Source organism: Azospirillum sp. TSH64, from assembly GCF_003116035.1.
Classification (GTDB): domain Bacteria; phylum Pseudomonadota; class Alphaproteobacteria; order Azospirillales; family Azospirillaceae; genus Azospirillum.
On record NZ_LGQW01000015.1, the window covers coordinates 800,096 to 855,463 of the forward strand.

General features: G+C 68.1%; 52 protein-coding genes, 1 tRNA gene and 1 pseudogene (1 of these 54 running past the window's edge). 23 read left to right on the top strand and 31 right to left on the bottom strand.

Annotated elements, in window-relative coordinates:
* The 4 genes and pseudogenes from TSH64_RS05030 to TSH64_RS05045 all read right to left on the bottom strand — a co-directional run.
* Positions 1-198 (bottom strand): annotated as a pseudogene (locus tag TSH64_RS05030) (electron transfer flavoprotein subunit beta/FixA family protein); the annotation flags it as partial.
* Between the two features lie 142 nt (positions 199-340).
* On the bottom strand, positions 341-2,005 hold the full coding sequence (locus TSH64_RS05035) for an acyl-CoA synthetase (RefSeq protein WP_109095821.1): 1,665 nt from the start codon (positions 2,003-2,005) through the stop codon (positions 341-343).
* Between the two features lie 157 nt (positions 2,006-2,162).
* A complete protein-coding gene (locus TSH64_RS05040; RefSeq protein ID WP_109095822.1) occupies positions 2,163-2,885 on the bottom strand; it encodes a response regulator transcription factor in 723 nt (240 codons plus the stop codon).
* 79 nt (positions 2,886-2,964) lie between these two features.
* Complete coding sequence (locus tag TSH64_RS05045; protein ID WP_109452306.1) at positions 2,965-5,766, bottom strand: cache domain-containing protein; 2,802 nt, start codon at positions 5,764-5,766, stop codon at positions 2,965-2,967.
* A 217-nt stretch (positions 5,767-5,983) separates the two neighbouring features.
* Here TSH64_RS05045 and TSH64_RS05050 point away from each other — a divergent pair, with 217 nt between their 5' ends.
* Positions 5,984-6,307: a DUF485 domain-containing protein gene (locus TSH64_RS05050; RefSeq protein ID WP_109095823.1), complete on the top strand. Its 324-nt coding sequence runs from the start codon at positions 5,984-5,986 to the stop codon at positions 6,305-6,307.
* Positions 6,304-7,986: a cation acetate symporter gene (locus TSH64_RS05055; RefSeq protein ID WP_109095824.1), complete on the top strand. Its 1,683-nt coding sequence runs from the start codon at positions 6,304-6,306 to the stop codon at positions 7,984-7,986. Before TSH64_RS05050 ends, TSH64_RS05055 begins: the two co-directional genes overlap by 4 nt.
* Positions 7,987-8,067: 81 nt before the next feature.
* Here TSH64_RS05055 and TSH64_RS05060 read toward each other — a convergent pair whose 3' ends face one another.
* Both TSH64_RS05060 and TSH64_RS05065 read right to left on the bottom strand, forming a co-directional pair.
* A complete protein-coding gene (locus tag TSH64_RS05060) occupies positions 8,068-8,289 on the bottom strand; it encodes a hypothetical protein (protein ID WP_109095825.1) in 222 nt (73 codons plus the stop codon).
* Positions 8,290-8,326: 37 nt separating this feature from the next.
* Positions 8,327-10,369 carry an ATP-binding protein gene (locus TSH64_RS05065; RefSeq protein ID WP_109095826.1) on the bottom strand — a complete coding sequence of 681 codons (2,043 nt, stop codon included), beginning with the start codon at positions 10,367-10,369 and terminating at the stop codon, positions 8,327-8,329.
* A gap of 332 nt (positions 10,370-10,701) precedes the next feature.
* Between TSH64_RS05065 and TSH64_RS05070 the strand changes: the two genes are divergently transcribed.
* Both TSH64_RS05070 and TSH64_RS05075 read left to right on the top strand, forming a co-directional pair.
* Entirely contained in the window at positions 10,702-10,944 is a 243-nt protein-coding gene (locus TSH64_RS05070) for a hypothetical protein (RefSeq protein WP_109095827.1), read from the top strand.
* Entirely contained in the window at positions 10,941-11,174 is a 234-nt protein-coding gene (locus TSH64_RS05075) for a hypothetical protein (protein WP_109095828.1), read from the top strand. Before TSH64_RS05070 ends, TSH64_RS05075 begins: the two co-directional genes overlap by 4 nt.
* Positions 11,175-11,219: 45 nt before the next feature.
* Here TSH64_RS05075 and irrA read toward each other — a convergent pair whose 3' ends face one another.
* From irrA to TSH64_RS05090, 3 genes are all read right to left on the bottom strand, one after another.
* Positions 11,220-11,645, bottom strand: a complete 426-nt coding sequence (irrA, locus tag TSH64_RS05080) for an iron response transcriptional regulator IrrA (protein WP_109095829.1) — start codon at positions 11,643-11,645, stop codon at positions 11,220-11,222.
* Between the two features lie 261 nt (positions 11,646-11,906).
* Complete coding sequence (locus tag TSH64_RS05085; RefSeq protein ID WP_199237472.1) at positions 11,907-13,304, bottom strand: nitronate monooxygenase; 1,398 nt, start codon at positions 13,302-13,304, stop codon at positions 11,907-11,909.
* 254 nt (positions 13,305-13,558) lie between these two features.
* On the bottom strand, positions 13,559-14,302 hold the full coding sequence (locus tag TSH64_RS05090) for a glycerophosphoryl diester phosphodiesterase (protein ID WP_109095831.1): 744 nt from the start codon (positions 14,300-14,302) through the stop codon (positions 13,559-13,561).
* Between the two features lie 66 nt (positions 14,303-14,368).
* Between TSH64_RS05090 and TSH64_RS05095 the strand changes: the two genes are divergently transcribed.
* Entirely contained in the window at positions 14,369-15,406 is a 1,038-nt protein-coding gene (locus tag TSH64_RS05095; RefSeq protein ID WP_109095832.1) for a lysine-2,3-aminomutase-like protein, read from the top strand.
* Positions 15,407-15,416: 10 nt separating this feature from the next.
* Here the strand turns inward: TSH64_RS05095 and TSH64_RS05100 are convergent, their stop codons facing one another.
* From TSH64_RS05100 to TSH64_RS05125, 6 genes are all read right to left on the bottom strand, one after another.
* Complete coding sequence (locus TSH64_RS05100; RefSeq protein WP_109095833.1) at positions 15,417-15,764, bottom strand: GIY-YIG nuclease family protein; 348 nt, start codon at positions 15,762-15,764, stop codon at positions 15,417-15,419.
* A gap of 79 nt (positions 15,765-15,843) precedes the next feature.
* Positions 15,844-16,374 (bottom strand): TspO/MBR family protein, encoded by a 531-nt coding sequence (locus TSH64_RS05105; protein ID WP_109095834.1) that lies wholly within the window; start codon positions 16,372-16,374, stop codon positions 15,844-15,846.
* Positions 16,375-16,423: 49 nt separating this feature from the next.
* Positions 16,424-17,449 (bottom strand): DNA polymerase III subunit delta, encoded by a 1,026-nt coding sequence (holA, locus tag TSH64_RS05110; RefSeq protein WP_109095835.1) that lies wholly within the window; start codon positions 17,447-17,449, stop codon positions 16,424-16,426.
* 18 nt (positions 17,450-17,467) lie between these two features.
* Complete coding sequence (lptE, locus tag TSH64_RS05115) at positions 17,468-17,932, bottom strand: LPS assembly lipoprotein LptE (protein ID WP_247872763.1); 465 nt, start codon at positions 17,930-17,932, stop codon at positions 17,468-17,470.
* A 109-nt stretch (positions 17,933-18,041) separates the two neighbouring features.
* Positions 18,042-20,606: a leucine--tRNA ligase gene (leuS, locus tag TSH64_RS05120; protein ID WP_109095837.1), complete on the bottom strand. Its 2,565-nt coding sequence runs from the start codon at positions 20,604-20,606 to the stop codon at positions 18,042-18,044.
* A 71-nt stretch (positions 20,607-20,677) separates the two neighbouring features.
* Positions 20,678-21,217 carry a DUF3576 domain-containing protein gene (locus TSH64_RS05125; RefSeq protein WP_098740706.1) on the bottom strand — a complete coding sequence of 180 codons (540 nt, stop codon included), beginning with the start codon at positions 21,215-21,217 and terminating at the stop codon, positions 20,678-20,680.
* A gap of 335 nt (positions 21,218-21,552) precedes the next feature.
* On the opposite strand from TSH64_RS05125, the gene TSH64_RS05130 reads away from it, so the two are divergent.
* From TSH64_RS05130 to TSH64_RS05140, 3 genes are all read left to right on the top strand, one after another.
* Positions 21,553-22,716 (top strand): porin, encoded by a 1,164-nt coding sequence (locus TSH64_RS05130; RefSeq protein WP_109452307.1) that lies wholly within the window; start codon positions 21,553-21,555, stop codon positions 22,714-22,716.
* Positions 22,717-23,046: 330 nt separating this feature from the next.
* Positions 23,047-24,147, top strand: a complete 1,101-nt coding sequence (locus TSH64_RS05135; RefSeq protein ID WP_109095838.1) for a porin — start codon at positions 23,047-23,049, stop codon at positions 24,145-24,147.
* Between the two features lie 362 nt (positions 24,148-24,509).
* Positions 24,510-25,598: a porin gene (locus tag TSH64_RS05140; protein ID WP_109095839.1), complete on the top strand. Its 1,089-nt coding sequence runs from the start codon at positions 24,510-24,512 to the stop codon at positions 25,596-25,598.
* 76 nt (positions 25,599-25,674) lie between these two features.
* Here the strand turns inward: TSH64_RS05140 and TSH64_RS05145 are convergent, their stop codons facing one another.
* On the bottom strand, positions 25,675-26,259 hold the full coding sequence (locus TSH64_RS05145) for a hypothetical protein (protein ID WP_109095840.1): 585 nt from the start codon (positions 26,257-26,259) through the stop codon (positions 25,675-25,677).
* A gap of 232 nt (positions 26,260-26,491) precedes the next feature.
* Between TSH64_RS05145 and TSH64_RS05150 the strand changes: the two genes are divergently transcribed.
* Positions 26,492-27,148 carry a YggS family pyridoxal phosphate-dependent enzyme gene (locus TSH64_RS05150; protein WP_109095841.1) on the top strand — a complete coding sequence of 219 codons (657 nt, stop codon included), beginning with the start codon at positions 26,492-26,494 and terminating at the stop codon, positions 27,146-27,148.
* Positions 27,149-27,166: 18 nt separating this feature from the next.
* Here the strand turns inward: TSH64_RS05150 and TSH64_RS05155 are convergent, their stop codons facing one another.
* The 3 genes from TSH64_RS05155 to ribA all read right to left on the bottom strand — a co-directional run bounded on the left by TSH64_RS05155 (position 27,167) and on the right by ribA (position 30,195).
* Positions 27,167-27,751, bottom strand: coding sequence for a L,D-transpeptidase family protein (locus TSH64_RS05155; RefSeq protein WP_109095842.1), 585 nt, complete (start codon positions 27,749-27,751; stop codon positions 27,167-27,169).
* Positions 27,748-28,716, bottom strand: coding sequence for a hypothetical protein (locus tag TSH64_RS05160; protein ID WP_109095843.1), 969 nt, complete (start codon positions 28,714-28,716; stop codon positions 27,748-27,750). The genes TSH64_RS05155 and TSH64_RS05160 overlap by 4 nt, the downstream gene beginning before the upstream one ends.
* A 216-nt stretch (positions 28,717-28,932) precedes the next feature.
* A complete protein-coding gene (gene ribA, locus TSH64_RS05165) occupies positions 28,933-30,195 on the bottom strand; it encodes a GTP cyclohydrolase II (protein WP_199237755.1) in 1,263 nt (420 codons plus the stop codon).
* A 292-nt stretch (positions 30,196-30,487) separates the two neighbouring features.
* Here ribA and TSH64_RS05170 point away from each other — a divergent pair, with 292 nt between their 5' ends.
* Together TSH64_RS05170 and TSH64_RS05175 are read left to right on the top strand one after the other, a co-directional pair.
* Positions 30,488-31,006: a glycosyl transferase gene (locus TSH64_RS05170; RefSeq protein ID WP_109095844.1), complete on the top strand. Its 519-nt coding sequence runs from the start codon at positions 30,488-30,490 to the stop codon at positions 31,004-31,006.
* A gap of 137 nt (positions 31,007-31,143) precedes the next feature.
* Positions 31,144-31,848, top strand: a complete 705-nt coding sequence (locus TSH64_RS05175) for a response regulator transcription factor (RefSeq protein WP_109095845.1) — start codon at positions 31,144-31,146, stop codon at positions 31,846-31,848.
* 57 nt (positions 31,849-31,905) lie between these two features.
* Here the strand turns inward: TSH64_RS05175 and TSH64_RS05180 are convergent, their stop codons facing one another.
* Positions 31,906-32,685, bottom strand: a complete 780-nt coding sequence (locus TSH64_RS05180; RefSeq protein ID WP_109095846.1) for a hypothetical protein — start codon at positions 32,683-32,685, stop codon at positions 31,906-31,908.
* Positions 32,686-32,937: 252 nt separating this feature from the next.
* Here TSH64_RS05180 and TSH64_RS05185 point away from each other — a divergent pair, with 252 nt between their 5' ends.
* From TSH64_RS05185 to TSH64_RS05195, 3 genes are all read left to right on the top strand, one after another.
* Positions 32,938-33,825 carry an MBL fold metallo-hydrolase gene (locus TSH64_RS05185; RefSeq protein WP_109452309.1) on the top strand — a complete coding sequence of 296 codons (888 nt, stop codon included), beginning with the start codon at positions 32,938-32,940 and terminating at the stop codon, positions 33,823-33,825.
* 203 nt (positions 33,826-34,028) lie between these two features.
* Entirely contained in the window at positions 34,029-34,847 is an 819-nt protein-coding gene (locus TSH64_RS05190; RefSeq protein WP_247872764.1) for a DUF882 domain-containing protein, read from the top strand.
* Between the two features lie 40 nt (positions 34,848-34,887).
* Entirely contained in the window at positions 34,888-35,469 is a 582-nt protein-coding gene (locus tag TSH64_RS05195; RefSeq protein WP_109095848.1) for a histidine phosphatase family protein, read from the top strand.
* Between the two features lie 57 nt (positions 35,470-35,526).
* Here TSH64_RS05195 and xth read toward each other — a convergent pair whose 3' ends face one another.
* Both xth and TSH64_RS05205 read right to left on the bottom strand, forming a co-directional pair.
* A complete protein-coding gene (gene xth, locus TSH64_RS05200) occupies positions 35,527-36,321 on the bottom strand; it encodes an exodeoxyribonuclease III (RefSeq protein ID WP_109095849.1) in 795 nt (264 codons plus the stop codon).
* 10 nt (positions 36,322-36,331) lie between these two features.
* Positions 36,332-37,015, bottom strand: a complete 684-nt coding sequence (locus TSH64_RS05205) for a fumarylacetoacetate hydrolase family protein (protein ID WP_109095850.1) — start codon at positions 37,013-37,015, stop codon at positions 36,332-36,334.
* Between the two features lie 410 nt (positions 37,016-37,425).
* On the opposite strand from TSH64_RS05205, the gene TSH64_RS05210 reads away from it, so the two are divergent.
* Positions 37,426-37,920: a MarR family transcriptional regulator gene (locus TSH64_RS05210; protein ID WP_244560711.1), complete on the top strand. Its 495-nt coding sequence runs from the start codon at positions 37,426-37,428 to the stop codon at positions 37,918-37,920.
* Between the two features lie 201 nt (positions 37,921-38,121).
* Here the strand turns inward: TSH64_RS05210 and TSH64_RS05215 are convergent.
* Together TSH64_RS05215 and TSH64_RS05220 are read right to left on the bottom strand one after the other, a co-directional pair.
* Positions 38,122-38,212 (bottom strand) — tRNA-Ser (locus tag TSH64_RS05215).
* Between the two features lie 96 nt (positions 38,213-38,308).
* On the bottom strand, positions 38,309-39,103 hold the full coding sequence (locus TSH64_RS05220) for an alpha/beta hydrolase (RefSeq protein WP_109095851.1): 795 nt from the start codon (positions 39,101-39,103) through the stop codon (positions 38,309-38,311).
* Positions 39,104-39,218: 115 nt separating this feature from the next.
* On the opposite strand from TSH64_RS05220, the gene TSH64_RS05225 reads away from it, so the two are divergent.
* Positions 39,219-40,469 (top strand): glycosyltransferase family 4 protein, encoded by a 1,251-nt coding sequence (locus TSH64_RS05225; RefSeq protein ID WP_109095852.1) that lies wholly within the window; start codon positions 39,219-39,221, stop codon positions 40,467-40,469.
* A gap of 56 nt (positions 40,470-40,525) precedes the next feature.
* Positions 40,526-41,404 carry a TIGR01459 family HAD-type hydrolase gene (locus TSH64_RS05230; RefSeq protein WP_109095853.1) on the top strand — a complete coding sequence of 293 codons (879 nt, stop codon included), beginning with the start codon at positions 40,526-40,528 and terminating at the stop codon, positions 41,402-41,404.
* Positions 41,405-41,468: 64 nt separating this feature from the next.
* Here the strand turns inward: TSH64_RS05230 and TSH64_RS05235 are convergent, their stop codons facing one another.
* Entirely contained in the window at positions 41,469-41,786 is a 318-nt protein-coding gene (locus TSH64_RS05235) for a ribbon-helix-helix domain-containing protein (protein ID WP_109095854.1), read from the bottom strand.
* A gap of 353 nt (positions 41,787-42,139) precedes the next feature.
* Here TSH64_RS05235 and TSH64_RS05240 point away from each other — a divergent pair, with 353 nt between their 5' ends.
* The 4 genes from TSH64_RS05240 to TSH64_RS05255 all read left to right on the top strand — a co-directional run bounded on the left by TSH64_RS05240 (position 42,140) and on the right by TSH64_RS05255 (position 46,181).
* A complete protein-coding gene (locus tag TSH64_RS05240; RefSeq protein WP_247872765.1) occupies positions 42,140-43,282 on the top strand; it encodes a hypothetical protein in 1,143 nt (380 codons plus the stop codon).
* Positions 43,283-43,292: 10 nt separating this feature from the next.
* A complete protein-coding gene (locus TSH64_RS05245) occupies positions 43,293-44,288 on the top strand; it encodes an SH3 domain-containing protein (protein WP_109095856.1) in 996 nt (331 codons plus the stop codon).
* Between the two features lie 252 nt (positions 44,289-44,540).
* Positions 44,541-44,807 (top strand): hypothetical protein, encoded by a 267-nt coding sequence (locus TSH64_RS05250; RefSeq protein WP_063633438.1) that lies wholly within the window; start codon positions 44,541-44,543, stop codon positions 44,805-44,807.
* Positions 44,808-44,960: 153 nt separating this feature from the next.
* Positions 44,961-46,181 carry a TIGR03862 family flavoprotein gene (locus TSH64_RS05255; RefSeq protein ID WP_199237756.1) on the top strand — a complete coding sequence of 407 codons (1,221 nt, stop codon included), beginning with the start codon at positions 44,961-44,963 and terminating at the stop codon, positions 46,179-46,181.
* Positions 46,182-46,218: 37 nt separating this feature from the next.
* On the opposite strand, the gene TSH64_RS35595 is transcribed toward TSH64_RS05255, so the two are convergent.
* Both TSH64_RS35595 and ahcY read right to left on the bottom strand, forming a co-directional pair.
* The gene (locus tag TSH64_RS35595) at positions 46,219-46,443 is read right to left on the bottom strand and encodes a type II toxin-antitoxin system CcdA family antitoxin (protein WP_158285344.1); all 225 of its coding nucleotides are present in this window, start codon (positions 46,441-46,443) and stop codon (positions 46,219-46,221) included.
* A gap of 317 nt (positions 46,444-46,760) precedes the next feature.
* Positions 46,761-48,059 (bottom strand): adenosylhomocysteinase, encoded by a 1,299-nt coding sequence (gene ahcY, locus TSH64_RS05265; protein WP_109452311.1) that lies wholly within the window; start codon positions 48,057-48,059, stop codon positions 46,761-46,763.
* A 232-nt stretch (positions 48,060-48,291) separates the two neighbouring features.
* Here ahcY and TSH64_RS05270 point away from each other — a divergent pair, with 232 nt between their 5' ends.
* Positions 48,292-49,383: a PA0069 family radical SAM protein gene (locus tag TSH64_RS05270; protein WP_109095858.1), complete on the top strand. Its 1,092-nt coding sequence runs from the start codon at positions 48,292-48,294 to the stop codon at positions 49,381-49,383.
* Between the two features lie 50 nt (positions 49,384-49,433).
* On the opposite strand, the gene TSH64_RS05275 is transcribed toward TSH64_RS05270, so the two are convergent.
* The 4 genes from TSH64_RS05275 to TSH64_RS05290 all read right to left on the bottom strand — a co-directional run bounded on the left by TSH64_RS05275 (position 49,434) and on the right by TSH64_RS05290 (position 53,744).
* Entirely contained in the window at positions 49,434-50,114 is a 681-nt protein-coding gene (locus TSH64_RS05275) for a hypothetical protein (RefSeq protein ID WP_109095859.1), read from the bottom strand.
* A gap of 276 nt (positions 50,115-50,390) precedes the next feature.
* A complete protein-coding gene (locus TSH64_RS05280; protein WP_109095860.1) occupies positions 50,391-50,660 on the bottom strand; it encodes a hypothetical protein in 270 nt (89 codons plus the stop codon).
* A 105-nt stretch (positions 50,661-50,765) separates the two neighbouring features.
* Positions 50,766-52,079, bottom strand: a complete 1,314-nt coding sequence (locus TSH64_RS05285) for an MFS transporter (RefSeq protein WP_247872766.1) — start codon at positions 52,077-52,079, stop codon at positions 50,766-50,768.
* A gap of 6 nt (positions 52,080-52,085) precedes the next feature.
* Positions 52,086-53,744 carry a tetratricopeptide repeat protein gene (locus TSH64_RS05290; protein ID WP_109095861.1) on the bottom strand — a complete coding sequence of 553 codons (1,659 nt, stop codon included), beginning with the start codon at positions 53,742-53,744 and terminating at the stop codon, positions 52,086-52,088.
* A gap of 170 nt (positions 53,745-53,914) precedes the next feature.
* Here TSH64_RS05290 and TSH64_RS05295 point away from each other — a divergent pair, with 170 nt between their 5' ends.
* A protein-coding gene (locus tag TSH64_RS05295; protein ID WP_109095862.1) for an adenosine deaminase crosses the window boundary here: on the top strand, positions 53,915-55,368 show its 5' portion. Its footprint extends 115 nt past the window's final position; the window shows 1,454 of its 1,569 coding nt (coding positions 1-1,454); its start codon is at positions 53,915-53,917; its stop codon lies off the right edge, out of view.

Below are 55,368 nucleotides of genomic sequence, written 5' to 3' on the forward strand. Positions count from 1 at the left end.
TGCCGGGCCGATGGAGACCACCACGATCTCGGTCGCCTTTCCGGCTTCCTTGAGACGGACCGCCTCTTCGACGGCAATCTCGTCGAAGGGGTTCATCGAGAACTTCACGTTCGACGTCTCGACCCCGGACTGGTCGGTCTTCACCCGGATCTTGACGTTGTAGTCGACGACGCGCTTCACGGCGCAGAGGATCTTCATGGCGCGGGTCCCTTTGGAAATGGGCGGCGTGCAGGCATGGGACGGTCTTGCCCCGCTCTCTCCCCCGTCAGATGGGGGCGAGAGCGGGCGCTTTGGCCGACATGCAGGTAAGGGTCAGGGAAAGGGCAATGCGCCCCGCCCCTTACAGACCCTCGGTCTGCTTGCGCAGGACGTATTTCTGGATCTTGCCCGTCGAGGTCTTCGGCAGCGGGCCGAACACCACCGTGCGCGGGCATTTGAAGTGGGCCATGTGCGACCGGCAGAAGGCGATGATGTCGGCCTCGGTTGCGGTGGCGCCGTCCTTCAGCGTGACGAAGGCGCAGGGCGTCTCGCCCCACTTCTCGTCATGACGGGCGACGACCGCGGCCTCCAGCACCTCGGGGTGCTTGTAGAGGACATCCTCCACCTCGATGGACGAGATGTTCTCGCCGCCGGAGATGATGATGTCCTTCGAGCGGTCCTTGATCTCGACATAGCCGTCCTCATGCCAGACGGCGAGGTCGCCGGTGTGGAACCAGCCGCCGGCAAAGGCCTCTTCGGTCGCCTTGGGGTTCTTCAGATAGCCCTTCATGACGTTGTTGCCGCGCATCATGATCTCGCCCATCGTCCGGCCGTCCTTCGGCACCGGCTCCAGCGTGAAGGGATCGGCGACGACCACCGCCTCCAGCATCGGGCCGCGCACGCCCTGGCGCGCCTTGATCGCCGCCTTCTCGTCCAGCGACAGGCCGTCCCAGCGGTCGTGCCAGACGCAGACCACGGTCGGTCCGTAGCATTCGGTCAGGCCGTAGACATGGGTGACTTCCCAGCCCATGCGCTCCATCCCGGCGATGACGGCGGCGGGCGGGGCAGCACCCGCGACCATCACCTTGACCTTCTGCTCGATGCCCTGCTTCAGCTCGGCCGGGGCATTGTTCAGCATGTTGAGGACGATGGGCGCGCCGCAGAAGTTGGTCACCCGCTCGTCGCGGATCAGCGTCAGCACGGCGTCGGGGCGGACCTGACGCAGACACACGGCGGTACCGGCGGTGACCGCGATGGTCCAGGGGAAGCACCAGCCGTTGCAGTGGAACATCGGCAGGGTCCACAGATACACGGGCGCATCGCCCATGTTCCAGGACAGCGCGTTCGACACCGCGTTCAGGTAGGCGCCGCGGTGGTGATAGACGACGCCCTTCGGGTTGCCGGTGGTGCCGGAGGTGTAGTTCAGTGCGATGGCCTGCCATTCGTCGGCCGGCAGGGTCCAAGGGTGTTCGGCACCGACATCGCTGATGAAGGCCTCGTAATCGCGGTCGCCGATCAGTTCGCCGCCGCTGTAGGTCGGATCGTCGATATCCACCACCGGAATCGGCGCGTCGAGCAGAGCCAGCGCCTTCTTCGCGACCCCGGAGAACTCGCGGTCGACTATCAGGATCTTCGCCTCGCCATGCTTCAGGATGAAGGCGATGGCCTCCGCGTCCAGGCGGGTGTTGACAGCATTCAGCACGGCGCCGGCCAGCGGCACGCCGAAATGGGCCTCGAACAGTTCCGGCGTGTTGGCGGCCAGCATGGCGACGGTGTCGCCGGTGCCGATCCCCACATTCGCCAGCGCCGCGGCCAGACGGCGCACGCGGACGAAGGTCTCGGCCCAGGTCCGCCGGACCGGGCCATGGACGACGGCCAGCCGGTCGGGCCACACGGCGGCGGCGCGCTCCAGGAAGGTCAGCGGCGTCAGGGCGACGAAATTGGCAGCGTTGCGGTCGAGGTTTCGCTCGTACGGGTTTACGCTGGCATCGACGCTTTGAATCGCTGCGGCGGCAGTTTCACTCATCGGACCGTTCTCCCCAGGGGTTCTTTGTTGCGCGCCGGCATTGGGCGCGGCGGTGTTGGAAACAGCCTGTACCAGATCAGCTTTGCGCAACTTTCTCAGGATTATGACCAATTGTTATTGAGGATGTTGCGGCGCAAACGCAGGGGTGGCGCCACTTTCAGCGCAGCCAGCTCACGTCGCCGGCAAACAGGTAGCCGGCACCATAGACCGTCTTGATCAGCCGCGGCGCGCGGGGATCCTCCTCGATCTTCTTGCGGATGCGCGAGATGCGGACGTCGATGCTGCGGTCGTAGGGGAAATCGTCGCGATCCTGATCCGGGCCCTGGAGATGCTCGCGCGACAGCACGCGCTTGGGCGCCTTCAGCAGCATCAGCAGAAGCGAGGCCTCCGCCGCGGTCAGGCTCTCCTGCCGGCCATCGTCGGCGGTCAGCGTCAGGTTGCCGAGATCGAACACCCAGGGACCGAAGCGCGCCCGTGCGGTGTCCGCGGCGGCAGTCGCTCCGGCCAGCTGCTCGCGGCGACGGATGGCGCTGTTGACGCGGGCGACCAGCTCCCGCGGCTCGAACGGCTTCACGATGTAATCGTCGGCGCCAAGCTCCAGCCCCAGCACCCGGTCGGAGGTGCCGCCGCGCCCGGACAGGATGATGACGCCGAAGCGCACATCCTCCCACAGCTCGCGCACCAGGGTCAGACCGTCCATGTCCGGCAATCCGAGATCGACCAGACAGAGGTCGGGGGCCTGGCGCTGGATCGCCGTCCGCGCCTCCCGCCCGCTGGCCCAGCCGGTCACCTCATAGCCGTAGCTCTCCAGCACCTCCGTCACCAGCCGCCGGATGTCGGCCTCGTCCTCGATCACATAGATGCGCTTCTTCTGTCCCACGCGCGTTTCCCCTCGGCACTCGTCGCCCTGCTTTTTTCCAGGTGCGTTCTATTGGGTGCGTTCTATTTGCCCGATTGTATCAAGCCGGCGCGGGTTCGGCGGCGTGGCCGATGGCCGCCACCAGGTCCCGCTTGTCCCATGGCTTGCGCAGTATGACGGCATCGGCGGGAACGTCGCCATACTCGACAGCGAATCCACTGACCAGAACCACCCGCATGGCCGGGCGCAGCAGCCGGGCGCGCCGCGCCAGTTCCACCCCCGACAGGCCGGGCATCACGATGTCGGAGACCAGCAGCGACAGCCCGTCGATCTGCTCCACCAGCTCCGCCGCCTCGTCGCCACTCGCAGCCTCCACCACCGAGAAGCCGAGGTCGACCAGCTGCTGCCGCATCACCTGCCGGACATCGTCATTGTCCTCCGCCACCAGCGCCAGCTGGCCGGACCAGCCTCCGGGCTGCGGTTCGGCCGTTGCCGTTTCGGCCTCCTGCAGGCGGGGCACCGGTTCGGCACGCGGCAGCAGCAGGGTAACGGTCGTCCCCTCCTCCGGCCGGCTGTCGATGCGCAGGTAGCCGCGCGACTGCTTGACGAAGCCGTAGACCATCGACAGCCCCAGGCCGGAGCCGAGGGCCTTCGTCGTGAAGAAGGGCTCCACCGCGCGGGCCAACGCCTCAGGCGTGAAGCCGGTGCCGGTGTCGGTGACACGGATTTCCAGATAATCGTCGGGCCGGACCGGCTCGTCGAAGGACTGATCGCCCTCCAGCTTGCGGATGCCGACCGCGATGTCGAGCCGACCGCCAATGGGCATGGCGTCGCGCGCGTTGATGGCGAGGTTGACCAGCGCGTTCTCCAGCTGGGTCTGGTCGGCTATGGTCCAGCAGTCCCGCCCCTCCTCCGGCACCCCGATGGCGATGGAACTGGGGAAGGAGCGGCGCAGCAGAACCGCCATGTCGCGCAAGAGGCCGCAAAGCTCGATCGGCTCCGGCTTCAGCGGCTGCTGGCGGGAGAAGGCGAGCAGGCGGGCGGTGATGTCGGCACCACGGCGGCCGGCGCGCTGGGCCGGCTCCAGATAGGCTTCGAGCCCCTCCACCGCCGCGTAGCGGTCGCGCGCCGCCGACAGGTTGCCGATGATGATCGACAGTAGGTTGTTGAAGTCGTGCGCCAGTCCGCCGGACAGCTGGCCAACCGCCTTCAACCGCTGCGCCTCCACCAGCTGGCGCTCGGTCTGCTTCTCGTCGGTGACGTCGAGGGTCAGGACGAACAGACCGGTGACCGCGCCCTCCTCGCCCAAGCCATGCACCCGGCCCTCCCCGCGGTGGGGAATGAGTGTAGTCTTGGTCACCATCTCGCGCCCGTCGCGCGGGAAGGCGTATGCGAAGGTGACCACCTCCCCCGACAGGCAGCGGTCCAGATGGGGACGCAACGCCGCCATCGCCCGACGACCGACGACCGACGCCAAGTCACGGCCGATGACCGACGCCTTGTCGCGACCGACCAGGTCTGCCCAGCGCAGGTTGGCGAAGGTCAGCCGACCGTCGCGGTCCAGTCCGGCGATGCTGGCGGGGATCGCATCCAGGATCACGCGCTGCCGGGTCTCCGCCTCCGCCAATGCGGCGGTGCGGTCGCGCACCCGGCTGTCCAGCGTGGCGACGGTGTCGCGCAGCTGGCGCACCATGCCGTCGAAGGAGGCGGCCAGCAGGCCGATCTCGTCGCCGCGGCGGATGCCGCTCTGGGCACCGAGGTCTCCGGCCCTCACCTGCACCGCGGTGTCGGCCAGCCGGCGCAGCGGCCGCACCAGCCGCCCGACCGCGATGTAGCCCAGCAGGCTTCCCGCCGCCATCAGCGCCATGCCGATGGCGAGGATGCGGTTGCCCAGCACCACCGACGACCGCCGCAGCTCGTCGACATAGACCGACGAGGCGATGTACCAGTCGAACCCCTCGAAATGCCGGACCCAGCTGATCTTCTCGTAGGCGTAATTGCCGGGATCGTCGGGCTTGTCCCACAGATAGGTCAGCGGCTCCCCCTTTGCCGCGGCGACCTTCAAATCCTCGGCGATGGGACGGCCGGTGGCGGAGTTCAGCCGGTCGCCGAAGGCCGTGCCCTCGATGTTCGAATTCGGGTGGATGATCATCCGGTTCGCCGAATCGAAGATATAGAGATAGCCGGTGCGGGCGATCCGCAGCTTGCGCAGGGCCTGGCGCAGATCCTCGATGGCGTCGGCCTTGCGCCGCTCCACCTCGGCATCGACATCGGCCAGATAGGCGCCGGTGCCGACGATGATGCCGCGCCTGGGCAAATCCTTGAAGAAGCTGAGCTTCGGCGCCCGCTCGTCGCCGTTCGGCCGCCACCACGGATAGGTCTGGAACCCCTCCCCCTCGCGCTTGGCGGTGGCGACAATGGTGGGCAGGATGTGGCGGCCCAGATTGTCGCGCAGATCGTCGGCCTTGCGCCCCTGATAGTCCGGCGAGGGGTGCGACAGGATCACCGAATCGTAGCCGATGGCCCACACATAGTCGCCGTTGCCGTAGCGGAAGGCGTGCAGCCCCTCCATCGCTTCGCGCCTTGCCTGCTCCATCGTGATCTCGCCGCGGTCGGCGCGGGCATAGACATGCTCGATATAGCCGACCGCCAGTTCCAGCACGTCGCGCAGCCGGGTCTTGTAGGAATCGACGGTCGCCACCCGCTGCTCCTCCAGCCCGCCGCGGATGCGGCTGACCAGTTCAAACACGTTGTCGAGGATGGTGCGGCTGGCGTCGCGTTCGATCTCGTAGGCCTTCTCCTCGATGAAGGGGACCGAGAAGACGTAGGCCGCCGCGGAGAACAGCCCGAGCGAGACCAGGATCGCCGAGAACAGCCGGAGGAACAGGGGCGAACGGATCATTTTCCGGGCGGGGGTGGCGGAATGCGGGGGCGATGGAATCCCCGCCATCATTCCAGCTTCACCGCCGCGGCTCAACGCGAATCAGTGGGATTGTTGCCTGAATTACCCTGAAACAATTCGTCATATTTCCGGGAAATTTGCGAAACAGTGTTTTGTTAGCCGGAAGGACATAAGCCCAAACAGGGCGACACAAGGACGTTCAGCGTCTGGAGGAAACATGCACTCCCCCGCCAACACTCCCGTCTACGAGAGGGTTCGCCGGAACCCCAAATTCCACGAGCTGGTGCGCCAGCGCAGCCGGCTGGCCCTGGTCCTGTCGGCCATCGTGCTGGTCGGCTACTACGCCTTCATGATGGTGGTCGCCTTCGCTCCCGGCCTGCTGCACAAGCCGATGTCCGACGAGTCGTCGCTGAGCGTCGGCTTCCCCATCGGGGCGGCGATCATCATCCTGTCCTGGCTGCTGACCGGCGTCTATTCCCATTTCGCCAACGGCCGCTTCCAGGACCTGACCGACGAGATCACGCGGGAGACGCTGCAATGATCGCCCGCCGGATCCTTGTTGCGGCCAGCGCCGCCATCCTGGCCGCCGCCCTGTCTGCCGTGCCGGCGCTGGCCGCCGGCGATGTCGGGCAGCTGGAAAAGCAGCCGATCAACCTGTCGGCCATCGGCATGTTCATCGCCTTCGTGGTGATGACGCTGGGCATCACCTATTGGGCGGCCAGCCGCACCCGGTCCACCTCCGACTTCTACACCGCGGGCGGCGGCATCACCGGCTTCCAGAACGGCTTGGCGATTGCTGGCGACTACATGTCGGCGGCGACGCTGCTCGGCCTGTCGAGCCTGGTGTTCGCCAAGGGCTATGACGGCTTCGTCTACACCATCAGCTTCTTCGTCGGCTGGCCGATCATCCTGTTCCTGCTGGCCGAACGGCTGCGCAACCTCGGCCACTTCACCTTCGCCGACATCGCCTCATACCGGCTGGACCAGGGCAAGATCCGCACTTTCGCCGCCATCGGCTCGCTGACGGTGGTGTGCTTCTACCTGATCGTCCAGATGGTCGGCGCCGGCCAGCTGATCAAGCTGCTGTTCGGGCTGGACTACAATGTCGCGGTGATCGTGGTCGGCGTTCTGATGGTGGTCTATGTCACCTTCGGCGGCATGATCGCCACCACCTGGGTGCAGATCATCAAGGCGGTGCTCCTGCTGGGCGGCGGCATCCTGCTGGCTTTCCTGGCCCTGTCCCGCTTCGGCTTCAGCCTGGAGGCCATCGCCAGGAGCGCCATCGCCTCCCACAAGGACGGCGTGAAGATCATGGGGCCGGGCACGCTGCTGGCCGACCCGGTATCGGCGGTGTCGCTGTCGCTGGGCCTGCTGTTCGGCACCGCCGCCCTGCCGCACATCATGATGCGCTTCTTCACCGTCCCCAACGCGCGCGAGGCCCGCAAGTCGGTCTTCTACGCCTCGGGCTTCATCGGCTTCTTCTTCCTGATCGTCTGCGTGCTGGGCATGGCGGCGATCACCATCGTCGGCACCGACCCGCAGTTCTTCGAAGGCGGCAAGGTCGGCGGCAAGCTCATCGGCGGCGGCAACATGCCGGTGATGCATCTGGCCAAGGCGCTGGGCGGCGACCTGTTCCTGGGTTTCCTGTCGGCGGTCGCCTTCGCCACCATCCTGGCGGTGGTGTCGGGTCTGGCGCTGGCCGGCGCGTCCGCCATCGCCCACGACCTCTACGCCCGCGTCATCCGCAAGGGCGAGGCGACGGAGCGCGAGGAGATGCGCGTGTCCAAGATCGCCTCGCTGGTGCTGGGCGTCCTGGCCGTCGTGCTGGGCATCGCCTTCGAGAAGCAGAACGTCGCCTTCCTGGTCGGGCTGACCTTCGGCGTCGCGGCGTCGGTGAACTTCCCGGTGCTGATCCTGTCGATGTACTGGAAGGGGCTGACCACGCGCGGCGCGCTGGCGGGCGGCATCGCCGGCCTGATCTCCGCAGTGACGCTGGTCATCCTGTCCAACGCCGTGTGGGTGGTGGTGCTGAACAACCCGGCCCCCATCTTCCCCTACGAGCAGCCGGCCCTGTTCTCGATGACGCTGGCCTTCATCGTCACCATCGTCGTCTCGAAGCTGGACAGCAGCGCGTCGGCCCGTGCCGAGCGCGAGGCCTTCGAGGACCAGTTCGTCCGCTCCCAGACCGGCATCGGTGCCGCCGCCGCGGCCAAGCACTGATCCCCTGACGGCCCGACGGCCCGGCACATTTTAGCGGAAAGGCGCTCTTCTCCAGTCCGGGGAAGGGCGCCTTTCCTTATGTCAGCCGGCCGAGACGCTGTTGTCCTTGCGGCGCGACAGCTGGATCTGCCCGTCCAGGCATTTGACGTAGCCGGTCTTACCCGGCTTCAGCCCGTCCAGGATGGTGACCAGCGCGCGGGGGATCGCCGCGAATTCCTTGGAGCCGCGCGACTGGCCGTTGTAGGCGGCGATGTGTGTGCGCAGCGTCTCCTTGGACACCGGCTTCCCGTCATTCCCGATCATCTCGTCCGCCTTTCGATGCTCTTGACCGCCGACAGGCTTACGCCGGCAACCCATCCGCCGCAACCGGCCGGCCGGTGCGGTCGGCGGGGAAACGGATGGTGGCGGCGGTGCCGCGGCCCGGTTCGCTGTCGATGGACAGGCTCCCGCCATGCAGGGCCATCAGGTCGCGGCAGATCGACAGGCCCAGCCCGGTGCCGCCGAACCGCCCGGAGATGCTGCTGTCGGCCTGCTGGAACGGCTCAAGGATGCGGGCCAGCGCGTCGGCGGCGATGCCGATGCCGGTATCGCGCACGGTGATGGCGATCCGGCCATCCTCCTCCCGCACCCCGCTTACCGTCACCCGGCCGCCGCGCGGGGTGAATTTGACCGCGTTCGACAGCAGGTTCAGCAGCACCTGACGCAAGGCGCGCTCGTCGGCCAGCAGATTGGGCAGGTCGGGGGGGCAGTCGACCGCCAGCGTCACCCCACCGACATCGGCCGGCACCGCGGCCAGCGCCCGGCAGGTCTCGATGGCCTCGGCCGGCTCCATCCAGCTTTCATCCAGCGTGTAGCGTCCGGCCTCAAGCTTTGACATGTCCAGCACGTCGTTGATCAGGTCCAGAAGGTGGCGGCCGCTGTTCTGCACATGACGGGCATAGTCGCGATAGCGCGGGCTGCCCAGCGGACCGAACAGCTCGTGCAGCATGATGTCGGAAAAGCCGATGATGGCGTTCAGCGGCGTGCGCAGTTCGTGGCTCATGGTCGCCAGGAAGGCGCTCTTGGCCCGGTTGGCGGCCTCCGCCTGGTCGAGCGCCGTGGCGAGCCTTTCGGCGGCCTCGACCCGCTCGGTGATGTCGCGCGCCTCGACCACCAGCACCGTGACGACGCCCCTGTCGTCGTAGACCGGCTTGATCGTCACATCCATCACGCGGGTGAGCCCGTCGGCGACCACATCGGTCTCGTAACGGACGAAGCGTCCCGAGGCCGCCTTTTCGATGGACTGGCGGAAAGCAGCCGCCAGATCGTCCGTGCGGGCCCAGCCGCGGAACTCCCAGGCGGGATGTCCGACCAGCGCTTCGGCCGGCAGGCCGGCCAGGGCGCAGGCAGGCCGGTTCAGCGCCAGCACCCGACCGTCCGGCGCCAACAGCCCCATGATCTGGAAACTGCTGTCGAACAGGGCCTGCGACCGCCGTTCGCTGGCGCGCAGCGCCTGCGTCGTCGTTTCCAGCCGGCCGAGCTGCCGCAAGGCCAGCCATGCCAGCAGCAGCACCACCACCGACACCGCTGCGGTTTCCAGAATGCGTTTCCAGCGGTCGTCGTACCAGCCGGCCAGCACGTCCTCGGTCCGGATGCGGACATAGACGTAAAGCGGCCACCCCGCCACACGGCGCACCGTACCGATGCGCTCCCGTCCCTCCGTGGGATCGAGACCGGACAGCGTCCGGGCATTCTCACCGGCAGGCAGACGCGGCAGGACCGAGGCGAAGAAAGCGCGATTCTCATCGAGAGCGCGCATTCCGCTCCGAGAATGGGACAGGACCATGCCATTCTCACCGTACAACAGAATGACGCTGAGCGGGCCGATGTCCTGGGTCGCATAAAGCCGGGCGAAACGGTCGAGATCGAGCACAGCCACCGCCATGGCGCTGCCGTTGGCAAGCGGACGGATTATCGCGGCCCGCCAACCGCCGTCGGCCTCGCGATAAGGCCCGACGAAGGCGCGCGACTCCCCCATCAACGCCTCAGCCAACGGGGAATGGGCGACATCGGTGGGCTTGTGCAGACCGGCAGCCTGCCGCACCCGGCCATCCCGCTCGACGATCATCAGAGTCCGCAAAGCCGGCCTGGGACCGATGGCCGCCCCCGATACCCCTGCCCCTTCCCCAACCAGATAGGCGGGAATCGTCCCCTCGGCCGCCGTCGCCCGAAGGGCATGGTCCGCCACGACCATGACCCGGCGGGCGTCCTCCTCCAGCAAGGTCGAGAGGTTGGCGGTCTGGCGCAGACCATCATGGATCGCCCGGTCGCGCGCCCGCTCAAGGTCGGCGTATGCGACCAGCCAGAAGCCGGCGATCACCGCCACAAGCAGGCCGATTCGCATCGCGGCGACGGGCGGAAGAGAGGATAAGCGCCACCACGTCCCGCGTGCGCCACCGTCCGGTTCGGAGAGATCCGTCAAAGGAAATGGTCCGCCGCGTCTGAATGCTGGAGAGACGTCAAGCCGGAACGGCCGGACGCGACGAACTGTAGCATGCCGGTGCGGGCATTTTCACGTCCGCTTACCCCTGATCCGGGCAGCATCAGGGATGCTTCGGCCGGCCGTCGTGCATGGAAGGAGCTTGGGGGAAAAGTTCCGGGAAAAGTTTGGCTCGACAAAGCCCGCAGCCCGCGCTTCTCTGCCCGGCGACGATGTGAAGGAGGATCCCGTCGGGCATGCTGCAGGATTTCATCGATAGCCTGTCCCAGGGGCCGCTCCTGGGGCTGATGCTGTTCCAGATCGCCATCGTCTGGCCGATGTCGCGCATCCTGCGGCGGGCCGGCTTCTCTCCGCTGTGGGCCCTGTTCTCCCTGGTGCCGCTCGGTCATGTCGTACCCATCGGCGTGATGGCGCACAGCCGATGGCCGGTGCTGCCGGCACGGCAGGCGCGCAAGGTCAAGGCACGGAGGACGGCATGACGGAAACCGTGATCCAGCTCGGCTTCTGGGAACTGCTGATCGGCTCCATCGTCACGATGTACATGCTGATCGCCGGCGGCTGGGTTCTGGCCAAGGCCGGGCGCAGCCCGCTGTGGATCCTGCTGCTGCTGTTCCCCTACCTCAACGTCCTGGCGGTCTGGGCCTTCGCCTTCATCCGCTGGCCTTTCGTCGACCGCGCCCCCTCCCCGACGCAGCCCGACGAGGGCTGAGCACCGGACCATCGGCAAGGGGACAGGATCGGACGTCATCCTTGATCAGATGTCGTCCTCGATCAGGCGGACGATCACGTCGACGCGGGCGACGCGGGTGCCGGCGGGGGCGGCCGGAAGGTTCTGCACCGTCAGCCGGTCCGCGGGGATGTCCTCCAGCCGGCCGGTGGATTCGACGAAGAAATGGTGATGGTCGCTGGTGTTGGTGTCGAAGTAGGATTTGCCCGCCTCCACCACCACCTCACGCAGAAGCCCGGCGGCGGTGAACTGGTTCAGCGTGTTGTAGACGGTCGCCAGTGACACCGGCAGGTCGGCTGCCTGCGCCTCGCCATGCAATTGCTCCGCCGTGACATGCCGGTCGCAGCCTTCGAACAGCATGCGGGCGAGGCCGAGGCGCTGGCGGGTCGGGCGCAGTCCGGCGCTGTTCAGCCGGTCGAGGGCTCGCTTGAAGGGGCGTTCGGCGGTCATCATGGGCGAGGCACCCGTACTGTCGACAGTGGGATCGGACACGGAGTCCAAAACAGAACCGCGGCACTAGGCCGCATTCTGTTTAAGAGTAAAACCATTCGGAAAGCTCACGCAAGCCATTGTCGCAGCGACGTCAATGGAGACATGGTTTGGAGAGCCGCCCGAACCGGATGACTGCCCATGACGGCCCAATGCAAAGGCCGCCGACGGTTTCCCGCCGACGGCCTTGCCAGACCGATGGATGTGGCCGGTGGATGCGACCGGTCAGTAGCCGGTGGCGATCCGTTCAATCAGCTGCTTCACCGTGGGGATGAAGCCGTCGTTATAGTAAGGATCGCTGGCGAAGCGGTAGGCGTTGTGCCCCGCGAACATCAGCTGGTTTTCGCAGTCGTCGGTGTGGCTGACCGCCTGGAGCGTCTTCTGGATGCAGAAGGAGCGCGGATCGGCGCGCTTGCCCGTCGTGCCTTCGTCGTTCTGCGCCCAGTTGGAGAAGCCGCAGGCCGACAGGCAGCCCATGCAGTCGACCTGATCGTGCAGGATCTTGTCCGACTGCTGGGGCGTGACGAAGACCAGCGTGCTGTCCGGCGTCTTCAGGGCGGTGGTGAAGCCCTGGGACAGCCAACCCTCGGCGCGCTGCTTGTCGCTTTCAGTCACGTAGACCGGACGGCCGCGCGGACCGACGGGGAATTCGGCCGAATGCTCGCCCACCGGCTTGGACAGATAGGCGACCTGACGCTCGGACCGGGCCATCAGGTCCAGCAGGAAGGGGTTCTTCACCGCAGACGAGTAGAAGCCGGTGGGGGAGAAGCGGTTCAGGAAGACGTCGCCCGGCTGCAGCGCCACCAGCTTGCGCTTCCACGCCATGGAGATCGGGCTCTCCTGGGTCAGCAGCGGACGGGTGCCGAACTGGAAGGCGACAGGCCCCAGGTCGGGATTGTCGATCCAGTCCTCCCATTCCGACAGCCACCAGACGCCGCCCGCCATCACGATGGGGGTGTCGTTCAGCCCGAAGCTGTTCATCATCTGGCGCAGGGCCAGGACGCGGGGGAACGGATCCTCCGGCTTCTGCGGGTCTTCGGAGTTGGACAGGCCGTTGTGACCTCCGGCCAGCCACGGATCCTCGTACACCACACCGCCGAGATGGTCCCGGAACTTGTGGTAGGCGCGCAGCCACAAGGCGCGGAAAGCGCGGGCCGACGAGACGATCGGATAGTAATGGACGCCGTAGCTCACGGCGATCTCGGCAACCTTGTAAGGCATGCCGGCGCCGCAGGTGACGCCGTGGATCATGCCCTGGGCGCCTTCCAGCACGCCATGCAGGATGTGCTCGGCGCCGCCCATTTCCCACAGGACGTTCATGTGGATACGGCCGTTGCCGTTCGACGTCTCGTGCGCGATGCGCGCCTGGGCGATGCCGCCCTCGATGCCGAAGGCGATCAGCTCGTTATGGCGCTCGCGCCGGGTCTTGCCCTTGTAGATCTGCGGCAGAAGGTTGCCGTTCTCATCATAGCTGTCGGCGTTGACACCCGAAAAGGTGCCAATCCCGCCGGCAGCCGCCCAGGCTCCGGAGCTTTCGCCGTTGGAAACGGCAATACCCTTGCCACCCTCGACGAGCGGCAGAACCTCCCGGCCGGACATCGGCAACGGCTTCAACGCCTTCAACGAACCCTCCAAAGACCGAACGTGGCATCCCGTGGGACGCCGGACCAAAGCGGCGGACTACCGGACGACGAAAAGCTCCGCCGGAATCCGCGTGGGTTCCGGCGGGATCGCCAGTGCGGTTCTATATATGAGGAATTGGCGCGCCCTACGAGCGGATTCATCCCCTCGCGCAAAAAACGTTCATGAATTGCCGCAGTCGCGAACGGAAGCGTCAGCATATCGACCGGTCCACCGGCGGATCGTCGGGCTTCCCATCAGGCATCCGCCGCCAGTTCGGCGGCGAGCCGGCCGGGCGCATCGGTGAAGACCGCCGACACGCCCCAGCCGAACAGGGTCCGGGCGCGCTCCGCGTCATTGACGGTGTAGGCCAGCACCGGCCGGCCGGTGGCGCGGTACTCGGCCACGCTGTCCGCCGTCTGGCGGTCCTGATGGACGTTCAGCGTCGCCGCGCCGATGCGATCGGCGATGGAAGCCCAGTCGGAGGGCGGGTCCCACAGCAGATAGCCGCGCGGGATCTTCGGCCACAGACGCTGCGCCACCTCCAGGCAGGGAACCTCGAAGCTGGAGAGCAGAAGCGGCCGGTCAGACGGCCACAGCGGGCGCAGGGTGTTCAGCGCCACCTCCGCCGTGATCTCCTCCTGCCCCGGATAGGGCTTGATCTCCAGGTTCAGGCCCAGGCCCAGGTCATTGACCAGCGCCACCGCCTCCTCCAGCGTCGGCACGCGCTCGCCGACGAAGGCGGCATCGAACCAGCGCCCGGCGTCGAGCGACTGCAGCTCCGCCAGATCCAGCAGCGGGACGGCGCCGCTGCCGGTGGTGGTGCGGTCCAGCGTGTCGTCATGGATCAGCACAGGGCGCTGGTCGCGGGTCAGCATGACGTCCACCTCGACCCAGCGGGCGCCCTGGCGGGCGGCTTCGCGGATCGAGGCGAGGGTGTTTTCCGGGGCGCTTTCCTTGGCGCCGCGATGGCCGATCAGGCGGGGAAGAGTCGACAGCATGGGTCTCGCAGGAGTAAGAGCGGTCGCTTTCCTACATGACCCATTCCGTCGAAGCGGGAAAGAGCGATGAAGGCCCTGCACAGCGTTTCCGATCTGGTGGCCGCCGGGCTGATGACGCCGGAGGCCGGCGATGCCGTGCGCACGGTCGCCGACCGCTATGCCGTGGCGTTGACCCCGTACCTGCGCGAGGCGCTGGCCGGACGCATGGATCCGCGGGATCCCCTCTATGCCCAATATGTCCCCTCCCCGGCCGAGGCGTACAGCACGCCGGAGGAACTCGCGGATCCCATCGGCGACGTGGCGCGCAGCCCGGTGAAGGGCATCGTCCACCGCTATCCCGACCGGGTGCTGCTGAAGCCGCTGCACGCCTGCGCGGTCTATTGCCGTTTCTGCTTCCGCCGCGAGATGGTCGGCCCGGGCGGCGAGGCACTGACCGCCGAGGAGATGGATGCGGCGCTGGCCTATATCCGCGAGCATGAGGAGGTATGGGAGGTGGTGATCACCGGCGGCGACCCGCTGCTGCTGTCGCCGCGCCGGCTGCGCGGGATCGTCCACGCGCTGTCGGCCATGCCGCATGTCGGTGTCGTCCGTCTGCACAGCCGCATTCCCGCCGCCGATCCCGACCGTGTCACGCCGGAACTGGTGGAGGCGCTGACCGCCCCTGACCTCGCCACCTGGGTCGCCGTCCACATCAACCATGCCGACGAACTGACTCCGCCGGTGCGGGCGGCGCTGGCCCGGCTGGTCGGGGCCGGCATCCCGCTGGTCGGACAAACCGTGCTGCTGAAGGGCATCAACGACAGCCATGCCGCGCTGGAGGCTCTGTTCCGCGGGATGGTCCGCAACCGGGTGAAGCCCTATTACCTGCATCATCCCGACCTTGCCGCCGGCACCAGCCATTTCCGTCCGACGCTGGCGGAGGGGCAGGCACTGGTGACCGGCCTGCGCGGGAAACTGTCCGGCCTGTGCCAGCCGACCTACGTGCTCGACATTCCCGGCGGCCATGGCAAAGCCCCCGCCGCCCCGGCCTGGATCGAAGCGGAGGACGGGAACCGCTATCGCGTGACCGACTTCACCGGCCGGGTTCACGACTACCGCGGCTGAGCGCCCGCCCTCAGATCGCTTCTGCCCGCAAAGCCGCAACCCAATGGGCGACCCGCGCCTTCAGGGCGGCAGCGCGGGCGAAGGCAAGTTCCTCGTCTTCCAGCGGCTCGACGATCTCGAACGCCAGCGACTCGGCGCCATGGGCGTTCCAGGCCACCTGCAGGCTGCGGTGCGGGCAGCCGCCCATCTTCAGTTGGAACCAGAGGCGGTTCCGGATCTTGTCGAGGTCCGGCGCGCCGCCCACCCACACCGTACCGGAGGCCCCGCAACGGACGGCGAAGACACCGGCCACGCTCTTGCGCTCCTTGTAGGCGGCCACTGCCGCCTTTCGATCCTCTTTCCCAACCGTCGCCGCCATAGCCTTCACTCCTTCGCGGGTTATCTGTCCCGATTGGTTATACCCGGGTGATATTCCATGCAAGGTTTTTATCCGGGTTTTATCCCCAGAGGGCTGGCGTCCCGAACAGCGGATCGGGGTTGATGAGGGCATTGTGGATGCCGACCACCGAAGCGAAGCCGGTCCACAGGATCAACGGCGTCCAGATCAGCGCAATGCTTCGGTCGTCACGCCCCACCAGCGCGATGCAGATCGACGTGATGACGAAGAAGCACACCGTCCATGCCGCGGCGAGGATTGAGCTGCCCAGCGTGAAATAGACGAGGCTGAAGGTGGCGTAGATCGCCCAGGTCACCGCCTGGAGGCCGATCAGAAGCCCGCGGCTGCGGATTCGCCGCGCCGGGTCGATCAGGCGGATGTCTCCCCAGATCTGGAAGACATTCAGGGTGAACCACATCACCGGGAAGACCCAGCCCGGCGGCTGCAAGGGCGACGGGTGGTGCCCGGCAAAGGGCTGCCCGCCCCGCTCGACGAAGCCCCAGGCATTGACGATGACCCAGAACAGCAGGGGTTGCCACCAGCGGACCCGGAAGGGGGCGGGCGGTGGCGCGGAGTAAGTGGCGTCGCTCATGCTCCGCCAGATAGCGCACCGCCCCCAACGGTCAAGTCAGCGCCATCCTTCAGCGCCGGGCTCCCAGCGAGGCGAGCTGGAACAGCACGCGGGCGCACAGGGTCTCGTCCGGCATGTTGGTGCGCTTGCAGTCGGCCTCGGCATCGACCAGCCGCTCCAGCGCCTGCCGGACATGGTTGGGTGACCAGTGGCGCGCCTGCCTGACCAGCCGGGTTTTCAGCTTGAAGAAGACCGGCGGGCGCAGCGACTCGACGGCGGCCTCCGGCGACTTGCCGGCAGCGACCTGGGCGGTGAGCAGTTGCAGCCGCTGAAAATGGCGCTGGGCGCCGCGCAGGATCGGCACCGGCGAGGTGCCCTCGGCGAACAGGCGCGCCAGCGAGCGGTCGAGAGTCGCGAAATCGCCCTCCGCCGCCGCCCATATCGGCTCGTCCATCGACAGGGCGGCGCTATCGCCGATGCAGGCCTGGGCATCCTCTAGCCGCACGCGCCTTTCGCTGCCCATGTAGAGCGCCAGCTTTTCCGCCTCGCCGCGGGCAACCATGCGGTCGCCGACGAGGTTGCCGGCGAGGAAGCTCAGCACGTCGGGATCGGCGGTCAGCCCATGGCCTTGCAGAATGTCGGCGATGACGCGGCCGAGCGACGCCTCCTCCTCGACATAGCAGGGGATGGCGGCGGCGGCATCGTCCCCCTCGAACAGAAGCCGCAGCTTGGAGCGGGCTGAGAGGTCGCCCGACTCGACCACCACCAGGCTGTCGCCCGGCGGCGGGTTTTCCAGAAAGGCGGCAAAGGCGGCGGTGGCGTTGTCCTCGGCATCGCGGACGCGGATCAGGCGCCGGCCGCCGGTGAAGGAGATCGCCGCCGCCTCGTCCGCCAGCCGCGCCGGATCGTCGGCAATGGCGCGCCCCAGGAACTCAGCGACGCGGAAGGGATCGGACAGGTCCGGCACCACCGTCTTGCCCAGCGTCTGGGCGCGGTCGCGGACGAGCCCCGAGTCGGGGCCATAAAGCAGCACCGCCCGAACCTTGCGGTCCGGGCTGCGCAGAAAACCATCGATCGCCTTGGGCTGGAGCTTCACCCGTGCATCCCCGGCCGGTCAGGACCCGCGGCCGAGAAACATGGCGACGCGGGTGGTGATGTCGTTGGAGATGTCTTCGAGCGCCCGATCATAAGCGTTCTGCACTGTCACGATGGCGGCGTAATGCTGCTCCAGCGTGTTGTAGCTGACCATCGAGCGCGAGCTGGACTGGAACACGACCTGCCCGGTCTGGGTGTCGGTCAACCGGTAGGGGGCGTTGACCAGCAGCTGGGCGCGCACCGCGGTGGCGTCCTTCTGCAAGGCCAGTTTCTGTTCCGACGCCGTCAGCGACACTTCCAGCCGGTAGCGCGGAGCGCTCGGCCGCTCCGACGGGTAGAAATTGTCGATCAGCAGGTTGCGGAGCTTCTGCCCTTCGCGGTTGGGGATCGACGCGATGTCGACCTCCATCAGCCGCTCGGACGCGGCGGCCCCGATGCCCTTGCCGCCATAGAGCGGCTGGAACCCGCAGCCCGACAGGGACACGGCGGATAGGCCGAGCGCGAGGGCGAAAAGCCCCCGCGCCGCGGCCCGACGGAGTGGGGCCTGACGGGGCGGGCTCCGGCGGAACGAGCCCTGGCGGATCGATCTGGGATCAGACGACGACATTGATCACCCGGTTCGGGACGACGATGACCTTGCGCGCCGGCTTGCCGTCCATGGCGCGCTGGACGTTGACATCGGCAAGTGCCGCCTGCTCCGCCGCATCCTTGTCCATGTCGCGCGGCAGTTCCAGCGTGGCGCGCAGCTTGCCGTTGACCTGGACCGCGACCTTGATGCTGTCCTCCACCACCAGGGCGGGGTCGGCCTCCGGCCAGGGCTGGTCGGCCAGCAGGCGGCCGTGGCCCAGCTGCGCCCACAGCTCTTCGCCCAGATGCGGCATCATCGGACCGACGAGACGGACCAGCGACTCGAAGCCCTCGCGCAGGACCCAGCCCTCGCCGTCACCCTTGCCGTCCAGCTCGCCCAGCGCGTTGGACAGCTCGCGAACGCGGGCTACCGCCTTGTTGAAGCGGAACTTGTCGAGATCCTCCGACACGCCGGCGATGGTCTTGTGGACCAGGCGACGGACGGCCTCGGCCTTCGGGCTGAGCAACTCGGGCTTCGGCGTCCCGGCGGCCGGCAGGTCCGCCTCGGTCATCATCCGCCACAGGCGGTTGATGTAGCGCCAGGCACCGTCGATGCCGGCCTCGGTCCACTCCAGATCGCGTTCCGGCGGGCTGTCGGACAGCATGAACAGGCGGGCGGCGTCGGCGCCGTAGGTGCCGATGATGTGCGCCGGATCCACCACGTTCTTCTTGGACTTCGACATCTTCTCGACACGGCCGACATTGACCGGCGCACCGGTGTCGGCCCGGACCCACTCGCCCTTGTCGTTCTTCGTCAGGTCGGTCGGAGCCAGCCAGGCGCCGGTGCCGGAGTCCTTGTAGGTCTCGTGGTTGACCATGCCCTGGGTGAACAGGCCGGTGAACGGCTCGTCCAGGTTCAGGTAGCCGCAGGTCTTCAGCGCGCGCGTCCAGAAGCGGCTGTAGAGCAGGTGCAGGACCGCATGCTCGATGCCGCCGATATACTGGTCGACACCCAGCCAGTAATCGACCGCCTCGCGGGTGAAGGCCGCATCCTCGGTCTTCGGCGAGCAGAAGCGGGCGAAATACCAGGACGACTCGATGAAGGTGTCGAAGGTGTCCGTCTCGCGCAGCGCCGGCTTGCCGCAATTGGGGCAGCCGGTGTGCTTCCAGGTCGGGTGGTGGGCCAGCGGGTTGCCGGGCTTGTCGAAGGTCACATCCTCCGGCAGCACGACCGGCAGCTGGTCGTCCGGAACCGGAACGATGCCACACGACTCGCAATGGATGACCGGGATCGGGCAGCCCCAATAGCGCTGGCGGGACACGCCCCAGTCGCGCAGGCGGTACTGGGTGGTGCGCTCGCCCTGCTCCGCCGCTTCCAGCCGCTTGCCGGCCTCCTCCTTCGCCGACTCGGTGTCGAGTCCGTCGAGGAAGGCGGAGTTCCGCAGCACGCCGGGGCCGGTGTAGGCCTCGGTCCCGACCTCGAAGGCCGCCGGATCGGCATCGGCCGGAATCACCACCGGGCGGACCGGCAGACCGTACTTGCGGGCGAAATCCAGGTCGCGCTGGTCATGCGCCGGGCAGGCGAAGATGGCGCCCGTGCCGTATTCCATCAGCACGAAGTTGGCAACGTAGACCGGCAGCTCCCAGGACGGATCGAAGGGATGCACGACCGTCAGCCCGGTGTCGAAGCCGCGCTTCTCCGCCGTCTCGATCGCCTCTTCGCTGGTGCCCAGCCGGTTGCACTCGGCGATGAACTCGGCCAGTTCCGGGCTGGACGCGGCCAGTTCGGCCGCCAGCGGGTGATTCGGGGAGATCGCGGCGAAGGAGGCACCGAACAGCGTGTCCGGGCGGGTGGTGAACACCTCCAGATCGTCCTCGCGCCCCTTGATCTTGAAGCGGAACCGGACGCCGGTGGACTTGCCGATCCAGTTCTCCTGCATGATGCGGACGCGCTCGGGCCAGCGGTCCAGCGTCTCCAGGCCCTTCAGCAGGTCTTCGGCATAGGCGGTGATCTTCAGGAACCACTGCGACAGCTTGCGCTTCTCCACCAGCGCGCCGGTGCGCCAGCCGCGGCCGTCGATCACCTGCTCGTTGGCGAGAACGGTGTTGTCCACCGGATCCCAGTTCACCCAGGATTCCTTGCGGTAGGCGAGGCCCGCCTTCAGGAAATCCAGGAACATCTTCTGCTCGTGGCGATAATACTCCACATCGCAGGTGGCGATCTCGCGGTCCCAGTCGATGGACAGGCCCATCGTCTTCAGCTGCCCGCGCATGGTCGCGATGTTCTCGCGCGTCCAGGCGGCGGGATGGACCTTCTTCTCCAGCGCGGCGTTCTCCGCCGGCAGGCCGAAGGCGTCCCAGCCCATCGGGTGAAGGACGTTGAAGCCCTTGGCGCGCTTGAAGCGCGCGATCACGTCGCCGATGGTGTAGTTGCGGACGTGGCCCATGTGGATGCGCCCCGACGGATAGGGGAACATCTCCAGCACATAGTATTTGGGCCGGGAGGCGTCCTCGCGCGCGGTGAAACAGCCCTTGCTGTCCCACACGCCCTGCCACTTCGCCTCGGTTTCCTTGACATTGTAACGCGACATGAGCGCGACGCCGTTTTCCGTTGTACCAGATGCTCGAAAGGCCGGGACACCAGCCCGGACCGGCCGCCGCGTCAGCGGGCGGCGGCGTTCTGCGCCACGCGAAGCTGGCGGGCGCGGGTCAGAACCGCGTCCTCCAGGGTGCCGGCGGTTTCCGGCCCGACAGTGATGTCGCGCCAGTCGTTGCCGGTCCGCTGCTGCTTGAACACCGACACCCGGACGCCGTCGGCGCGCAGCTGGCGGTCCATGATGTAGAGGTTGACCTTGAACCGTTCGTTCGGCGAATCGGGCGGGGTGTACCAGTCGGTCAGGATCACGCCGCCGAACGGGTCGGCCGAGGCGATGGGCATGAAGGACAAGGTGTCGAGCGAAGCGCGCCACAGGAAGCTGTTCACGCCGATGCCCCCGGCCGTGTCCTGGTCGCCGCCACGCTTGTTCTTGCCGAACAGGTTCAGACCGCCGTCGGTGCCGAGCAGGCTGCCGAACTTGTAGTCCTTGTTCTTCATCTGCTCTTCGACGGTTTCGGTCTTGCCGCCCCAGCTTGCGCAGCCGGCGATCGAGACGGAAGCCGCGAGCAGTACAGGGACAAGGCGAAGGGCGGTCGAACGGCGCATGGTCGGGAACCCGGTTTAGAAAAGGGGTTGCCGCGCGCGAGTCACGCGCGGAATGCCGGTGAACAGACCATAAGTGGACGGCACCACGCAACAGCGGAAGCGTCTTTGCCCCACCCCGTCACAACAGGATGACAACAGGCGAAGCCTGCCGGGTTGCACTGCGGCGGGCTCGCCAAGGGCCTCCTTCTTAGTGTGCTCCGTGCGACACACTGTCCCCCCAATGCAGCAATCCCGGAGATTTGCCGCTTGCTGGCGAAGGCGGGGGTGCGTACGAAAGTCTCAGCCAGGACGTCAACCAGGCTGAAACATCTGCTGCCAGGATGGAGGCAAAAATCATGACCCGTTATCTGCTGGCCGGCGCTGCCGCCGCCGCTCTCGCCCTCGGCGCTGGCGCCGCCAACGCCCAGGCTAAGTTCGAAGTCAAGGTCGGCGGCGACGCCTACTTCGAAGCCGGCTACGTCGATCAGGATCTGGACTCCGGCCTGCGTTCGACCGAATTCCGCAACCGCATGCGCATCAACATCATCCCGTCCGCCAAGGCCGACAACGGCCTGGAGTACGGTGCGCGTATGCGTCTGCGTGCCAACGCTGGCACCAACAACGCCCGCAACACCGATGCCGACCGCGCTTACATCTTCGCGCAGGGCTCCTTCGGTCAGGTCCGCCTCGGCGTGACCAACTCGTTCAACGACGAGACCTACACGACCGCCCCGCTCGACTACCTGCCGCTCGGCATCTATGACGCGCTGCCGGCCTGGATCGGCACCACCGCCAACGGCCTGAACAGCGGCGCCGCCAGCACCGTCACCAACGGCAACACGATCATCACCCAGTCGCTGGTGGCGGAAGCCAACTCGACCAAGATCGTGTACTTCTCGCCGCGCTTCGCCGGCCTGCAGGTTGGCGCCAGCTACACCCCGCGTAACGACAGCTCGGCCACCGACGTCAACCGCGTCAAGCCGGTCGGCACGTTCGCCGCTGGCGGCGCTGGCACCTACACCGACATCGTCGAAGTCGGCGCCAACTACAACAACACCTTCGGCGGCGTGACCGTTAAGGCCAGCGCCGGCTACAACTGGGGCCGTGCCGTCGACGACGTCGTCGGTTCGAACTACAAGGATCTGAACGCCTGGCAGGCTGGCGCTCAGGTTGGTTACGCCGGCTTCGCCATCGGCGGCGGCTACATCGACTACGGCAAGTCGGGCCAGAACAAGCGTCCGGGCGTTGCCACCGAGAACACCCGCAACTGGGTTGTCGGCGCTCAGTACACCGCCGGCCCGATCGTTGTCGGTGCCAACTACAAGAACGGCAAGGACGCCGGTTCGTTCTTCACCGCCGGCGACCGCGAACTGCAGGTCTACGAAATCGGTGTCGGCTACACCGTCGCTCCGGGCCTGACCGTCCAGGCTCAGTACGACCACTTCAAGCTGGACAACGACGCCTCGCTCCGCGACGACAAGGGCGACGTCGTCCTGGTCCGCTCGATCCTGGCGTTCTAATCGATCTTTCGATCGAACGTCCGGCAACGGATGGAAAGGGCGGTGGCTTCGGCCACCGCCTTTTTTCTTGCCCATGCCTTCCCCTTGCCAACTTTGTAGGCAAGCCGCCTGATTTTCAGTCCAACCAAAGAGCAGAATTCAGCCACTCTTGGATTTTGCAATCATTCCAACCAGTTATGAGTGTGTTTTTGTTGCAACTGTGTTGCGAATGCGAAAGCGCGCCGCAGTTTGCCTCTTGCCGGAGTAATTGGAGAGCGGTTAAGTCTTGCTTACAAAGACAACCGACCGCTCCCGGCCAGAACGGGGCGTACGCATAAGGATGGATAATCCATGAAGCGCTCTCTCGTCATCGGCTGCGCCGCCGTTGCCCTCGCCGCCGGCTGCGGCACCGCCTCGGCCCAGTCCAAGTCCAAGTTCGACATCCTGCTGGGCGGCGACGCCTTCTTCCAGGGCGCCTATGTCGACCAGGACAACGACAACGGCCTGCGCAAGACCGAATTCGCCAACCGTTTCCGTCTGACCGTCACCCCGACGGCCAAGGCTGACAACGGCCTGGAATATGGCGCCCGCCTGCGCCTGCGTGCCTCCAACGGCACCAGCAACGTCCGCACCACCGACGCCGACCGCGCCTACATCTTCGTGAACGGCTCCTTCGGTTCGGTCCAGGCCGGTGTCGTCAACGGCCCGTCGGACGACTCGGGTGTCATCGGCCCGAACGTCGACGGCATCTCGGGCAGCCCGGACGGCTGGGTGTTCAACTACTACGGCGTGACCTCGCTGCCGTACGTTGTCGGTTCGCTGCGCACGCTCGAGTCGGGCGACGCCAGCACGAAGATCGTCTACTCGACCCCGAGCTTCGCCGGCTTCAAGCTGACCGCCGCCTACACCCCGACCTACGGCAGCAGCAACACCAACATCGAGCGCCGCAAGAACGTCACCTACAACGACATGGGTGAAGTTCAGGCCTACTATAAGGGCGCCTTCAGCGGCGTCGGCATCGAAGCCAGCGTTGCCTACCAGTTCGCCCAGGCCCCGACCGGCTTCGAAGACCTGTCGTCGATCCACAGCGGCGCCACCGTCACCTTCGGTCCGTTCGCCATCGGCGGCAGCTATGCCTTCAGCGGCGACAGCGGCTACCGCAAGGGCCACACCGGCGTTGACGACAACCAGGTCTGGCTGGTCGGTGCCCAGTACACCATCGGCCCGGTCATCCTGGCCGCCACCTACACCGACGCCAAGGGCGCCAACGTCGGCACCGGCGCCTTCTCCGCTGCCGATTACGCCCGCGCCCACGTCTACCAGGGCGGCGTGACCTACGCCGTGGCCCCGGGCCTGACCACCGGTCTGGAATACAGCTACGTCGACAACAAGTCCGGCGGTCGCAACAACGACGCCAACATCGTTCTGTGGGACACCCGCTTCTCCTTCTAAGGGACGGGTACCTGGCAGCAAACGTGAAGGCGGCGGAGAAATCCGCCGCCTCTTTTTTTGTCCATTTCCCAGCCGGAAGGCAGGCCGGCGCATGCCGAACAGGCTCATGCCTCAACTCGTCCGAAATAGGTAACCCTTCGGCGCAAGACTGCTGACTGTGACGCCCAATAAATCGGCAAGTATTTAATATATGAATTTACATGATCCGGAGTTCCGTGCTTTTCCCGTCACTGTCCTCGGAATGAGGTGACTTTCAACCCCGCCGCCACTTGTCGGAGTGGCGGTGGCAGGACTAAGTCTGGGGTCACAAGATACCGCTCGCGCCCCAATCTGACGGGACGCATGCACCGAGGATGACATCCATGAAGCGTTCTCTCGTCATTGGCTGCGCCGCCGTTGCTCTCGCCGCCGGCTGCGGCACCGCTTCTGCACAGTCCAAGTTCGACATCCTGCTGGGCGGCGACGCCTATTTCCAGGGCGCCTATGTCGACCAGGACGACAACACCGGCCTGCGCAAGACCGAGTTCGCCAACCGCTTCCGCCTGACCATCACCCCGACGGCCAAGGCCGACAACGGTCTGGAATACGGCGCCCGCCTGCGCCTACGCGCTGCCGGCGGCACCAACAACAACCGCAGCACCGACAGCGACCGCGCGTTCATGTTCGTGAACGGCGGCTTCGGCACCATCCAGGCCGGCGTGATCAACGGCCTGTCGGACGAATACGGCATCATCGGCCCGAACGTCGAAGGCATCGAAGGCTCGCCGGACGCGCAGTTCCTGAACTACTACGCGAACACCAACGGCGCGCCCTATGCGCTGGGCAGCCTGCGCACGCTGGAGTCGGGCGACGCCAGCAGCAAGATCATCTACCTGACGCCGAGCTTCGCCGGCTTCCAGGTCGGCGCCGCCTACACGCCGGTCTATGGCAGCAGCAACACCGACATCAACCGCCGCAAGAACAGCACCGCCTATCGCGACATGGGCGAGGTCCAGGCCACCTACAAAGGCGAGTTCGGCGGTTTCGGCCTGGAGGCGAGCGCCGCCTATCAGTTCGCCAAGGCGGCCAGCCAGCTTGAGGATCTGTCCTCGGTCCATGTCGGCGCCAACCTGTCCTACGCCGGCTTCAAGGTCGGCGGCAGCTACGCCTTCAGCGGCGACAGCGGCTATGCCAAGGGCACCCGCGGGGTGGACGACCAGCAGGTCTGGATCGTCGGCGCCAACTACGATTTCGGTTCGGTGATCCTGGCCGCCACCTACACCGACGCGAAGGGCATCGACAGCAACTTCGCCGGCCTGAACGCCCGTGCCCATGTCTGGCAGGCCGGCGTGACCTACACCGTTGCGCCGGGCCTGACCACGGGTCTGGAATACAGCTATCTCGACAACAAGGTCGGCGGCGTGAACAACGACGCCAACATCGTCCTGTGGGATACCCGCTTCGCCTTCTGAGCGGCAGGGTTCCGACGGCGGATACGAAAAGGGCGACGGAGAAATCCGTCGCCCTTTGTCGTTGTCCGGGACCGGCTTATTTCTTAGGCGCCGTTTTGGAGTCCTTGTCGGCCGTATCGCACGCCATGAACAGCACCGACGACTCCAGCGGCGTCCAGACCAGCAGGTAGCGCTCCTTGTCTCGGTCGCCGAGGAAGACGATCGTCTCCGAATCGGTGACCGACTTGGGATGGATCTCGCCCAGCAGGTAGCCCATGCGGCCGTAATTCGCCATGGTCCCCTGGAAGATGAAGTCCAGCCGCTCCTGATCGTCCTTCGCGACCTCCCAGCCGAACTGTTCCTGCCGCACGCAACGGCGGCCATATTCGTCCAGGACCTTGTCCATGAAGCTGCGATAGGTGCCGTCGTCGGTCAGCGGGTAGGCCGGCTCGCTGAAGCGGACCTTGGTCATCGGCGACCCCAGCATGACCTTGGCCTTGCCTTGCTTGGCACCGGGCTTCGCCGGGGCGGCAGCCTTGGGGGCCTGCTTCGGATGCTCCTCGGCATGGGCGGGGCTGGCGGCGGGAACGGCGACGCACCAGACGGCCACTGCGGCGGCGAACAGGCCGGCAGGGACGGCCGGCGTCAAGGCGGAGAGCAGGGAACGAAACGGACTCCGCATGCGGAGGTCTCCTCGATATGCAGAACGATGACGATACCCGCGCCGGCGATGGGGATGCGTCGGGCATGGTCGCTTGGGGCGCTTGCGTTTCCGCGGACCGTCCGCTAACACGCCGCGGAAGCGCTGTACACCCGCAGCGACCGGATTGGGGGCGGCCATGACGACGACGCAGGGCACTGGCAAAGATACGCGAACCGGCCCCGAAGCAGGCGGTTCCACGGTTGCGGACAGCGTGACGGGACGGCTCGACTCGGTGCGGCGTGCCATTGCGGAGACGGCATCCGCCTGCGGGCGCGACAAGAACGCCGTGACTCTGGTGGCGGTGTCGAAGACCCATCCGGCCGAAGCGGTGGAGGAGGCGCTTGCCGCCGGCCAGCGCGTGTTCGGCGAGAACCGCGTGCAGGAGGCCAAGGGCAAGTTCCCGGCGCTGAAGGAGCGCTTCCCGGACCTGGAACTGCATCTGATCGGGCCGCTCCAGACCAACAAGGTCAAGGATGCCGTAACATTGTTCGACGTGATCCAGACCCTGGACCGCCCGAAGCTGGCCGAGGCGCTGGCGGAGGAAATGACGAAGTCCGGCCGCCGGCCGCGCTGCCTGATCGAGGTGAACACCGGCGAGGAGCCGCAGAAGGCGGGAATCGCCCCGGCGGAGGTCGAGGCCTTCCTGGCCGACTGCCGCGACCGGCTGGGCCTGCCGGTCACTGGGCTGATGTGCATCCCGCCGGTGGACGAAGAGCCGGCCATGCATTTCGCCCTGCTTGCCGAGATGGCGCGCCGGCTGGGCCTGCCGGAGATCAGCATGGGCATGAGCGGGGATTACGAGACCGCCGTCCGCTTCGGCGCCACCCATGTGCGCGTCGGTACGGCGATCTTCGGTGCGCGTCCCTAACCCGGCCCAGTAACCGCCTCAACAGCAGGCGGCAGCATCGGAGACAGCCGGGCCGGCAACGCTGAGCGCGCTGCCCGGGCCGCAGTCCTTCAGCAGCCGGAGCATGTCCTCGGGCGCCAGCGCGACGCAGCCCGCAGTCGGCGTCCGGTCGGGACGGACGAGGTGCAGGAACACGGCACTGCCCATTCCCGGCACCACCGGGTCGTCATTGTGCCCCATCACCACCACGATGTCGTAGACGTGGTCGTCCCGCCACATCTCCTCATGGCTGGCCGGATAGGGGCGAACGACAGGCCGGTTGTAGGCGGGATCCTCCGGCGCGTCGCACCAGCCATCCTGCTCGGCGATGGGGTGGAGCGGCAGCCCGGTCTCCGGCGGCGGCAGCCGGTCGGCGCGCCACAGCACGCGGCGCAGCGGGAACCGGCCGACGGGGGTGGCGCCGTCGCCCTCCCGCTTGTCGGGGCGGACACCGCCACGGCCCAGCACGCAGGGCGCCTCCCCGCCCGGCCAGCGCAGGCGGCCGGTGGTGACCGGACCGACGCCGTCGGGTCCGACCTTGTCGGTGCCGGGGCGATCCGGCGTCACACCGATCTCGATGCTCATCCCGAAACCCGCGTGGTGCTGGTGGCCGTCTGCGCCGCTTTGCGCGACTGCTCGTACTTGGCCAGATTGCGCATCATCGTCTCCGACAGCATGTCCGGCGTGACCGGAGCCGATCCGGCGGCCGGTGGCGCGGACGGCGCGGCGTCGCCCGGCTGGTCGGGGGCCGGCTGCCCGGTGCCGGCCTGCGGCTGGCCACCATTGGCCGCCGTGGCACCGATGGCGCGGGCGGAGGCGGTCACCGCTCCCGGAACCGGCGCCGCAAAGCGGGGGGCACTGTGCTTCGCCAGGGCCGAACTGGCCAGCGGGGTGTCGCGCGCCGGCATCTTGCTGGGGTGCGGGGCGGCACCCGCGGCCAGCTGCGCGGTGAGGGCCGGCGAGGCCTCTGCCGATGCGGCTTTGGCAGCTGCCGGCGACGCGGCGGCAAGCCGGATCGGCTGTCCGGTGGCAGCGGGAGCCGGCGACGGTGCGGAGACAAGGTCGGCCGGCTTGGCGGCGGTCAGCGCCGCGGCAAGCCCGGTGGCAGGTGCCTGTTGCGGCTCCGCGGGGGAACCGGACGCCGCCGGCCCCCCCGAGGCGTCCGCGACGGCGGTGGAGGCGGCGGGATGGTCACCTCCCCCAAAGCCGAGCGAAGCCATGACCGTCTCACCCACATCCTTGCCGGTCGCCTGTTCGATCACCGCGTTGGCGATGGAGGCCATGCCGCCGATCACGCCGCCATACAGCATGTCGCCCATGATCCGCATGGAGGGCTGGATGGTGTCGCCGGTGATTTCGCGATAGACGGTGCTGACGATCGGAATGTGCTGCAGCGGGTTGATGATGTCCAGGAAGTCCCAGAAGGACATGTCGCCCTGGATTTCCACCGGACCGCCATTGTGGCCGTCGTTGATGACCGGCGACGCCTTCTCGCGCGGCACCGCACGCTGAACGGCGCTGCTGTCGATGGTGGTGGCGTCGATGGCCATGGGCGGTCTCCCGGCTCGGTGGTCACGACAGGTACAGCAAGCGCCGTGCCAAGCACCCGTGCCCGAACCGGAGCGGAATCACCCGTTTCGGGAGGTTCCGGACGGTCAGCACCCGGAATCCGATTCCCAGCACCGCAGGGACGGCAAGAGGGGCGGCAAGAACTGCCGGGCCGGCATGGCGATTCCTGCCTTGCCGGCCCAAGTTGGGCTGAAGGCTCAGAACATGTGGCCGCTGCGTTCCGCCTTGGTGCGGAGATAGGCCTCGTTGTGGCCGTTGGCGGGGAAGATGTGGGCCACACGTTCCACCACGGCGATGCCGCAGCGGGCGAGCTGGCGCAGCTTTTCCGGGTTGTTGGTCATCAGCCGGACCGAGTCGAAGCCAAGCTGCCGCAGCATCTCCGCCGCCGGCAGATAGACGCGCTCGTCGGCCTCGAAGCCGAGGATTTCGTTGGCGTCCACCGTGTCGAAGCCACGGTCCTGGATACGGTAGGCGCGCAGCTTGTTGACCAGCCCGATGCCGCGCCCCTCCTGCGCCAGATACAGCAGCACGCCGCTGCCCTGCCGGGCGATCTCGGCGATGGCACCGCGCAGCTGGTCGCCGCAGTCGCAGCGCAGCGACCCCAGCAGGTCCCCGGTGAAGCATTCCGAATGCAGGCGGGCCAGCACCGGCTGCGCCGGATCGGGATCGCCGATGACGATCGCCAGATGCTCAGGCCCGCCATCGGCCGGGCGGAAGGCGTAGATGCGCGTGTTCTCCGACCCGACCAGCGGCACCCGCGCGTCGGCGACGCGACGCAGGGTCCGCACCACATGCACGCGGTAATCGGCAACGTCCGATGCCCGCACCAGCAGCAGGTCATGCTCCGCCGCCCACTCCGCAGCGCTGACCGCTGCGCGTCCTGAAAGCGGTGACGGCAGGTCGGCGGTGATGGCGGCGGGCAGCAGGCGGGCCAGCCGGGCGAGGTCCACCGCCGCGGCCTCGCGGCTGCCGGGGCAGGCCTCGATGGCGGTCAGGCCGGCCGGCAGCGCATGCTGGGCCTGCGGATATTGTTCGGGATCGGCCAGCGCATGGGCCTGGTCGGCCGTCAACCCGTCGGGCCGGTCGAGCGTCATGGCGCCGAATGCCTCCGCCGCCGCACCGGGCGCCTGATCGTCGACGATGTCGCTCGCAGGCTGCGCCGCATCGGCGGCGGCCAGCCCCAGCACGACGGCGCGGCGGCGGGTGACCGCCAGCCGGGGAGTGCCGCCGGTCAGCGCCTTCAGCCGGTCCACCGTGTCGAGCGCCACCGACTCCACCGAGACTGCGGCGCCGATGGTGCCGTCGGCCGTCTCGATCGCCACCACCTCGCCCCGGCGCAGGGCGGCCAGAGCCCGGTCGACGGCGCGCACGGCGGCCTCGTCGATCGGAGCCGCTTTGGGAGCTGCCGCGGGCGCGGACAGGGTGACCGTGGTGATGGTGGAGGAGTGTTCGGCTTGCATCGTCAGCGGCTTTGCGTAGCGGGTGCGCCGGCTCCGGCGCGAAAAACGGGACATGGTGCGTTCGGCGGGCGAAGCAAAGCGCAGGTGGCGCGCCCCTGTCCAGCGATTCCCGCGCGCCACACCGTTGCCGAAGGCGCAACGATCCCGCTAGCCTCTCCCGCCCAGGAACCCTTTGGGACCGGATCGGGACGGAATGCCGGACGGAGTCGGCACCTCCAACGGGCCGATCCGCCGCCGGAACCTTGGGCGTTAGGATGAAAGCCACAGCCCTTCAACCGGGAGCCCTTCCCCCGTGACCATCCATTCGACGCCCCCCGGCCAGCCCGCTTCCGTGCATCTGGTGATGCCGGCCGATCTTCCGGCCCACGCCTATGGCCGCCGCATGGTCGAAGCGCTGCGCGCCGCCGGAGCCGGCATCACCATCCATGCCCTGCCCGGCCCACACCCGCGGGTCGATCCGTCGGCGATCCTGGCGGCCGACGTCGCGCTGGCACGGCTGCCCGACGGCGCTCCGGTCCTGCTGGACGGCAACGCCCTGGCCAATCTCGCCGCCAGCCTGACGGCCGACAGCCGACGCCTGCGCTTCACCGCGCTGGTCGAGCGTCTGCATTGGGCAGACCCCGCGCTGCCCGCCGACGAGGCCGCGGCCCGCCGCAATCTGGAACAGGGGGCACTGGCGCTGATGCGCCGCATCGCGGTGCCGGACGATACGGTCGCCGCCGCCGTGCGGGAGCTGGGCGTTCAGCCCGACCGGGTCGTCCGTGCCGATCCGGACGCGGACGGGGCGGCGGCACTGCTGGCGGTTCTGTAAAGGCCCGGCTCTTCTCGCCACAAGCCATCACGACAATCAGCCGGCACCATGCTACTAAGGCGCGGCCTCGGCACTGCCACCGACGGCATCCGCCCCCCGATCCCGTGCCGCAGCCCCGTGCAGCCCCCATACAGCCCATGACCATCGCAAAGCGCATCCTCCTGGTCGACGACGACACCGCCCTGCGCCAGTCGCTGGCAGAACAGCTTCGGCTGCTGGAGGAGGTCGAGACCGAGGAAGCGGGCGACGGCGCCGGCGCGCTGAAGGCGGTTCGCACGGCGGCCGGGGCGGGAACCGGCTTTTCCGCCATCCTGCTCGATGTCGGGCTGCCGGACATGGATGGGCGCGACGTGTGCAAGCTGCTGCGGCGCGAGGGCGTGCGCTGCCCGGTCATCATGCTGACCGCATCCGCCAGCGATGCCGATACCATCCTGGGTCTGGAGTCCGGTGCCAGCGACTATGTGACCAAGCCCTTTCGCCTGGGCGTGCTGATCGCCCGCCTGCGTGCACAGTTGCGCCAGTTCGAGCAGACGGAGGACGCGGTCTTCGCCATCGGCCCCTACAGCTTCCGCCCCGGCGCCAAGCTGCTGTTGGACGAGGCCGCCAACCGCAAGATCCGCCTGACCGAGAAGGAAACGGCGATCCTGAAATACCTGTACCGTGCCGGCGACCTGGTGGTCGGGCGCGAAACCCTGCTGGGGGAGGTCTGGGGCTACAACGCCGCGGTCACCACCCACACGCTGGAGACCCACGTCTACCGCCTGCGCCAGAAGATCGAGGCCGATCCGTCGAATGCCCGCATCCTGGTGACGGAGCCCGGCGGCTATCGTCTGGTGCCCTAGCCACCGATCGACTGGGGCGCCAATCAACTTGGACCGCCGACCGACTGGGACCGCCGCTCACCGCCCGACGGGGGCCAGCCCCCGCCGGCTTCCCCGTTCGGCGATGGTGACCTCGCCGGCGAAACCCAGCCAGCGGTGACGCTCGCCCGCCTGGGGCTTGGCATTGGGCTTGACGTGGAGCCTGGACTGGGTGCTGCCCAGGCCGCAGGCGGAAGGACCGACCCACAGCCCGCGGCCGCGCGGCACCACCGGCAGCAGCCGCAGCTTGCGCCCGACGATCGCCATCCGGCGGCGCCAATGGGCGACGTCGTGCGGCGAAACGCCGACCCGGCGCGCGATCTCGCGATCCGACAGCAGCGCGCTGCCGGGGTCCTGCAACAGTTCCAGAACGGCGCGCCGCTTGTCGGTGTCGGCATGGCGGGAGTGCTTGCGCTCCAGCGCCTTGCCCATGTCCCACAGCTTCTCCGCGGTTTCGCGCGCCAGTGTGCGCCAACGGTCGGCCTCCTCGCGCTGGCGGTCGGCATCGCCCGCCGCCTTGTCGAGCTGCCGGCGCAGGGTGGCGAGTTCCAGTTCCAGATCCTTCACCTGCCGGCGCAGGCCGCGCACCAGCTCGTCCGGCGGCGGCGGCGGAGCCGGCGCGGAAGCGGGTTCGGACGGATGGACGGTCGGCGGCTCGGGAGCAGGCGGCACCGGCGTGCGTGCACGCTCCGCCAGATCGCGGAAGGACAGCCCGGCGCGGGACAGCATGATGCGGGCGGCGCGCAGTGCGGACAGCGCCTCGCCCTGATGCTCCGACTCGGCCATGGCGAGGACTTTGGCGAGCTTGTCAGGATCCATCCGCGTCGGGTTCCGCCGGAGCCGGTCCCCACCCGCGCGGGGACCTGAGAGAAGTCATGCCGCGCACCACGCGACGAGGCCCCAACCTACCACATCTTATGGGTTTGGACAGATGCCCTTCGTAGGGTGGCGACTCGCGACACGCCGCGTTCGAAAGCCTTGGCCGCCATCCGTGGGAGTCGCCCGGAAGAGAATAAGGGCGGGAGAGATTTACTAGACTTGGACAAGCTTGGCAGCCACGATGGCGCCGTCATGACCGTTCGTTCCACCATCAATCCCGCCCAACCGCCAGCCCAGGACGGGGCTGGCGGCGTTTCCCCCTTTGTCATGCGCTTCTGGGGAGTGCGCGGCAGCATCGCATCGCCCGGCCCGGCAACCGTGCGCTATGGCGGCAACACCGCCTGCATCGAGGTTCGCTGCGGCGGCACCCACATCGTCTTCGATTGCGGCACCGGCATCCGGCCTCTGGGCGAGTCGCTGTCGCGCGACGGCGGGCCGGTGAACATCGACCTGCTGCTGACCCACAGCCATCTCGACCACATCAGCGGCCTGCCCTTCTTCGCCCCGGCCTTCGATCCGGCCAGCCGGATTCGGCTGTGGGCCGGCCATCTGCCGCCGGAGCGGCCCTTCCGCACCGTGCTGGCCGACATGATGACGGCACCGCTTTTCCCGGTGCCGGTCGAGATCTTCCGCGCCGACTGCCAGTTCCGCGATTTCCAGGCTGGGCAGACGCTGGAGCTGGCGCCGGATGTCGTGGTGCGCACCTGCCGCCTCAATCATCCCGACGGCGCCACCGGTTACCGGGTGGATCATGGTGGCCGCAGCCTGTGCATCCTGACCGACACCGAGCATCCGGCCGAGGGCCGCGATCCGGTGATCCTGGACCTGCTGCGCGGTGCCGATGTGATGGTGTATGACAGCACCTACACCGATGCCGAATATCCGTCGCGCGTTGGCTGGGGCCATTCAACCTGGCAGGAATGCCTGCGGCTGGCCGAGGCCGCCGGAGTCGGCCGCGCGGTGATCTTCCACCACGATCCCGCCCGCACCGACGACGCGCTGGACGTCATCGCGGCGGAGGCGGAGGCAATGCGCCCCGGTTCGCTGGTCGCCCGCGAAGGGATGGAACTGTCCCTGTAAAAACCGGCAGGCTTCTTACCGATTGAATCCCCGACAATTGGATCTACTGACCAAAAGCGCTTGTGCGTGTTCAATGCGCCACAGGTTGCTTTGTCACACTGGCCTCCTGTGACAATCTTGGTATTAGATCGGTGTGCAACCCCGCCTGGATTGGGGCGGGCGGGGTCGTTGAAACGTGCAAAGCTCGGGGGAAAGCGATGCGCATGACCGGTCGTGCCTTGGGGATGCTTGCCGTGCTGACCGTCGCGACGCAGCTTGGCGGCTGCGCCACCGCACCACCGCTGGAAAGCGCGAAGCTGGATGGCGCCCCGCGCGGCGTGGTGCTGCACCACCCCGCCAGCGGCGAGACGACCTCCGTCACCTACTGGCGCCCCGGCGACGGATACGATCCGGCCGCCATGCGCGAGATCGCCGTCCTGTTCCGCGACCGCCGCAGCGACGAGGTGATCCCGGTCGATCCCGCCCTGGTCGACATGCTGGTGGAACTGCGCCAGCGCGTCGGCGCTCCGCCTGAGTCGCCGATCCGCATCACATCGGGCTACCGGTCGAGCGCCAGCAACGCCAGCCTCGCCCGCACCAACCCGAACGTCGCCGAGAACTCCTACCACATGCGCGGACAGGCGGCCGACTTCTCCATCGCCGGCATCCCGCCATCGCGTCTGGCGGAGGAGGCGGCGGCGATGCAGCGCGGCGGCTACGCGATGTACGCCCACACCGGCCATGTCCATGTCGACACCGGCCCCTTCCGCACCTGGACGCCGAAGACCGGCGAACCGCGCGCGCCGCAGATCCTGGAGGCGCAGGCCCGTGCCCGCGCCAAGTCCCAGGCGCTGGCCCAGAAGAGCAGCGGCAAAGGCCGCGTCCAACTGGCCGATGCGGGGGCCAAAGCGGGCAAGCCTCCGGCCAAGCCGACCAAGGCTCCGGGGAAATCGGCCGCCCTCGCGCCGCCCGATCTGTCGCGCGTCCGCGTTGCCCTGGCCCAGGTAAAGGAAATGCCGGTGCAGAAGACGGTGAAGCGCTAGACTGCCGGCGCCTCCCCATCACCCGCGTCCCGGTACCGTCATGACCACCCTGCTGATCCTCCGCCACGGCCCGACCTCCTGGAACGCCGAAGGGCGCATCCAGGGCAGCATCGACGAGCCGCTGTCCGACGCCGGCCGCGCACGGGTCGCCCGCTACCGTCTGCCGCCCGAGTCGGCCGGACTGCGCTGGGTCGCCAGCCCGAAGCGCCGCGCCTGGGAAACCGCCCTGCTGCTCGGGCTCGATCCCAGGCCGGAACCGCGGATCGTCGAGATGGATTGGGGCGAGTGGGAAGGCCAGCGCACCGAGGATCTGCGCGCCGACGGCCGCATGCCGGCCCGCCACGACCGGCTGGGGCTGGACTTCAAGGCACCCGGCGGTGAAAGCCCGCGCGAGGTGCAGGCCCGCTTGCGCTCCTGGCTCGCCGATCTGGCGGCGGAGGGTCATCCGACCGGTGCCGTCGCACACAACGGCATCCTGCGCGCACTCTATGCGCTCGCCACCGGCTGGGACATGCGCGACGACCCGCCGGAGGAACTGCGCAACGGCTGCGCCCACAGGTTCCGGCTGACCAGGGACGGCACGCCGGAACTGCTGCGGTTGAACATCGGCCTGCTCAAGTAAGGCTTTACCGGAGCGAGGGGGTGCGACCGCCCCCTCCCCCCGTCAGGCAGTCAGCCATCAGACATTTAGATCGACGATCACCGGCACATGGTCCGACGGCTTGGGTTCCCAGCCGCGGGCATCGCGCAGCACCTTGATGCCTTTCAGCGCGCCTTCGAGCGGCGGCGTCACCCAGATATGGTCAAGGCGCCGGCCACGGTTGGAGGCGGCCCAGTCCTTCGCCCGGTAGCTCCACCAGGTGTAGAGCTTCTCCTCCGGCGGAACGAAGCGGCGCAGGGCGTCGACCCAGCCGGCCGAGGCCTGCATCGCCGCCAGCTTCTCGACCTCGATGGGCGTGTGGGAGACCACGGACAGCAATTCCTTGTGGCTCCAGACATCCTGCTCCAGGGGCGCGATGTTCAGGTCGCCGACCAGCACCATCGGACGGTCGGGTGTCCGTTCCGTGCTGAGCCAGTGGGTCATCTCGTCGAGGAACTGGAGCTTGTGGGCGAACTTGTCGTTCACCGCCGGGTCAGGGATGTCGCCGCCCGCCGGGATATAGACGCTGTGCAGCTCGATCCCGCCAGGCAGATGGGCCAGCGCGTGGCGGCAGTCCTGCTTGCCGCACCAATGCTGGACATCGTGCGAAGAGAAGGGCAGGCGCGACAGGATGGCGACGCCGTTGTAGCTCTTCATCCCGTGGATGTGGGCATGGACATAGCCGCGCTCCGCCAGCGGGGCGAGCGGGAAGTCGGCGTCCACCACCTTGGTTTCCTGCAGGCAGATCACGTCCGGCTGCTCCTCCTCCATCAGGCGGAGGAGGAGGTCCAGACGCATGCGGACCGAATTGATGTTCCAGGTCGCGATGCGCATCGGCGGCGGCTCAGGCGATGGTCAGGGTCAGGGTGCCGACGCCCTCGACCGCACCGGTCAGCACGTCGCCAGCCACCACCGCACCGACGCCCTCCGGCGTGCCGGTGTAGATCAGGTCGCCCGGCTGCAGTTCGACCAGCCCGGACAGGTAGGAGATCGTCTCCGCCACCGACCAGATCAGGTCGGACAGGTCCCCCTTCTGCCGCGGCTCGCCGTTCACCTGCAAGGTGACGCCCCCCTTGGCCGGGTGGCCGATGTCGGCGACAGTGCGGATTGCGGAGCAGGGAGCCGACTGGTCGAAGCCCTTGCCCATGTCCCAGGGCTTGCCTTCCTTCTTGGCGGCGTTCTGCAGGTCGCGCCGGGTCATGTCGAGCCCGACGGCATAGCCGAACACATGCTCCAGCGCGCGGTCGACCGGGATGTCGCGGCCGCCGGTGCCAATCGCCACCACCAGCTCGATCTCGTGATGCAGGTTGGCGGTCTTCGGGGGATAGGGGATGGTGGCGCCGTCGGCGACGATGGCATCGGCCGGCTTCATGAAGAAGAAGGGCGGCTCGCGGTCGGGATCGGCGCCCATTTCGCGCGCATGGGCGGCATAGTTGCGGCCGACGCAGTAGATACGCCGCACCGGGAACGGATCGCCGCCCGTGACGGGGACGGCCGGCTGGGACCACAGGGGAATGGCGAAGGCCATGGCATCGGCTCTCTGGTTGGGACACTGTCGAACAGCTAACCCGAAAGCCGCCAACGGACCAAGCGCCCAACCATCCGCCCTGCCCTGCAAAGCACTTCAGCGTACCAGGGCGAGGTTCAGGGGGCCGGCTGGAAACGAAGACGCCCGGTCTGGGGGGGACCGGGCGTCGGAAGCTCCGATTCGGGAACCCGCGCGCGGCAGGGGAAACCGCAGGACGGGCGATCGGCGTCGAATCGGCGTCGATCACTTCTTGACTCTTCAAGATGGAATTTGTGCGCCCGCCCACCAATACGCTATGCGCATATCTGGTATGCATAGCCTATCGTCTGCTCAGTTCTTGCTGACAAACGAGAGCCATGCCCGCATTTTATCCGTTCATCCGATAATTCATCCAAAATATGGCATCCACGGTGACTGACAACGAGCGTTCCACCCCCGCCGACCGGCGGTCGCGTCTGCGGCCCGGAAAGAACGGCAAGCTTGCCCTCGGCCCCCTTCCCGAGCTTGTGGGTTACAACCTGCGCAAGGCTCAGGTCGCGGTGTTCCAGAGCTTCCAGAACGCGGTCGCTCCGCATGACATCACGCCCGGCCAGTTCGGCGTGCTGATCATGATCCGGGAGAATGAAGGCCTGTCGCAGTCCGATCTGGGCACGGCGGTCGGCATCGACCGGTCGACGATGGTCGCCGTGATCGACAGGCTCGAGTCGCGCGGCCTCGTCGTCCGCGCCCCGTCGCCCAACGATCGCCGCTCCTACGCGCTGCGCCTGTCGCCGGAAGGCCAGACGCTGATGGACGACCTGATCCCGCGTGTCCAGGCTCATGACCAGGGCATGGTCAAGGACCTGTCCCCGGAAGAGCAGGCGCAGTTCATCGACTTCCTGCGCCGCGTGTCGCGGTCGAAGTAGGGGGAACTCCCCCTTTCGTTCCAGGCACCGGAAACGACTCACAGCCCGCCCCGCACCGGCAATCGCCAGGTGCGGGGCGGGCTTTTCTATTTTGGGTTCGCTGGATCACGGCTGCGGACGGTTCACTGAAGAGCAGCGCAAAACGAAAAAGGCTCAGCTTGTCAGCTGAGCCTTTTTTGCGGGTTCAACCCGGAAACTTAGTGGCGGAGGGAGAGGGATTCGAACCCTCGATACGCTTTTGACGTATACACACTTTCCAGGCGTGCGCCTTCAACCACTCGGCCACCCCTCCGCAGAGGCCCGCGTTATAGCCAGAGGTTCGCGGGGATGCAAGCCTCTGTTTCGCGCGGACGATGTTTTTTTGGCGGCACGCCGAACCGCTCCGATTTCATCCGCCGAACTCGTCCACCAGGGCGCAGACGCTGCGGCACAGCAGATCCAGATCCTGGGGACGGGAGAGGCGGTGGTCACCGTCCTTCACCAGCGTGACACGGACATCGTCGCCGGTCAGCGCCTCTGCGATCCTCAGGCTGAACTGCCATGGAACGTCAGGGTCGCGCTGGCCGTGCAGCAGGCGGACGGGGCCGTCGAAGGCGATGGGACCGCGCAGCAGCAGATGGGTGCGGCCGTCCTCGATCAGGGCGCGGGTGATCGGCTGCGGCTCGGGACCGTAGTCCGACGGGCGGTTCCAGACGCCCACCTCCATGATCCGCTGGCGGATGTCGGCGTCGAAGATGTCCCACATCAGGTCTTCGGTGAAATCGGGGGCCGGCGCGATGCCGACCAATCCGGCGACCCGCTCCGGCCGGCGGAGCGCAGTCAGCAGCATCATCCAGCCCCCCATTGACGAGCCGACCAGGATCTGCGGCCCGGTCGTCACCTCGTCCAGCACCGCAAGCGCATCGTCGGCCCACAGGCCGATGGTACCGTCGGCGAACCGCCCGCTGGAAGCGCCGTGGCCCTGGTAGTCGAAGCGGGTGAAGGACAGGCCGCGCGCCACCGCCCAGGCTTCCAGGGCCGTTGCCTTGCCACCGGTCATGTCGGACATGAAGCCGCCAAGGAACATCACGCCCGGCTTGCCCCGCCCGGACGGGCCGGCAGGGGTGTGGTGATAGGCTATGGTCGCGGCACCGCGCGTTAGGCTATGGTGCGCGCCGCCCGGTTGGGCTGCGGTTTCGGTCATACGGTCACCTTCGACAACGGACACCGGCACGCGGTCGGGCACCGGGCTCGATGGGGCGCCGGCTTGCCGGGCCCCGCGGCCGGTCCCGGGCCGCCCCTTGCGAGCAGCCGGCATCATGGATTTCGACCCCCACCTTACCACCGACCATTCCCCACGCAACGCAGACGCCCATCAGGACGCTTCCGCCGGCCCTTGGCCAGACCATTGGCCGGGCGGGCGGGCGCCGACGGTGCTGCAGGTGGTGCCGACGCTGGTCACCGGCGGGGCGGAGCGCGGCTGCATCGACATGGCACTCGCCCTGCAGACCGCCGGTGGCACGCCCCTGGTGGCGTCGCAGGGCGGCCCGATGGTGCGGGAGTTGGACCGCGCCCGCATCGCCCATCTGACGCTGCCGCTGGCCTCCAAGAACCCGCTGACCATCCGCCGCAACGCCCGCCGGCTGGCCGCCATCATCCGCGAGCACAAGGTGGACATAGTCCATGCCCGCTCCCGCGCGCCGGCCTGGAGTGCGTGGCTGGCCTGCCGCGAGACGGGTGCGCGCTACATGACGACCTTCCACGCGCCCTACAATTTCGGTTCGGGGCCGGTCGGCGGGCGGCTGAAGCGCTGGTACAATTCGGTGATGGCACGCGGCGAGCGGGTGATCGCCATCTCCGGCTTCATCCGCGACCATGTGCTGGGCAACTACCCGGTCGATCCGCAGCGGGTGCGCGTCATCCACCGCGGTATCGACCGCGGCGTCTTCGCCCCCGACCGGGTCAGCCCGGCGCGGCTGGTGACGCTCGCCAAGCAGTGGAACCTGCCGGACGACCGGCCGGTGATTTTGCTGCCCGGACGGCTGACCCGCTGGAAGGGCCAGATCGTGCTGATCGACGCGCTGGCCAAGCTGGGACGCAAGGATGTGCTGGCCCTGCTGGTCGGCTCCGACCAGGGGCGCACCGGCTACCGGGAAGAGCTGGAGAACCGCATCGCCAATGCCGGCCTGCGCGGCGTGGTGAGGATGACCGACCATTGCAGCGACATGGCCGCGGCCTACCTGCTGTCGACCGTGGTCGTCTCCGCCTCGCGCGAGCCGGAAGCCTTCGGGCGGGTGATCGTCGAGGCGCAGGCAATGGGCAAGCCGGTGGTCGTATCGGCCATCGGCGCCTATCAGGAGACCGTCGTCCCCGGCGAAACCGCCTGGGTGGTGCCGCCGGACGATCCCGACGCGCTGGCCCGGGCGCTGGAGGAGGCGCTGTCGCTGACGCCGGAGCAACGTGACGCCATCGGCGCCCGCGCCATGGCTTTCGTCGCCGACCGCTATACCAAGGACCGCATGTGCGCCGACACGCTGGCGGTTTATGCGGAGTTGCTGCAACCACGCTGAGATCGGCCTGTCGACGCAATCCGATCCTTATCTTCCCATCAAACCGACCGGACACCATGGCAGACATCCGACAGATTTCCGGCATCGCCGAGGTCATCGACCGCTATGACGGGTTCATCCTGGACCTGTGGGGCGTGCTGCATGACGGCGAACAGCCTTATCCCGGCGTGCCCGACTGCCTGGACCGCATGCGCACAGCCGGCAAGACGATTTGCCTGCTGTCCAATGCGCCGCGCCGCACCCACGGCGTGATCGAGAAGCTGGACGGCATGGGGCTGGGGCGCGAGCGCTACCACCATGTCATGACCTCGGGCGAGGCGACCTACGAGGCGCTGCGCCACCGCGACGATCCCTGGCACGCCGCCCTCGGCCGGCGCCTCTACCATATCGGACCGGAGCGCGACATCGATGTCTTCTCCGGGCTCGGCTATCAGGTTGCCGCCACGCCGGAAGAGGCGGATTTCGTCGTCAACACCGGCATCGTCACCTTCGGCGAGACGGTGGCGGACTATCAGCCTCAGCTGGACGCCTGCCTGGCCGCCGGTCTGCCGATGATCTGCGCCAACCCCGATCTGGTGGTGATGGTCGGGCCGATGCTGGTGATCTGCGCCGGTACGCTGGCCGCCCGCTACGAGGAGATGGGCGGCGACGTGCGCCAGCACGGCAAGCCCCATGCCCCCGTCTACGAGCGCTGCTTCAAGCTGCTGGGCATCGCCGACAAGAGCCGCATCCTGGCGGTTGGCGACAGCCTGCGCACCGATGTGGCCGGCGCCAATGCCGCCGGAGTCGACGTTGCGCTGGTCACCGCTGGCATTCACCAGGAGGAACTGGGCGGCGCGGCCTGGGGGGCTGCGGTCGATCCGGTCAACCTGCGCGCCCTGGCCGATGCGTCGGGCCACATGCCGACCTATGCGGTTCCCAGCCTGCGCTGGTGAAACCCGGTGGACGGGAGCGCACCGCCCGCTCCCGTCGCACCTGCCCCTGTCATACCCGATTCCGTCAGTCCAGCGGGACGGCGTCGTCCATCGCCCTGCGCAGCAAAGGCGACTGGCCATCCTCCGAAAAACCGCGCTGACCGATTGCGGTGCGGTAATAGCTGACGATGAAGACGCGGATGGAGGCAGTCAGGTTCGCTTCTCCACGCCGTTCGTCGATCTGGGTACAGATTTCGTTGAGGGTCAGCTGCTCGCGCTCACAGATTTCCTTCAGCGAATCCCAAATGTACGGCTCCATTCTTAAACTGGTTCGGCGGCCGCTCACTTTAACATTGCGGCAGAGCAGCCCCGGTCCGTCTTTACCTCCGCCCGTGCCCTCCATCGGAAACCCCGTTCCCCATCCGTTGCGTGTCCCGATCTCTCGATACGGGGCCAATACATCCATTTGTGTGACCATATTGCAAGTGGCGTGTGGCGTCCAAGTCCAATTCGACCCATGGGTGCGGATTGACGCGACAATCCGGCGCAGGCGGGTATTCCATCCAACCACAGATCGACAGGTTGCCGGGAAAAGCCGCTTCCCTTGTCCGGAACCTTCGCTATACCAGTGCCGGACGGCGGACATTGGACGGCGGACTCGGGGGGGAAGGATCGGCGATGAAGCGACCGGGGAACGGACGATTCGCGGCCCGCATCGCAGCCGGTGCCGGGCCGGGCTTCAGGGCAGGTCCAGGAGTGAGCCTGGGCGCAACTCTCATCGCCAGCTGGGTCGCACTCGGTGCGCCGGTCGAGGGCGCCTGGGCCGCGGAAGCCACCGCCCCCGCCAAGGTTCCCACGGTCGAAACGATCCCCGACTCCCTCCTGCGTGCGCGGATAGAAGCGCTGCTGCCCGCCCCCTGGCGCATCGAGTCGCTGAGCGTCGAAGCACTGCCGGAACCGCACTCTTCGGAACCGCAGGTGGCGGCACGGGTCAGCGCCAAGCTGGTGCTGGGCGGACCGACCTATCTGGTGGACAGCCGTGAAGGGCCGGTGACCTTCCTGCGCCCGGCGGCGGAGGCCGGACTGAGCAAGAGCTGGGTGGCGACGGCGCTCGCCACCCACGGTGCCGGCGGCTGGACGGTGGCGCTGACGCCACAGTCCCCCGGCCTGCTCGACGGCATCGGCAAGCCGGCCGCCGAACTGCCCGGCCGCACGGTCGTTCTGGGCACGCCTGAGGCCAAAAGCCTGCGCGAGCAGCTCGACCGCGACGCCGCCCAGCGGCTGGCCGAGGACAGCGAGCGCCGGCGGCGCGAGGAGGAAAGGCTGGCGCAGCAGACCGCCGCCGCCAAGGCCGAAGCCGCCCGCGCCGAAACGGAGCGCCGGGCGGTCGAAGCCCGCATCGCCCAGGTCGCCGACCTGCGCGGCAAGCTGACCGGCACGGACCGCGCGGCACGGCTGGCCGCCTTTGAAGCGGCGCTGGGTGGCAACGACCCGGCGCTGCGCCAGACGGCGATGGACGCCGCGCTGCAAAGCCGCGACCCGGTGGTCGCCAACCTCGCGCTGAAGGACTGGATCGCCCGCCACCGCGCCGTGCCGGTCCAGCTCTACGCCACCAAGGAGGATCCGAGTTCCGAGGTGGTGGTGCAGAATCTGGGACCGATGACGCTGGAGATCGACGGGTTCAGTCCGGTCAACGGGGCGCTGGCCGGCAAGCTGGGGGCGCCCGGCTACAGCATCGCCCGTTCGTCCAGCATCATCGGCACGCTGGCGCAGACCGAACTGGCGGTGAATTCCTTCGGTTGCGCGCTGACCCTGCGGCTGGCCGAACATCGGACGCTCGACGGGCTGCTGCGCTGCCAGACGCTGCCGACGCTGATCGCCCGCATCACGCTCGACTGAGGAGGGGGCGATGGCTGGAGCGCGGCTGATCGCCTGGATGCGGATCGCGGCACCGGTTCTGCTGCTGGGCGGGCCGTTCGGCTTCCCAGACGGCGCGCTGGCTGACAGCGCGGCCGAACGGCTGACCCCGTCGCCCGCCCCCATCGTCGCCCTCCCCCGCCTGACGCCGGCACAGGCGCTTTCCCCACCCCTGACCCCCGGCGTGGTCTGGGAGCATCCTCCGGAAGCGCCGGGTCCCCTGTCGCCGCCACTCTCGCCGCCGCTCTCGCCGGCCGGCCTGCAACCCGCTCCGCCCCCGGTATCGGCCGCCGCCGCGACGGCGCCCGCCCCCAAGTCCGCGGAGGCACCGCCGGCCATCAAGGCTCCACCGCCGCCGGCGATGAAGCCGCAGGTCGAGACGGCCCCCCAAGCCGTCGCCAAGGAACCGGCTTCACAGGAAGCCCCTGCCAGGCAGCCGTCGGCCGTTCCCGCACACGTTCCAGCACAGCGGCCGATGACCGCCACCGCCGGCATCTATCTGCGGGCGACGCCGGACGCCAAGGGCCGGGTCCTCGACACGGTGGAAAAGGGCGAGCGGGTGACGGCCTTCGGCGCACCGTCCGACGGCTGGCAACGGATCGGCCGAAGCGGCAAGCCGCAGGGCTACGTCACCAGCGCCTATCTGGCCGAAGCCGTGCCCACGCGGACCGCCGGAACCGAGCCCGCGACGGCCGCGAAGCCCGGCCGCTATGCCAAGGCGGACCGCGAGGACCGTGGCTGCGCGCTGCCCGACGACCTGCCCGGACGGGTGCAGCGCCCCAAGCTTTCCGGCGGAACCGTCGCCCGGCTGCGGGCCGCCGGCAACCTGCGGGTCGCCCCGGTCTGCGACGCCAAGGTGCTGGATGTGCTGGAGGCCGGCGAACGCGTCACCGTGCTGGAGGCCGCCGGCGGCTGGTACAAGGTGGGGCGGAAGGGCAAGGCGCTGGGCTATGTCGGCGCTCCCCTGCTGGCCCCGGTCGGGCGCTGAACCGGCACCCCTCCACCCCCCTCTCCATGGCCGGTACGAGGCTACCCGGAAGTACCCGCCCCGGCCCCCCGTGAAGGGGCTTGTTCGGCCGTGAAAAAGGATTCTACAACAAGGGGGAGGCCGAACTTTCGCGGACGAACGGAGCCCCCGACGCGCCCGTTTCCTCCGACGGTTCGGCCACCCCCGCCGGCCATGCGGCGCCGGTCCGGCCGGGCGGGGACGCGAAGCACGACCGGAACGAGGATTCACACGATGTCGACCCAACACAAACAAGCCATGGACGCGGTCCTGCAGGCCGCCGCGCACGACATCGTCGCCACCCTTCAGGAGCGGGACATCACCGACCGCCACAGCGAGGAAGGGGATCTCGTCGTCCTCGACGTCGCCATCCTGCATGCCTACCGCATCTTCATGCGCATCTGCGAGGAGAACGGCCTGGACGTCGATGCCGGCTATTTCGCCGACCTCGCCGCCGATCTGGCAGAGGAAGTGGCCCAGGACCAGGATTACGAGGACTGATCTGCGGCCCCCCGGGCGAACGCACCCGGAGGACTGCCCCAGCGATCCGCGGTCGAACCCCGAATGCCCCCGTCCGTCCCGGCACCGCCATGGAACGGACGGGGGCACTTCCTTTTCCGAAGGCGTTTCCAAGTGCCCCATCCCACACCCGACATGGCCCTTGATGTGGCGATCATCGGCGCCGGCCCCGCCGGGTTGATGGCGGCGGAGATCGCCGCGGCCGCCGGCCTGCGGGTCGCCGTGTTCGACCACACGCCCACACCGGCGCGCAAGCTGCTGCTGGCCGGGCGCGGCGGGCTGAACCTGACCCATTCGGAGCCGCTCGACCGCTTCCTGCCGCGCTATGGCGCCGCCGAGCCGCTGTTCCGCCGCCTGCTGGCCGGCTTCTCGCCCGACGATTTGCGCGGCTGGGCGGCCGGGCTGGGCATCGAGACCTTCGTCGGCAGCAGCGGCCGCGTCTTCCCGGTGCAGATGAAGGCCTCCACCCTGGTGCGCGCCTGGCTGCGGCGGCTGGACGGGCTGGGCGTGACCCTGCACAGCCGCCACCGCTGGACCGGCTGGGACGCGACCGGCGCCCTGACTTTTCTTGGGACTTTCCGCCATGGCGAGGACAGCGTGACCGTCGCCCCGCGCGCCACCCTGCTGGCGCTGGGCGGGGCGAGCTGGCCGCGCACCGGGTCGGACGGCGGCTGGGTTCCGCTGCTGGAGGGGCTGGGGGTCGAGGTCGCGCCGCTGGTTCCCTCCAACATGGGGTTCGAGGTGCCCTGGTCCGATCACCTGCGCGACCGCTTCGCCGGCCAGCCGGTGAAGAGCGTCGGCCTCTCCGCCGCAGGCCGGCGTCTGAAGGGCGAGTTCGTCATCACCGAGACCGGGATCGAAGGCGGCGCCGTCTATGCGCTGAGCGCGCCCTTGCGCGACGCCATCGCCGCGGAGGGCTGGGCGACCCTGACGCTGGACCTGCTGCCGGACATGGCTGAGGCCGAGCTGGTCCGGCGCCTGCGCCGTCGCGGTGCGGAGTCGCTGTCCACCTTCCTGAAGAAGTCGCTGTCCCTGACCGGCCCGCGCGCCGCCCTGCTGCGCGAGTTCGCCCCCGCCGCCGACCTGGCCGACCCGGTGGCGCTGGCCCGCCAGATCAAGGGGCTGTCGATGGTGCTGACCGGCGTCCGTCCCATCGAGCGGGCGATCTCCACGGCCGGCGGCGTCCGTCTGTCGGAACTGGACGAACGGTCGATGCTGACCCGCCGTCCCGGCCTGTTCCTGGCCGGAGAGATGCTGGACTGGGAGGCACCGACCGGCGGCTACCTGTTGCAGGGCTGCTTCGCCATGGGTGTCGCGGCCGGCAAGGGGATGGTGGAGTGGCTGGGGCGGGAGTGAAAGCTTGCAGTCCTGCGAGGTGCAGGCTGGCATCTATTTAGCGGCCTTGAGCGTTTTCGGACATGAACTCCCGGTTCCATTCGTTGGCAAAGCATCCGTGCTTCTCGTCGAATGAGTTCCAGGCTGCCGCAACCTTGCGCCGATGCTCTTGGTCGTCCTCGTGCCGACGACGCTCGTCCCGAACTTCAACAGCCTTCATATTGGGGGCGATGTTTCCGCATCGCTTGGATGCGCATTCATCCATTTTGCCGGCTCGGCTCATAGCGCCCTCCCCGATGACAGGTTGCATGGTGATGCGCATCGGGTGCGGTGGCAAGCTTCGCAGGAAAAAGCGAACGCAGGGAACGGGATACTCCCTCTCCCGCCCCGGGAGAGGGAAGGGGCCCATGGCATCGCCATGGGAAGGGTGAGGGGCTAGGCATGAAGCCATGTGCTTCTGGTTCCTTGCCTTACCCCTCACCCTCCCCGCCTCCGGCGGGTCCCCTCCCTCTCCCGGGGCGGGAGAGGGCAATTTACGTGTACCAAAGAAAAAGGGCCGCCCCACAAGGACGGCCCTTCTTTACTTAACCCCGCAACCGCTTAGTAGCGGTAGTGGTCCGGCTTGTACGGGCCGGCGGTCGGCACGCTGATGTAGGCGGCCTGCTTGTCGGTCAGGGTGGTCAGCTTGGCGCCGATCTTGTCCAGATGCAGGCGGGCGACCTTCTCGTCCAGATGCTTGGGCAGGACGTAGACCTTGTTCTCGTAGTTGGCGGCATTGGTCCACAGCTCGATCTGGGCCAGCACCTGGTTGGTGAAGCTGGCGCTCATCACGAAGCTGGGGTGGCCGGTGGCGCAGCCCAGATTGACCAGACGGCCCTGGGCCAGCACGATCAGGCGCTTGCCGTCGGGGAACACGACCTCGTCGACCTGCGGCTTGACCTCTTCCCAGACCAGATTGCGCAGGGCGTCGATCTGGATCTCGCTGTCGAAGTGGCCGATGTTGCAGACGATGGCGCGGTCCTTCATGGCCCGCATGTGGTCGATCGTGATGACGTCGACGTTGCCGGTGGCGGTGACGAAGATGTCGCCCTGCGGAGCGGCATCCTCCATCGTCACGACCTGATAGCCTTCCATCGCCGCCTGGAGCGCGTTGATCGGGTCGATCTCCGTCACCAGGACGCGCGCACCCTGCGAACGCAGGCTGGCGGCCGAGCCCTTGCCCACGTCGCCATAGCCGGCGACCACGGCGACCTTGCCGGCGACCATGACGTCGGTGGCGCGCTTGATGCCGTCGACCAGCGACTCGCGGCAGCCATAGAGGTTGTCGAACTTCGACTTGGTGACGCTGTCGTTCACGTTGATGGCCGGAACCTTCAGCGTGCCCTTCTTCATCATCTCATAGAGACGATGGACGCCGGTGGTGGTCTCCTCCGACAGGCCGCGGACGCCGTCCAGCATCTCCGGATACTTGTCGTGCATGATCTGGGTGACGTCGCCGCCATCGTCCAGGATCATGTTCGGGGTCCAGCCATCCGGGCCGCGCAGCGTCTGCTCGATGCACCACCAGAACTCCTCCTCCGTCTCGCCCTTCCAGGCGAAGACCGGGATGCCGGCGGCGGCGATGGCGGCGGCGGCCTGGTCCTGGGTCGAGAAGATGTTGCAGGAGGACCAGCGCACGGTGGCGCCGAGTGCCGTCAGCGTCTCGATCAGCACGGCGGTCTGGATGGTCATGTGCAGGCAGCCGACGATGCGGGCACCGGCCAGCGGCTTGGAGGCGCCGAATTCCGACCGCAGGGCCATCAGGCCCGGCATCTCGGTCTCGGCGATGGTGATCTCCTTGCGGCCCCAGTTCGCGAGGCTGATGTCCTTGACCTTGTAGTCCGTGAATTCGGCGGCCATGAGGGATGACTCCTGGTGGGCGGTGACGGTCGGGCAGCGGAATTCCAGGCGCGCCGGATCCCCGGCCCTGCCGCTGTCATTGGCCATGGATGTATCAGCGCTCCCGGAACCATGCAAGCATAAAGATATCTTTATGTTTGTTCGGTGGCGGAAGCAATGACGGCGCCAAGCGATATGGCCAAACCGCGTTTGTTCGCTTTACGTTCCATTTCGCCCCGTCTAAGCTGCCGGTATGGACGAGATACGGCGATCCCCGATCAAAGGCCGCGGGGCGGTCAGCAACGCCACCGGGCGGTTCGAGCGCGAGACCCGCGTCCTGACCGACGACGGCTGGACCGGCTATGCCGAGAGCGGCAACGAGGCGCTGTCCGACCCGGTCCGCACCAGCGTCTCGCCGGCCTCGGCCAAGTCGATCATCGCCAGCAACCAGTCGCCCGACATCCCGTTCGACCGTTCGCTGAACCCGTACCAGGGCTGCGAGCATGCCTGCATCTACTGCTTCGCCCGGCCGACCCATGCGTATCTCGGCCTGTCGCCGGGGCTGGATTTCGAGACCAAGCTGTTCGCCAAACGCAACGCGGCGGAGCTGCTGGCCAAGGAGTTGCGGGCGAAATCCTATGTCTGCCAGCCGCTGGCGCTGGGGGCGAACACCGATCCCTACCAGCCCATCGAGCGGACGGAGGGCATCACCCGACGGGTGCTGGAGGTCTGCCGCGACTTCAACCAGCCGGTCAGCATCATCACCAAGTCGGCGCTGGTCCTGCGCGACCTCGACATATTGGCGCCGATGGCCGCGCAGGGGCTGGCATCGGTCGCGGTCTCGGTCACGACGCTGGACCGCGATCTCGCCCGGACGATGGAGCCGCGGGCCAGCACCCCGCCGCGCCGGCTGGAGGCGATCCGCGCCCTGTCGGAGGCTGGCGTGCCGGTGGCGGTCCTCGCCAGCCCGATGATCCCGGCGCTCAACGACCATGAGCTGGAAGCCATCCTGGAGGCGGCGGCCGGCGCCGGGGCAACCACCGCCAACTATATCCTGCTGCGCCTGCCGCTGGAGATCGCCGACCTGTTCGAGGAATGGCTGCGCGTCCATGCCCCCAACCGCGCCGACCGCGTGCTGAGCCTGATACGGCAGAGCCGCGACGGCGCGCTCTACCGCTCCGGCTTCGGCACACGGATGAAGGGCACCGGCCCCTATGCCGAGCTGCTGCGCCACCGCTTCAAGCTGGCCTGCCGGAAGCAGGGGCTGGGCGGCCGGAGCTGGCAGCTCGATTGCAGCCGTTTCCGGGTGCCGCCGGCGGTGGGGGACCAGCTGTCGCTTCTGTGAGGGGATGGAACGGCGTGGAACAGGGAGGCGGGCGATGTTGCATCCCCCGCCTACCGGCGCCAGGAGAAGGGACCGGCGGCGCGGCGGCTCACCGGGCCGGGGTTGAGGTTGGGATACTCTTCATACTGGTTGAGGGTGTAGGGGAAGACGCCCTTCGGTCCCGCCGCCTCCGGCTGGGCCAGGACGGCGGCGACCAGGGCCGGGCTGGGCGGGGTGCGCTCGCGCAGGTCGCCGGGGATGTCATCGTCGAGTTCGGGGACGGTGACGGCGGGCGGGTCTTCCGGTTTCGGGGCGGGACGGGGGGCAGGCCTGGGAGCGGAGTCGCGGGCGGGCTGATCGAGGCCGGCGAACAGGCCGAGCCGCTCGGCCAGCCAGCGGACGGTGGCGGGATCGCCCGACGTGACCAGCCGCTCGATCTGCTCGGCCACCAGGATGCGCAGGGAGGAGAGGCGCAGCTCGGCCTCGCGGTTCAGCGCCTGCCGCTCCCACCAGACCCTGTGACGGAAATCCTTGGAGCCGTAATAGGCGCGCCAGAGCGTGGTTCGGCTGCATCCCATGGCGCGCGAGACCTGAAGGAAGCTGTTGCCACGGGCCAGCATGCCGGCGGCCATGATCCACTGTTCCTCATGGAACTGCGAACCGGGGACCAGCGAGCCTTCCGACGGAGTCGGCGGCTCTTCGGCCCAGCGGGGGAAGTTGTCGGTGGTGAAGCTACGGCTGTCGAGGGGCATGGGTCGGCTCCGCAGAAAGGTGGGTCTGCGGGAAGCGTATAAGAATAATTTCCTTTATGGCGGAATTTTTGCAACAGCCGCCAGTACGGAGAGTCGAGGCATCGGGAGCAAGATTCACACGGATTTCACGGATTTAGACACGGATTTCACGGATTTTTCTTGAACTTGGCGACGCTTCGAGTACCTCGACACAGGCCGCTTCGGAACGCCACATCCGTGAAATCCGTGTCGATCTTGCTCACCGACTCCACGGCGTCCCACCCGGACCAACCGCCGTCAGGAGCGGCGGAACATCTTGGTCCAGGGCGTCGGTACGTCCGGGGTCTTCGCCTGATCGGATTTCGACAGGGCCGACAGCGGCAGGCGGCCGGTCGCCAGCATCGCCATCACCAGCGCCGGATGCGCCGGGCCGGAACCGTGCTGGCCTTGGGAGTCGGACTGTTCGGCCTGCTCCGGCCGATTATCCGTGCCGCCATCCGGGCCGGGCTCCTCGTTCAGCGCCTCGTTGATGCGGGCGAAGGCTTCGATGTCTTTGATGTGCAGCATGGTCCGTATCCCTCGGCTTCGACTTTTGTGCGTCGCAGCAAAAACGAAGGTAACAGCTCTGCCCTCGAATGGTCTCATGTGCGGCGCTTTGACACAGGCCCTTTTCTAGCGGGCCGGTTCGCGGACCGCCAGCATAAGCCCGAAGCCGATGGCGAAGAAAGCCAGAACCGTCGCCATGCCGGCGCGCTGGCTGGCGAAGGCCTGGGTCGCCAGACCGAACAGCAGCGGTCCGAAGAAGCCGACGAAGCGGCCGGTCAGCCCATAGAGCCCGAACATCTCCCCCGCCATCCCCGGCGGGGCCAGCCGCGCCATCATCGACCGCCCGGCCGCCTGGGCCGGGCCGAAGAACAGCCCCAACCCCAGCGCGAAGATCCAGAACCACAGCCGCTCGGTCGCCAGCAGCAGCGGCACCGAACAGGCGGTCATGCCGGCCAGCGCGATCAGGATCACCGGCTTGGCCCCCGCCCGGTCGTCCATCCAGGCGAAGCCGATGGCCCCCGCCCCCGCCACCACATTCAGCGCGATGGCGAAGACCAGGATCTCCTCGAAGCTCATGCCGAAGGTCCCGGCGGCGAAGAGGCCGCCGAAGGCGGTGATGGTGTTGATGCCGTCGCGGTAGAAGGCGCTGGCGATCAGGAAGCGCCCGACCTCGCGGTAGCGCCGGGCGTGGCGCAGCGTGGCGAGCAGCGTCGCCACCCCCTCGCGCGCCGCCCGCAGCAGGCCGTGGCCGGTCGCCGGCTCGTCCGGCACCCACAGGAAATAGGGCAGCGCGAACAGCCCGTACCACGCCGCGGCCAGCAGGGCGGTGGCGCGGATGTTGGCCTGCTGGCCCCAGTCGGCCCACTCCATCCCGAACAGGCCGAACAGCGGGGCCGGCGCCTGGACGAAACCGACCAGCGCCAGGACGAGGCAGGTCAGCCCGCCGAAATAGCCGATGCCCCAGCCCCAGCCCGACACCCGGCCGAGCAGGCGGGGCGGCACCAGCCCCGGCAGGGTGGCGTTGTAGAAGACGTTGGCCAGTTCGAAGGCCACGGTGGCGGCCACCACGCAGGCGAGCGCGAAGGCGGCATCGGCCGGATCGGGCCTGACCCACCACAGGGCGGCGGTGAACAGGACGGTGACCAGGGTGAACAGCGCCATCCACGGCTTGCGCCGCCCGGCCCGGTCGGCGACGGCGCCCAGCACCGGGCTGAGCAGCGCGATGGCGACGCCGGCCACCGTCATCGCCGCACTCCACCTTGCGGTGCCCTCGACCGGGTCGCCGACGACGCCGCGGGCGAAATAGACCGAGAAGACGAAGGTGGTGATGATGGTGTTGTAGGCCGAATTCGCCCAGTCGTAGAGGCACCAGGAGACGATGGCCCGGCGGGAGGGGATGTCACCGGCGGGACTGTCGCTGGACGGGACGGCTTCGGTCACGCCCGCTTACTCCCGCTCACCTCCCGTCAGCCCGTCCACCCCGAAGGAGATCTGGTTGTTGTCGTAGCGGGCGACGATGCGCAGGCGGTCGCCGGCCGACAGGGCGATCGGCTTTTCCAGAAAGGTCATCGCCTGCTTCCAATGGTTGGTGCGCGAGCGGCTTTCCGACTTGTAGACCACCGCGTCGTCCATGAAGAGGTCGAACCAGAAGGCGACGCCGTGGCAGGTGCCGGCGGTGACGATGGTCACGTCGATCACCCGCTCGCCCTCCTCCGGCATGTTGCGGGTGAAGTCGAAATCCAGCGCGGTGAAGGGCTTGGACAGCGGGGTGTGGGCGTCGGCGCCGAGGTCGATCTGCTGGTAGCCGGGCGAGCGGAAGACGTCGAAGCTGCCCATGTCGAAACCGTCGATGGTCTCCACCGGGTTGATGCGGGCCAGCTCCGGCGTCTCGACCAGCATGGCGTAGACGGTGGAGGCGCGCGGGATGATGGCGCCGCCCGGCTTCACCAGATGGGTGCGGGCGTGTTGCAGCACCGACAGCATGCGCGGGGCCAGCATGCCGATGTTGATCAGCTCCGACACGAAGACGTCGGCCTTCTCCGGCAAATCGCCGCCCTCGCCCACCGTCAGCTGGGTCGACAGGCGCGGCACCACGTCGATGCGGTCGCCATAGCCGTTGCGCGCCACCGTCTCCTTGGCGACGCGGGCCAGGATCGGGTTGACCTCGCAGGTCACCACCTTCTTCGCGCCCGCCCGCGCCGCCATCATGGCGACGATGCCGGAGCCGGTGCCGATCTCCAGAACCAGGGAGTCGGGCGTCACCGCCCGTTCCAGCGACTGCTTGTAGGCCTCGTTCCGCTCGAAATCGTTGATCATCGGCAGGTGCCAGCCGGGCACCGCGTTGGAATAGATCAGCCGGCGGGTGAACTTCACCATCGGATGGTCGGGGGCCTGCTCGCGCGCCGCCTCGATCACCTCGATGGCCTCGGCGGCGCGGTCGAGGCTTTGCAGCACATGGGCGAGCCCGACCTGGGCCGGGACGAAGCGCGGGGCGGCGGCCAGCACGATGCGGAATTCCGCCTCCGCCTCGGCCAGCCGGCCGCGGGTGGAGAGCAGCTCCGCCAGGCTGTAATGCACGTCGAGATAGTCGGGCGCCTGGGCCAGCGCGGTGCGGAAATGCTCCTCCGCCTCCTCAAGCTCGCCCAGCTCGCGCAGGGTGGCGGCGAGGAAATGGTGCATCTCCGGCGCTTGCGCCCGGAGGTCCAGCGCGGCGCGGAAACAGTCCGCCGCCTCCTCCAGCCGGCTTTGCGCCTTCAGCGCGTTGCCGAGGTTGCCGTGCAGCTCCGGCAGCCGCGGGTTGAGGGCGAGGCCGGCGCGGAACGCCTCCTCCGCCTCCGCCGGGCGGCCCTGCTGGAAAAGCAGGCTGCCGCGGCTGTTGTGGAAGGACGGGTCGTTGCCGTTCTCCGCGATGGCCTGGGCGAACAGATCGAGCGCGTTTTCCGGATGGTCGGTGTGGGCGGCGACCAGACCCAGCAGATGCAGCGCCTGGGCGTTGTGCGGATCGGTGGTCAGGATCGCCCGGCAGACCTGTTCCGCCCCCGCCAGATCGTTGCTGCGGAAACGCTTGGCCGCATCGAGCAGGGTCGGGGCGGAAGTGTCGGTCATCGCGGCAGGCTCCAAAGACGGCGGGACATGGGCGGGAACACGGGAAAAGGTCGCCGCACCATAGCGGGAATCGCCGCCCCGCTACAGCCTTTCGATCCGCACAGGGCGGTTGTACGCGCGCGATTATCAGCGCATCAATACCCGCAAAAGGAGAATATGGAGTCGGGTAGATGCTTGATGTGCGAATCACCAAAAATGTAACGGCCCTGCTGGCGGCGACGCTGCTGCTGGCGGGCTGCGCCACGGCGGAGATGGGCGGCGGCAGTGCCGGCGGAGGCGCCGATGCCGGCGGGTCGGCGGCGGCGCGGCGGTTCCAGGCGGTGCGGACCAGCCCGCCGGAGCTGCGCGCCTTCCTCTACCGCATGCCCAAGGGGGCGGACCTGCACAGCCACCTGACCGGTGCCGCCTATGCCGAGACCTACATGCGGATGGCGGCGGATGCCGGGCTCTGCTTCGACGTCAAGGCGCTGACGCTGGTGGCACCGACGGCGCAGGCGCCCTGCGGCGACGCCAAGTCGGCCCGGCCGGGCGCCGCGGCGGTGATCGCCGACAGCGTGCTCTACCCGATGGCGCTGGACGCCCTGTCGACCCGCGATGCGCTGCCGGTCTCCGGCTACAGCCTGCACGACCAGTTCTTCGCCACCTTCGGGCGCTTCCGTGCCGCCAACTCCGTCCCCAACTCCACCGGCGACCTGCTGGCCGAGGTGGTGGACCGCGCCGGCCGGCAGGGCGAACGGCATGTCGAGCTGATGGTGTCCTTCGGCACCGGCCCGGCCGCCGCCATCGGCAAGTCCTTCCCCTGGACGCCGCAGGCTGCGGCCGACTTGGCCGGAACCGCCGACCGGCTGATCGCCGCCGGCCTGCCCGCCCTGGTCGCCCCGGCCCGCCAGGAGATCGACGCGGCGGAGGCGCGGATGCGCAGCGTCCTTGGCTGCGGCACGCCGGCGGCGCGGCCTGGCTGTGCGGTGTCGGTGCGCTATCTCCAGCAGGTGTCGCGCACGCAGAGCCCCGGCCCGGTCTATGCCACCACCCTGTTCAATGCCCTGCTGGAGGCGCAGGAGCCGCGCGTCGTCGGGCTGAACTTCGTGGCGCCGGAGGACAACCCGGTGGCGCTCGACGATTACGACCTGCACATGCGGATGGTGGCGGAGGCGAAACGGCGCCAGCCCGGCACCAACGTCGCCCTGCATGCCGGCGAGCTGACGCTGGGCCTCGTCCCGCCGGAGCGGCTGCGCGACCACATCCGCAAGGCGGTGGAGATCGCCGGGGCCAAGCGCATCGGCCATGGCGTCGACGTGATGTATGAGGACGACCCCCAGGGCCTGCTGCGGACGATGGCCGGGCGCAAGGTGGCGGTCGAGGTCAATTTGACCAGCAACGACAAGATCCTGGGCGTCAGCGGCAAGGCCCACCCGCTGCCGGTCTATCGTGCCGCCGGTGTGCCGGTGGTGCTGTCGACCGACGACGAGGGCGTCAGCCGGATCGACCTGACCAACGAGCTGCAGCGCGCGGTGGAGGAGTTCGGCTTCGGCTATGCCGACCTCGTCGGGCTGGCCCGCGCCAGCCTGGAGCACAGCTTCCTGCCCGGCGACAGCCTGTGGTCCGCCCCCGGCTGCACGCCGCC

What these genes read in the sequence shown, in the direction of transcription:
- TSH64_RS05035 (WP_109095821.1), bottom strand. Translation starts at nt 2,005, where the DNA reads ATGAGTGAAACTGCCGCCGCAGCGATTCAAAGCGTCGATGCCAGCGTA.
- TSH64_RS05045 (WP_109452306.1), bottom strand. Translation starts at nt 5,766, where the DNA reads ATGATCCGTTCGCCCCTGTTCCTCCGGCTGTTCTCGGCGATCCTGGTC.
- TSH64_RS05050 (WP_109095823.1), top strand. Translation starts at nt 5,984, where the DNA reads ATGCACTCCCCCGCCAACACTCCCGTCTACGAGAGGGTTCGCCGGAAC.
- TSH64_RS05055 (WP_109095824.1), top strand. Translation starts at nt 6,304, where the DNA reads ATGATCGCCCGCCGGATCCTTGTTGCGGCCAGCGCCGCCATCCTGGCC.
- TSH64_RS05060 (WP_109095825.1), bottom strand. Translation starts at nt 8,289, where the DNA reads ATGATCGGGAATGACGGGAAGCCGGTGTCCAAGGAGACGCTGCGCACA.
- TSH64_RS05065 (WP_109095826.1), bottom strand. Translation starts at nt 10,369, where the DNA reads ATGCGAATCGGCCTGCTTGTGGCGGTGATCGCCGGCTTCTGGCTGGTC.
- TSH64_RS05070 (WP_109095827.1), top strand. Translation starts at nt 10,702, where the DNA reads ATGCTGCAGGATTTCATCGATAGCCTGTCCCAGGGGCCGCTCCTGGGG.
- TSH64_RS05075 (WP_109095828.1), top strand. Translation starts at nt 10,941, where the DNA reads ATGACGGAAACCGTGATCCAGCTCGGCTTCTGGGAACTGCTGATCGGC.
- irrA (WP_109095829.1), bottom strand. Translation starts at nt 11,645, where the DNA reads ATGATGACCGCCGAACGCCCCTTCAAGCGAGCCCTCGACCGGCTGAAC.
- TSH64_RS05090 (WP_109095831.1), bottom strand. Translation starts at nt 14,302, where the DNA reads ATGCTGTCGACTCTTCCCCGCCTGATCGGCCATCGCGGCGCCAAGGAA.
- TSH64_RS05095 (WP_109095832.1), top strand. Translation starts at nt 14,369, where the DNA reads ATGAAGGCCCTGCACAGCGTTTCCGATCTGGTGGCCGCCGGGCTGATG.
- TSH64_RS05100 (WP_109095833.1), bottom strand. Translation starts at nt 15,764, where the DNA reads ATGGCGGCGACGGTTGGGAAAGAGGATCGAAAGGCGGCAGTGGCCGCC.
- TSH64_RS05105 (WP_109095834.1), bottom strand. Translation starts at nt 16,374, where the DNA reads ATGAGCGACGCCACTTACTCCGCGCCACCGCCCGCCCCCTTCCGGGTC.
- leuS (WP_109095837.1), bottom strand. Translation starts at nt 20,606, where the DNA reads ATGTCGCGTTACAATGTCAAGGAAACCGAGGCGAAGTGGCAGGGCGTG.
- TSH64_RS05125 (WP_098740706.1), bottom strand. Translation starts at nt 21,217, where the DNA reads ATGCGCCGTTCGACCGCCCTTCGCCTTGTCCCTGTACTGCTCGCGGCT.
- TSH64_RS05130 (WP_109452307.1), top strand. Translation starts at nt 21,553, where the DNA reads ATGACCCGTTATCTGCTGGCCGGCGCTGCCGCCGCCGCTCTCGCCCTC.
- TSH64_RS05135 (WP_109095838.1), top strand. Translation starts at nt 23,047, where the DNA reads ATGAAGCGCTCTCTCGTCATCGGCTGCGCCGCCGTTGCCCTCGCCGCC.
- TSH64_RS05140 (WP_109095839.1), top strand. Translation starts at nt 24,510, where the DNA reads ATGAAGCGTTCTCTCGTCATTGGCTGCGCCGCCGTTGCTCTCGCCGCC.
- TSH64_RS05145 (WP_109095840.1), bottom strand. Translation starts at nt 26,259, where the DNA reads ATGCGGAGTCCGTTTCGTTCCCTGCTCTCCGCCTTGACGCCGGCCGTC.
- TSH64_RS05155 (WP_109095842.1), bottom strand. Translation starts at nt 27,751, where the DNA reads ATGAGCATCGAGATCGGTGTGACGCCGGATCGCCCCGGCACCGACAAG.
- TSH64_RS05160 (WP_109095843.1), bottom strand. Translation starts at nt 28,716, where the DNA reads ATGGCCATCGACGCCACCACCATCGACAGCAGCGCCGTTCAGCGTGCG.
- ribA (WP_199237755.1), bottom strand. Translation starts at nt 30,195, where the DNA reads ATGCAAGCCGAACACTCCTCCACCATCACCACGGTCACCCTGTCCGCG.
- TSH64_RS05175 (WP_109095845.1), top strand. Translation starts at nt 31,144, where the DNA reads ATGACCATCGCAAAGCGCATCCTCCTGGTCGACGACGACACCGCCCTG.
- TSH64_RS05180 (WP_109095846.1), bottom strand. Translation starts at nt 32,685, where the DNA reads ATGGATCCTGACAAGCTCGCCAAAGTCCTCGCCATGGCCGAGTCGGAG.
- TSH64_RS05185 (WP_109452309.1), top strand. Translation starts at nt 32,938, where the DNA reads ATGACCGTTCGTTCCACCATCAATCCCGCCCAACCGCCAGCCCAGGAC.
- TSH64_RS05190 (WP_247872764.1), top strand. Translation starts at nt 34,029, where the DNA reads ATGACCGGTCGTGCCTTGGGGATGCTTGCCGTGCTGACCGTCGCGACG.
- TSH64_RS05195 (WP_109095848.1), top strand. Translation starts at nt 34,888, where the DNA reads ATGACCACCCTGCTGATCCTCCGCCACGGCCCGACCTCCTGGAACGCC.
- xth (WP_109095849.1), bottom strand. Translation starts at nt 36,321, where the DNA reads ATGCGCATCGCGACCTGGAACATCAATTCGGTCCGCATGCGTCTGGAC.
- TSH64_RS05205 (WP_109095850.1), bottom strand. Translation starts at nt 37,015, where the DNA reads ATGGCCTTCGCCATTCCCCTGTGGTCCCAGCCGGCCGTCCCCGTCACG.
- TSH64_RS05220 (WP_109095851.1), bottom strand. Translation starts at nt 39,103, where the DNA reads ATGACCGAAACCGCAGCCCAACCGGGCGGCGCGCACCATAGCCTAACG.
- TSH64_RS05225 (WP_109095852.1), top strand. Translation starts at nt 39,219, where the DNA reads ATGGATTTCGACCCCCACCTTACCACCGACCATTCCCCACGCAACGCA.
- TSH64_RS05230 (WP_109095853.1), top strand. Translation starts at nt 40,526, where the DNA reads ATGGCAGACATCCGACAGATTTCCGGCATCGCCGAGGTCATCGACCGC.
- TSH64_RS05235 (WP_109095854.1), bottom strand. Translation starts at nt 41,786, where the DNA reads ATGGAGGGCACGGGCGGAGGTAAAGACGGACCGGGGCTGCTCTGCCGC.
- TSH64_RS05245 (WP_109095856.1), top strand. Translation starts at nt 43,293, where the DNA reads ATGGCTGGAGCGCGGCTGATCGCCTGGATGCGGATCGCGGCACCGGTT.
- TSH64_RS05250 (WP_063633438.1), top strand. Translation starts at nt 44,541, where the DNA reads ATGTCGACCCAACACAAACAAGCCATGGACGCGGTCCTGCAGGCCGCC.
- TSH64_RS05255 (WP_199237756.1), top strand. Translation starts at nt 44,961, where the DNA reads ATGGCCCTTGATGTGGCGATCATCGGCGCCGGCCCCGCCGGGTTGATG.
- TSH64_RS35595 (WP_158285344.1), bottom strand. Translation starts at nt 46,443, where the DNA reads ATGAGCCGAGCCGGCAAAATGGATGAATGCGCATCCAAGCGATGCGGA.
- ahcY (WP_109452311.1), bottom strand. Translation starts at nt 48,059, where the DNA reads ATGGCCGCCGAATTCACGGACTACAAGGTCAAGGACATCAGCCTCGCG.
- TSH64_RS05270 (WP_109095858.1), top strand. Translation starts at nt 48,292, where the DNA reads ATGGACGAGATACGGCGATCCCCGATCAAAGGCCGCGGGGCGGTCAGC.
- TSH64_RS05275 (WP_109095859.1), bottom strand. Translation starts at nt 50,114, where the DNA reads ATGCCCCTCGACAGCCGTAGCTTCACCACCGACAACTTCCCCCGCTGG.
- TSH64_RS05280 (WP_109095860.1), bottom strand. Translation starts at nt 50,660, where the DNA reads ATGCTGCACATCAAAGACATCGAAGCCTTCGCCCGCATCAACGAGGCG.
- TSH64_RS05290 (WP_109095861.1), bottom strand. Translation starts at nt 53,744, where the DNA reads ATGACCGACACTTCCGCCCCGACCCTGCTCGATGCGGCCAAGCGTTTC.